This is a genomic window from Stenotrophomonas sp. YJH_SMC_53, assembly GCF_059369995.1.
The window spans coordinates 1-56064 of sequence record NZ_JCAFTF010000012.1 but is presented as its reverse complement, the minus strand read 5'-3'; the positions used below and the strand labels follow the sequence as shown (position 1 = coordinate 56064).

The window sequence follows — 56064 nt, the reverse complement described above, 5'->3', positions numbered from 1 at the left end:
GCTGCGCGGCCGCGTCGGCAATCGCGTGAGCTACTTCGACCTGAAGTTCCGCCAGGTGGTGCCGGGCACCTTTGATTTCGCCTGGCCGTTCCAGGATGGCGTGGCCGAGGTCTGCAACGGCTGCCGGCGTGGCATGCCGGATGCCGATGGCCACACACCGATGGAAGGCGGAGAGCGGTTCCGCATCGACCGCTCGGGCCGCCGGGTGAAGTAGTTTTTTCCGCAGGGCTGCGCCCTGCACCTGCCGAAGCCGAAGCCAAATCAAAATCAAAAGCGGCTCTGGTTTTCTGTGAGTTGGGGGGCGCGGTGTGGGTGGTCAGGACACGCCGTAAACCCATCCATGGGGGCTCGATGGCGCCATCCATGGCGCCAACGGTCCTGCCCACCCACACCGCCCCCCCCCCCGACAGATTTCCGGTGACGGTTGGACCATCCACGCCATGCGTGGATCAGATCTGTCAGATATCGAAATAAATCGGGGTCAGATCCGTTTTCCTGCGGAAAACGGATCTGACCCCATCGGCATGTCCAACAGACCGCAGGAGACTGTCGAAGGCGGGGTGGGTCCGGTTGCGGGAGTGTCCGCGGCATGGATGCCGCGGCCAAGCCCCCATGGACGGGTTAACGGCGTCCCCCGCAACCGGCCCCCCCCCGCCAACCCTCAGGAAACCAGCTTTTGCTGTTGCTGTTGCTCTGGATCGTAGCGGGTGCAGGGCGCAGCCCTGCCGAGCAACCCTATACTTGCCGCCGTGACTGCCTTCCCTGCCCTCGTTCCGCTGGATGCGCCGCTGCTGGTGGGCTACAGCGGCGGTGTCGACTCGACCGTGCTGCTGCACTGGCTGTGGCGCTGCGCCCAAGCCGCCGGCACGGCGCTGCGTGCGGTGCACGTACACCATGGCCTGCAGGCCGATGCGGACGCCTGGGTGCTGCATTGCCAGCAGCAATGCGCGGCACTGGGCATTGAACTGGCCGTGCATCACGTGCAGGTCGACAAGCGCGCGGGCCTCGGCCTTGAAGGCGCGGCGCGGCAGGCACGACGTGCAGCGTTCGCCGCCGAACTGCGCGACGGCGAAACACTGGCACTGGCGCAGCACCAGGACGATCAGGCCGAGACCTTCCTGCTGCGGGCCCTGCGCGGATCCGGCGTCGATGGCCTTGCCGCGATGTCCGCGCACAGCCACCTTGGCGAAGCGCCTCTATGGCGACCGCTGCTGGCGGTGCCACGCAGTGCACTGCTCGACTACGCGAACCAGCACGCGCTGCGCTGGATCGAAGACCCCAGCAATGGCCACGACCACGCCGATCGCAACTTCCTGCGCCTGCAGGTGCTGCCGTTGCTGCGCCAGCGCTGGCCGCATGCGGCTGCAGCATTGGCGGGCAGCGCAATGCACTGCGGGCAGACCCGTGCTCTGCTGGACGAGGAAGACGCCGAGCTGATCGCGCACCTGGAAGTGGCACCACGCGTGCTTTCGCTGCAGCTGCTGCGCCAGGTGTCACCGGGGCGTGCCGCGCGCGTGCTGCGCGCCTGGGTGATCGGCCACGGTGCCGCCCCACTGCCGGCCACGGTACTGCAGCAGGGTCTGCACGAACTGCTGCCGGCCAGCAACGATCGCCAGGCGCGGCTGCGCTGGCACGAGCATGCCATCCAGCAATGGCGCGAGCACGCCTATCTGCTGCCCGCGCAGCTGCCATCGCTGCCCCGCGGATGGCAGGCCGAATGGGACGGGCATGCCCCCTTGCCGCTGCCCGATGGTGGCCAACTGCGCCTGCAGGGCGCCGTGGGCTTCGAACGCCCGCTTCAGGTCCGTGCACGCGTGGGTGGTGAGCGCATCATGTTGCCCGGCCGCCCGCATTCGCATGCGCTGAAGGACTGCCTGCAACGCGAGCACCTTGCCCCCTGGCGGCGCGCCCAGCTGCCGCTGATCTTCGATGGCGCCCAGCTGCTTGCCGCCGCCGACGTGGTCATCGCAGCTCCCCTGCAGGCCTGGTTGCAGGCCCACGACGCGCAGCTGCAGTGGCGTCCCGGCGGCTGGTGAATTGACCCCCGCGCGCAGCCCGTCCACACTTGCCGCATGGCCAAGAAGTCCCCCGAAAACGCCTCCCCGGTCGCCCAGTTCGAGCAGTCGCTCGAATCGCTGGAGCAGCTGGTGGAGCAGATGGAAACCGGCGAGCTGAGCCTGGAAGCGTCGCTCAGTGCTTACGAACGTGGCGTCGGTCTGTACCGCCAGTGCCAGCAGGCGCTGGAACAGGCCGAACTGCGCGTGCGCCTGCTCAGCGATCCGGCGCAGCCGGAAGCATCCGAACCTTTCGATCCGCCCAGCCATGACGGCTGAGGTTCTGTTCGCACGCTGGCGCGACCGTATCGAAAGCCAGCTCGACGCTGCCCTGCCCTCGCCTGCCGAAGCACCGCAGCGCCTGCACCAGGCCATGCGCTATTCGGTGCTGGGCGGTGGCAAGCGCATGCGCCCGCTGCTGGTGTATGCCAGCGGGCACCTGTTCGGCGCGCAGCCTGAAAGCCTTGACGCAGCGGCGATGGCCGTCGAGCTCATCCACGCCTATTCGCTGGTGCACGACGACCTGCCGGCCATGGACGATGACGCGCTGCGCCGCGGCAAGCCGACCACCCACATCGCCTTCGACGAAGCCACCGCGATCCTGGCCGGCGACGCCCTGCAGACCCGAGCCTTCGGCCTGCTGGCTGATGCGCCACTGCCCGCCACGCTGCGCGTGGCCTGCCTGCAGACCCTGGCCCACGCCTCCGGTGCCTCCGGCATGTGCGGCGGCCAGGCGCTGGACATCGATGCCACCGGCCAGCAGCAGACGCTGGCGGCACTGACCCGCATGCACGCGCTGAAAACCGGCGCGCTGATCCGTGCAGCGGTGCGCATGGGAGCGCTGTGCGGCCAGGCCCACGAACCACAGCTGGCCCAGCTGGACGGCTTCGCCGACGCGCTCGGCCTGGCCTTCCAGGTCCGCGATGACATCCTCGATGTCGAAGCCAGTTCCGAACAGCTGGGCAAGACCGCCGGCAAGGACCAGGCTCAGGACAAGAGCACCTTCCCCGCGCTGCTCGGCATGGACGGTGCGAAGGCGCAGCTGCGCGAACTGGCCGCACGCATGCAGGCTACGTTGGCCGGCCATGGCGAAGAGGCCGACGCGCTGCGCGCGCTGGCCACGCTGGCGGTGGAACGCGATCACTGATCGTTGGCGTGATGCTGCCGCCAAACAGGAACGCCCGGCAATGCCGGGCGTTCCTGTTTGCGCGTGCGGCCGGAATTACTTGACCAGGCGCAGCGCGAACGGGTAGCGGTAGGCTTCGCCGTTGTTGGCCTTCACGGCGGCGATGATGCAGAACACCAGGTTCAGGATGCCGACGATCGGCGCCAGGATGCCGCCGATGATCACGATGGTCAGCACGATGCAGATCAGCATCGCGATGGTGATGGTGATCTGGAAGTTCAGCGCTTCCTTGGCCTGGTCTGTCACGAAGGACTTGCTGGCGTCATCCTTGTTGATCAGCCAGATGATCAGCGGGCCGATGAACCAGGTGAAGATGCCCAGCAGGTGCGCGGCCAGCGCCATGGTGCGCTGGTCGGCCGGGGCATTGGTGGTTGCCGGCGGCGGCGGGACGTTATCGAATTCACTCACGACAAAACTCCTTTTCATTGGGTGGTCTTGACCCACCAGCACCAAGCTGGTTGCGTCAGGCGGGCATAGCTTACGCCATCGACGCCATCAATCATTACCGGCAATGGTCATCCGCCCCAGCAGGATCGAGCCGGTCCGGATGTGCGAGCGCGGGTCGACGTCGCTGCCGACCGCCTCGATGCTGCTGAACATCTCGCGCAGGTTGCCGGCGATGGTGACGCCGTCCACCGGGTACTGGATCTCGCCGTTCTCGACACGGAAGCCGCCGGCGCCGCGCGAATAGTCGCCGGTCACCCCGTTCACACCCTGCCCCATCAGCTCGGTCACCAGCAGGCCGTCACCCATCTGTCGGGCGATCTCTTCGAGCGAGCCGGCATTGGCCGCCAGCTGCAGGTTGTGCACACCGCCAGCATTGGCGGTGGTCTGCAGGCCCAGCTTGCGCGCCGAATAGCTGCCCAGCACATAGCGCTGCAGCACGCCGTCACGGACCAGCGCCGAAGCACGGGTGGCCACGCCGTCGCCGTCGAAGGCGGCCGAGCGCAGGCCGCGGCGCAGGTGCGGCAGTTCGTCAATCTGCATCCACTCCGGGAACAGGCGCTGGCCGACGCTGTCCAGCAGGAAACTGGCCTGGCGGTACAACGCGCCGCCGGACACTGCCGACAGCAGGTGGCCGACCAGGCTGCGCGCCACTTCCGGGGCGAACAGCACCGGCATGCTGCCAGTGGCCAACGAACGCGGCTGCAGGCGGGCCACGGTGCGCTCGGCGGCGCGGCGGCCGACCAGACCCACGTCTTCCAGGTCCCCCTGCGCCAGCGCGCTGGTATACCAGCCATCGCGCTGCATGCCGTCGCCCTGCCCGGCGATCAGCGCGCAGCCGACCGAATGGTGGGTGCCTCGCTCACGACCGAAGAAGCCATGCGAATTGGCGTACACCGACAGGCTCTGCATGCTCGATACGGAAGCGCCATCGGAATTGCGGATCTGCGCATCGGCCTCGCGGCCAGCGGCCTCGCAGGCCAGGGCCAGGTCCACCGCCTCATCGGCCTGCAGCGCCCATGGGTGCCAGCCATCCAGGTCCGGGAAGTCGGTGGCCATCAGCGCGGCCTCGGCCAGGCCGGCGGCCGGGTCATCCTCGGTATGCCGGGCAATCGCGCAGGCCTGCTCGACCGTAGCGGCCAGGCTGGCCTCGTTCAGGTCGCCAGTGCTGGCACTGCCCTTGCGCTGCCCGAAATAGACGGTCACGGCGATGCCACGGTCACGGGTGGACTGCACAGTCTCGACCTCGCCGAGGCGGACATTGACCTCCAGGCCCCGGTCCTCGCTGCAGCTGACCTCGGCCTGGCTGGCGCCCAGCGCGCGGGCGCGGTCGAGCAGCTGCTGGGAGAGGTCGGCCAGCCGTTCCAGCCGGGCCAGGCTGTCGTCGCCGACGGCCACTTCAGGGGCGATCACGTTCAATGCTTTATCCTGTACGGGTTGGGCCCGGCATCACGCCGGGCGACTTTTTTTGAAATCAGGTAGGGACGATGCGCGGACGCGACGAAGAAACCGGTGAATTCCACGACAAGAGCCGCAGCCAGAACCGGCGCGATGCACTCGACGTGCTGGCCCTGGGTGAGAAGCTGGTGTCGCTGACCCCGGCCCAGCTGGCGCGCCTGCCGATTCCGGAAGACCTGCTGCCGCACATCGCCGAGTGCAAGCGCATCACCGCCCACATCGCCCACAAGCGCCAACTGGCGTTCCTGGCCAAGCACATGCGCCGCGAAGAAGAGGCCACGCTGGATGCGATCCGCGATGCGCTGGACGCCAACAGCGAAACCGGCCGCCGCGAAGTGGCGATGATGCACCGCGTGGAAGACTGGCGCGACCGCCTGCTGGCCGAGGGTGACAAGGCGCTGGCCGCTCTGCTCGATGACTATCCGCAGGCGGACCGCCAGCAGCTGCGCACGCTGGTACGCAACGCGCAGGCCGAGAAGGCCAGGAACAAGCCGCCGCGCGCTTACCGCGAGATCTTCCAGGTGCTGCGCGGCCTGATGCTGCCGGCCGCGCTGGGCCTGAAGGCCGGCGCCGAAGACACCGACCACATCGGGACCGGCGAAGCCGACGAGGACTGAGTCCGCGTCGGCCCGGGCGGTTGCTGTGGCCATCGCCACGCTCAGGCCTGGGTACCGCCGACGGTGATGCCCTCGATCAACAGCGAGGGCTGGCCGACCCCCACGGGCACGCTCTGCCCGTCCTTGCCGCAGATGCCCACGCCCTCGTCCAGGGCCAGGTCATTGCCGACCATGCGCACCTTCTGCATGGTTTCCGGGCCGTTGCCGATCAGGGTCGCGCCCTTCACCGGCGTGGTGATGCGGCCGTCCTCGATCAGGTAGGCCTCGGTGGCCGAGAACACGTACTTGCCACTGGTGATGTCGACCTGGCCACCGCCGAAGTTGACCGCGTACAGGCCCTTCTTCACCGAACGGATCATCTCCTGCGGATCGTGCTCGCCGGCGCGCATGTAGGTGTTGGTCATGCGTGGCATGGTCAGGTGCGCGAACGATTCACGGCGCCCGTTGCCGGTCGGGGCCATGCCCATCAGCCGCGCATTGAGGCTGTCCTGCATGTAGCCGACCAGGATGCCGTCCTCGATCAGCGTGGTGCACTGGCTGGGGTGGCCTTCATCGTCGATGTTCAACGAACCGCGGCGGCCGTCGAGGGTGCCGTCGTCGACGATGGTCACCCCCGGTGCCGCCACACGCTCGCCGATGCGGCCGGCGTAGACGCTGGTGCCCTTGCGGTTGAAGTCGCCTTCCAGGCCGTGCCCGACCGCTTCGTGCAGCAGCACGCCCGGCCAACCCGGGCCGAGCACCACCGGCATCATGCCGGCCGGCGCCGGCACTGCTTCCAGGTTCACCAGCGCCTGGCGCAGCGCTTCCTGGGCGAGGGCTTCGGGCCGGGCGCTGGCAAACAGGTCTTCGTAGCCATAACGGCCACCGCCACCGGCATAGCCGGACTCGCGACGGCCGTTGTGCTCGACGATCACCTGCACATTCAGGCGTACCAGCGGACGCACATCGGCCGCCAGCACACCGTCGCTGCGGGCGATCAGCACCGTATCGACGCCGCCGGACAGGCTCACCATCACCTGCCTCACGCGCGGGTCGGCGGCACGCAGGTAACCATCCAGGCGCTTGAGCACCTCGACCTTGGCTTCGTTGCCGATACCATCGATCGGGTCCAGCGCCGGGTACAGTGCGCGCGCATTGCCGCGCAGCAGCGATCGCCCGGACTGCGCACCGCCCTCACGCGAGATCGCGCGCGCCGACTGCGCCGCCGCCAGCAGCGCGTCGGCATGGATGTCATCGGAGTACGCAAATCCGGTCTTCTCGCCGGAAATCGCACGTACGCCCACACCCTGCTCGATGGAATGGGCACCGTCCTTGACGATGCCGTCTTCCACGCTCCAGCTCTCGCGGCGGGCGTGCTGGAAATAAAGGTCGCCGAAGTCGACACCGGGGCCGAGCAACTGGCCGAAGGTGCGCTCCAGGCCAGCGGTATCCAGGCCGCCGGGGCGAAGCAGGCGGTCTTGGGCAAGCGTCAGGGCGATATCAGTCATGGTTTCGATCTGGGGGTGCGGGGGCGCTCAGGCAAGCCCCGTGAACAGGGAACCGCGCTCAGCGCGAGCGCGGCAGGTCGGTGACGGTCGGCGGAATGGCCGGTGCAGACGCCGGCTCGGGCGGTGATGGGGACTTGTCGCGGCTGCGCTCGATCACTTCCACCTTCGGCTCCTTCCATGGACCGGTCACCTTGTAGGTTCGGGCGCCAATCTCGCCCAGCGGCTTGGACAATACCGCATTGGTGGCCGCGCCCAGCGCGGCCCCCACCGGGCCGCCGGCCACCGCACCGACCACGGTCAGCAGATTGCCCGCGCGCGGGTTGACGTCGATGGTCTGGTCGAACCGCTGGTTGCGCAGGTCGGCCTGGCCACGGATGGTGATGTTGGCCGCCGGGCCTTCGATCAGCACCTTGTCGGTGCGCGCCATGCCCTGGCCGAACTGCATGCTGCCGTCGATCTGGTTGAACGCGAAGCCCTTGGAGAAAAAGTCGCGGAAGTCGAACATCAGGCGCCGCGGCAGCTGCGCGACGCTGAGCAGGCCCAGCACGCGGCCGGCGCCTGGCTCCAGCTCCAGCAGCTGGCCATTGCGCGCGTGCAGGTCGAGGCTGCCCTGCAGGTTGCCCAGCTGGAAGTCCGACGGGCCTCCGCTCCACGAGGCCTGCAACTGCGCCTGGCCGGAACCGCCGCGCAACTGGCCGCCGTAATCAAGATTCTGCATCAACCCACCCAGATCCTCGCTGCGCACCTGTGCGGTCAACTCGGTACGGGCACCACCGGTCCGGCCCAGCCAGCGACCGCTGATGTCGATCTCCTGGTCCGGCGCACGGAAACGCAGCGCATCCACGTTCAGGCCATTGGCCAACGGTCGCGTGCGCAGCACCGCCTGGCCCAGCACCACCTTGCCGAACTTCAGGTCGGCAATGTCCAGCGCGAACGGCGGCAGCTTGGCCGGGTCCATGTCGTTGGCACCGGCCTGTACCCGCGCCGGTGCAGCCGGCGCACCCGGTGCCGCCGGCAGTGACTGCCAGTGCACGCGGTCAAGCTGGCCACTGATCGTGCCACCGTCCGCATTGGGGACGGTCAGGCGTCCGGCCAGCGACGGGCCGTCCAGGCGCACATCCAGTGCCTGTGGACCCGGGTGCAGCTGCAGCCGGGTCTGCTCGAACACGCCGCCGATCAGCTTCAACTGGCCGACCTGGACGTCCACCGCTCGCAGCGGCATCGCATCGTCGTCCCCGCCACCCCGCGCCAGGCCGATCCACTCCAGCGCATCCAGCGTCGCGCTGCGACCATTGACCGTCAGCCCGCTCGGCGGCGGCTCACGATCAACATGATCACTGCCCAGCGTGACCTGCACGCCGGTCTGGTTGTTGTGGCTGCGTGCGGCCAGGGCCAGGCGCTGGCCGAAGGCCACATCGATGCGGCCGGCGCCCATCGGCAACTGCGCGGCCACCGTGGTCGCCAGCGGTTCGGCGGCCGGCTTGTCCAGCGGTGCCGGCAGGTCCAGCCGGGTGCCGACCAGGTCCGAACTCAACCGCAGTTCACTCGGCGGCGCGGGCGCGCCCGGGGCCACCTTGGGCAGGTTGACCGCGATGGTCCACGCAGAAGTGCCGGTGATGTAGGGCTTGAGCCAGGTCATTTCCGGTGCGCGGTCGATCAGCACGCCGGCATCAAGGCGGGCCGTCAGCTGCGATTCGAAGGCCCGCGTGCTGTCGTGCACGTAGCCGCCGGCACGCAGGCTCAGCCGTCCTTCCTGGCCGAGGTGGCGCACCGCCAGGTCCTCGGCGCCGAAACCGCCATTGCTGTAGCGCGCCTGCCCGTGCATATTGTCAAAGGTCAGCTGGAAGCGCTTGTCGACCAGCTTCACGCCGGCCAGATCGACCGTGCCCTGCAGGTGGCCCTCGCCCTCGTCCTGATGCAGCGGCTGCAGCAGATCGAAGGTCACATGGGCCGGACCACTGGCGGCCAGGTTGTCCAGCGTATCGCCGTAATCCTTGTGCAACGGGCTCTGGCGCAGCATCGCCAGCAGCTTGCCGGCCTCGCTCGGCGCGTCGGCACGTACGTACAACGGCTGATGCCCGAAGTCCGGAATGCCCGCTTCGAATTTCTGTACCGCCACGCCGGCAAGATCACCCCGTCCACGCATGTCGAAGCCAGGGCCGATGAAGGCGATGTCGGCGTCGACCTGGCGCATCAGCGGCCAGTCGTGCTGGAAGCGGATGTCGCCATTGGTGATGTGGCCGGTGGCCTCGAAGCGGCCATCATTGTTGTCGAACGGCCAGTCGTCCAGGTCACCGGTGACCAGGCCGACACCACCACGCACCTGGCCGCCGGCCAGTGCCATGTCCAGCCAGTCGGTGGCGCCCTTGCTCATCTTGGAGTGGATCCAGAAGCGCTTGGCCGCCGTCATCGGCACGTCGTCCAGCTTGGCGGCCAGCTGCAGCCACGGCCGCGTACCGTCGCCCTGGAACCAGACGCCGCCGCGCACGTCGGCCGCGTAGTCGGTGCCTTCCACGCGCATCGCCGGCGTTCCGATCCGCCAACCGCCGCCCTCGTCGCGCCACCCCACGACCTGTCCGGCCAGATGCAGGTCATGCCGCACGCCAAAGCCGGTCGGCCAATCGAACTGCAGCTGCCGTTGCGGCTGCAGCTGCAGGCTGAAGCCATCGGCATCGCCTTCGAAATGTCCACCCAGGCCGCGCAGGCCCGGAGAATCACCGACGCTGGCAAAGCCCAGCGACTGCAGCTCGCCCTGTGCCCGCAACGGGCCATCGCGTTCGCCGGCCAGCTGCAATCGGCGCACCTCCAGCTGCGGCCTGGACAGGAACAGCCAGCGCCGCAGACCCGGTTCAAGGAGATTGCTCAGGGCCAGCCCGCGCAGCGCGGTACCGGCCTGCACCGCACCGGCGTTCACCCGCAGCTGCTTGCCGATCTGCAGCTGCAGGCCATCGAGCTGCTGTGCGCCATCTCCGGTCTTCAGGCGCAGGCGCGGCACCTGCAACGCCCAGCCATCGGCAAGGCGCTGCCAGCGCAGGCGGGCCTGCAGCCGCTGCAGCTGCAGCTGCGGCGCTGCCACGCCGGGCATCGGTGCACCGTCGACGCGCACGTCCCGCAGGTCCGAATCGGTGGTCAGCGCGACCGGCGCGAAATCACGCAGGGTCAGCCACAGGTTCAGCTCGCCCTTGCCCTCGCGCAGGCGCACGCCGCCGGCCGCCAGCAAGGGCGACCAGGCATGGAAATCGACCGGGTCGGCACCCAGCCAGGCCTGGCCGTTGCCGCGCATGCGGTCCACGTCCAGTACCGCGGTCAGCGGCAGCGCTTCGGCCTGCGCCCAGGCGCGTACACCCACGCGCAGGCGATCGCCATTGACCCGCATGCGCAGGTCGATGCGCGGCAGCGTGGTGTCGATGCCGATCCCCGGCGCGTGCACGCCCAGGCGGCCGCCGATCACCTGCAGCTCGCCGAGCCGGCGCAACGCATCCAGCGGATCCCCCCCGTTGTCGGATTGCGGCAACCCGCGCACCGACCAGCGTCCGTCTTCGCCCTGCTGCAGGTCCAGCGCCAGGCCACGCAGGCGCAGTTCGGTCAGCGAGCGCCCGGGCAGCAGCCCGCTGTACATCGATACCAGCACCTCGGCCTCGCCGATCGCCAGGCCCTGTCCGGCGCCGATGCGCAGGCCCTTCAGCTGCAGCAGCGGGCCACGACGGGTCCAAGCCGTCTGCAGCTGCTCGAAACGCACTGGCTGGCCGGCCCGCTCACTCAGCCAGGCGGCGATCCTGTCGGGATGACGCTCGGCCAGCGGCAGCAGTTGGCTGAAGGTACCCACCAGCAGTGCAAGCCCGACCAGGCCCACCGCACAGGCGGCAATGAAATGACGGCGGATCCTTCGCAGTCGCAGGCGCGGCGGCGCGCTCATCGGCCACCGCCGGCCTGCAGCCGGCGAGGATCAGAGCAGAACGACATCGAATTGCTCCTGCAGGTACTGCTCGTCCGCCTGGAAGCGGATGCTCTTGCCGAGGAACTCTTCCAGCTCGGCCACCGCCGAGGATTCCTCATCGGTGATGCGCGCGACCACCTTGGTCGATGCGATCACCAGCAGGCGCGCGGCATCGAACTGGCGCACGGCACGGGTGATCTCGCGGAAGATCTCGTAGGTCACCGTCTCGGTGGTCTTGATGCTGCCGCGGCCACTGCACTGCGGGCAGGTCTCCGACAGCTGGCGCTCCAGGCTTTCCACCGTGCGCTTGCGGGTCATCTCCACCAGGCCCAGCGGCGAGAAGTCGTACACCGTGGTCTTGGCATGGTCGCGGGCCAGCGCCTTTTCCAGCGTGCGCAGCACCTGGCGGCGATGCTCTGCATCATCCATATCGATGAAGTCGATGATGATGATGCCGCCCAGGTTGCGCAGCCGCAGCTGACGCGCCACTGCCTGCGCCGCTTCCAGGTTGGTGCGGAACACCGTCTCTTCCAGGTTGCGCTGGCCGAGGAACGAGCCGGTATTGACGTCGATGGTGGTCATCGCCTCGGTCTGGTCGATCACCAGGTAGCCACCGGACTTGAGCGGCACCTGCTTGTCCAGCGCGCGGCCGATCTCGTCTTCCACGCCGAACATGTCGAAGATCGGGCGGTCGCCGGAATACAGCTCCAGCTTTTCGGCCAGCACCGGCATGTACTTGGCGACGAAGGCCTGCAACTGGCCGAACGTCTCCTTCGAGTCCACCTTCACCTTGTCCACGTCCTTGCGGATCAGGTCGCGCACGGACCGCAGCGGCAGGCTCAGGTCTTCATAGATGATGCTGCACGACGGCGCTTCGCGGCCGCGGCGCTCGACCACGTTCCACACGCGCGACAGGTAGGCGATGTCCTCGGCGATGGCCTCGGCCGGCTGGCCTTCGGCGTTGGTCCTCACGATGTAACCGTAGCCACCATGCTGCGCCGACAGTTCGGTCACCAGCGCCTTCAGCCGGGCGCGCTCGGTTTCGTCCTCGATGCGCGCCGACACGCCCACTACCTTGGACTGCGGCAGCAGCACCATGTAGCGCGAGGGAATGCTGATCTGCGTGGTCAGGCGGGCGCCCTTGGTGCCGATCGGGTCCTTCACCACCTGCACCACGATGTCCTGCCCGTCACGCAGCAGCTCGACGATCGGCACGCTGGCCGGCGGCGGCAGGGTGGTGTTCTCGGTGTCTGCGCTGGCCACCGGTGCCGGGCGCACCACGTCGTTGGCGTGCAGGAACGCGGCGCGCTCCAGCCCGACCTCGACGAAGGCGGCCTGCATGCCGGGCATGACCCGCTGCACCTTGCCCTTGTAGATGTTGCCGACCACGCCACGGCGCCAACCGCGCTCGATGTGCAGTTCCTGCAGCATGCCGTTTTCGATCACCGCGACCCGGGTCTCGCGCGGGGTCACATTGACCAGGATTTCCTCAGACATCGGCAGCCTCCCTGGCGGCATCGGCAGTGGGGACCGGCACGCCACAGCGCGCCAGCAGACGATCGGTATGCAGCAGCGGCAGCCCCATCACGCCGGAGTAGCTGCCGGAAAGATGTTCGATCCAGCGTTCGGCCCCGCCCTGGATGGCGTAGGCACCGGCCTTGTCCAGCGGCTCGCCGGTGGCGACATAGGCGGCGATGTCGGCGGCGTCGATCGGGGCGAAGGTCACCTCGGAAATGACCAGTTCGCTGTCCAGGCCGCCCGCACCGACCACCACCACGGCGGTCATCACCTGGTGGGTGCGCCCGGCCAGCCGCGCCAGCATCGCCCGCGCGTCAGCGGCATCGACCGGCTTGCCGAAGACCTCGCCATCCAGCACGACCTCGGTATCCGAACCAAGCACCCGCGCCTGCGGGTCGTCGGCCAGCACCCGGGCCAGTCCGGCGCGCGCCTTGTCGGCGGCGACCCGGCATACATACTGTTCGGCACTTTCAGTGGCCGCGCGCTGCTCGACGACCTCCAGGTCAAGGGCCTGGAAGGGGCGTCCGAGTCGGGCCAGCAGCTGGTTGCGTCGGGGGGAGCGGGAAGCAAGATAGAGCATCGGCACAGCATAACCTGAGGCCGCCACCTGAATCGTCGGCAACCCGTTACGGAACGCGTACAACCCCGATCAGGCTCACAGCGCGTTCATCGCTACGACACCACCCTCACCGGCACAACAAGGAGATCCCATGCGCCTGACCGCCACCCCGCTGCTGCTTGCCCTGTCCCTCGCCCTTGGAACCTCGATGACTGCTCATGCCGCTCCGTCGTCGCCGTCGATCGCCGCCGCGGCCGAAGGCACCCTGCTGAACATCTCGGCCAATGCCGAGGCCACCCGCGTGCCGGACGTCGCCACCCTGTCGGCCGGTGTGGTCACCCAGGCAGCCGACGGCAACAGCGCCATGCGCCAGAACGCCCAGCAGATGGACAAGGTGCTGGCCGCGATCAAGGCCGCCGGCATCGCCGAGCGCGACGTGCAGACCAGCGGCGTCAGCCTCAACCCGCAGTACCGCTATGCCGACAATGAGGCACCGAAGATCACCGGCTACCAGGCCAGCAACACGGTCAGCCTGAAGGTCCGCGACATCGCCAAGCTCGGCAAGGTGCTCGACGCGCTGGCCGCGCAGGGTGCCAACCAGATCAACGGTCCGCAGTTTGAGATCGACCAGCCCGAACCGGTCTATGACGAAGCCCGCCTGGCCGCCCTGAAGAAGGCCCAGGCCCGCGCCCAGACCTATGCCAGGTCGCTGGGCCTGCAGGTGCGCCGCATCGTCAGCATTTCCGAGAACAGCAACGGCGGTTTCCGCCCGATGCCGATGATGCGCACCATGGCCGCCGGCGCGTCGATGGACAAGGCCACCCCGGTCGCACCGGGTGAATCGACCGTCTCGGTCAACCTGGACGTGGTGTTCGAACTGGGCCGCTGATCGCGCCCGGCACGGCCGACACAGGCGGGTCCCGCAGGGGCCCGCCTTTTTCGTGTATTCCGGCGGCGTTGGCTGAAGGCCAGCCCAACGCGCATGCCCCTGCCTCTAGGCAGTGGCCGCCATGCCGCGCTACTGATGGACTGCCAGCCGCGTGCGGCAACCCCGCCACGGACCCTGGTGCGTTGAGGACTTCGTCACTGGCATGGAGGTGGATCATGGTTCGTACCTATCCCGTTGCATCCCCGCACTTCGACCCCGCCCGCGTCGCCGCCTGGAGTGCAGCGATCGCCCTGCACCTGCTGGCCTTCCTGTTGCTGCTCATCCCTGCGACCTACCAGGCCGTGCAGGCCCCGCGTGAAAAGACGCCGGTGCGGCTGATCGAGAAGATCCCGCCACCGCCGACGCCGCCGGTTCCGGTCCCGCCAAAAGAGATCGTCCAGGTGGTACCGAAGCCCCGGACGCAGCCGGTGGTACCGCCACTGCCCGCACCCACCGCGACCGTGGAAGAGACCCAGGGCATCGCATTGCCGGCCGCCGAACCGGCTCCGCCGCAGCTGGCGCCCAGCATCGACACTTCCACCCCGTTGGCCGGCGCCCAGCTGCAGTACCGCAGCGCTCCGCCGCCGACCTATCCGATCCAGTCCCTGCGCAACCACGAACAGGGCACGGTGCTGTTGCGGGTGGAAGTGGACACCCGTGGCCAGCCGGTCGCGGTCAGCGTCGAGCGCAGCAGCGGCTCGCGCAACCTGGACCAGGCCGCCCGCCAGCAGGTGCTCAAGCACTGGCGCTTCGAGCCTGCCCAGCGTGACGGCGTGGCGGTTCCGGCCATCGGCATGGTGCCGGTGCAGTTCTCGCTGCCGGACTGAGCGTCCCACCGGCCCGGCCGCGCGCCGGGCCGGCCCCTGCCACTGCCCGGCAAATGCGGACATGCCAGGGCCAAGCGTTACTGATTAAGCAAAAATTCACGTCTTCGTCACCTGCTGGAAACCTAGATTGGCGCGTCCCGGTATCGATCCGGCGACAGCCCTCAACGCTACGGTTTTCCAGTTAGGAGAGAAGCTGTGAAACACCCGATCCAACGGCCCGCCAGCCGCCGCCGCACCACCCTGGCATCGTCCATCACCCATATCCTTGCTGGCAGCACCCTGCTGCTGGTCGGCGCCGTGGCTTCTTCCTCAGCCTTTGCACAGGAGCAGGCCACCAACCTCGACCGCATCACGGTCACCGGCTCCAACATCCCGCGCACCAACACCGAGACACCGTCGCCGGTGCAGGTGGTGACCCGCCAGGAAATCGACCGCACCGGCAAGACCACGGTCGCCGAGTACCTGCAGACCCTGACCGCCGACGGCGCAGGCTCCATTCCCAAGACCTTCGGCAACGGCTTCGCCGGTGGCGGCGCCGGCATCTCGCTGCGTGGCCTGGGCGCCGGCTCGACGCTGGTGCTGTTGAACGGCCGCCGCATGGCCACCTACGGCCTGGCCGATGACGGCCAGAAGGTCTTCACCGACCTCAGCACCATCCCGCTCGATGCCGTCGAGCGCGTGGAAGTGCTCAAGGACGGCGCCTCGGCGATCTATGGCTCCGACGCCATCGCCGGCGTCGTCAACATCATCCTGCGCAGCGACTTCCAAGGCGCCATCCTGCGCGGTTCCTACGGCATTTCCGGTGACGGCGATGGCGACGCGAAGAAGGCGACCCTCACTGCCGGCACCGGCGACCTGTCCAGCGATGGCTGGAATGCGTTCTTCAGCCTGGACGTCGGCAAGACCGACGCGATCAAGATCAGCGACCGCAAGAACCGCAAGTGGATCGGCACCGGCGATATCCGGCGCTGGGGTTACGACGCTGCAGACGCGCAGTTCCTGGGCGGCGCCTACCTGTCGGGCGGTACCGCCGGCGGCGTGGGTCCCAATGGTTCGGTGTTCGATGCCACCGGCCATCTGGTTGCCCTGCCGGGCTGCGCCGGGCTGACCACGATTCCCGGGCAGAGTGACGCGACCGCGCAGGCCCAGGGTTGCCTGTGGGATCCGGCGCAGCAGTACCGCGACCTGAGCCCGGAAGAGAAGTACGTGAACGTGTTCGGCCGCGCCAGCTTCGCGTTTGGTGAAGGCGGCGAGGTCTATACCGAGATCGGTTACTCGAAGAAGGAAACGATCTTCAGCAATACGCCATCCGGCGTATCCGGCGGCTGGGGCTACCCTGGCGGCCCGGTCAACGCCAACAGCGGTGCCGGTGCGACCCAGCTGTATGCAGGTCATCCGGACAACCCGCTGCCCACCGCGGCCCGCCTGCGTTACAGCGCGTGGGACGTGGGCCCGCGCGTGACCGACAATACCAATGAGTTCAATCGCTTCCTGGTGGGTGTCAAGGGCAACTGGGGCGACTGGAGCTACGACACCGCCTACCTGCATTCCGGCACCGACCTGGTCAACAAGCGCACGGGTTTCCTGCGTTATGACGCAGTACGCTGCGTGCTGGGCAATCCGGCCTGCCCCTATGGCACCTGGCGCATCGGCGACAATGCCTCGCAGACGCCGCAGTCGGTCTACGATGCCATCAGCCCGACCATCAGCGCGCGTGCCAAGTCGAGCCTGGATATGTTCGACTTCACCATCTCGCGCAGCCTGATGGATCTCAAGGGCGGTCCGCTGGGCCTGGCCTTCGGTACGGAGTGGCGCAAGACGAGCAACAGCCTGACGCCGCAGACCTTCACCGATATCGGCCAGATCATCGGCCTGGGCTACTCGGCCTACGACGGCACGCAGAATGTGTATGCCGGCTACGCCGAACTGTCCGCACCGGTGCTGGAGCAGTTGGAGCTGAGCGCTGCGGTCCGCTACGACAAGTACGAAAGCGGTGAAGGCAAGGCCACGCCGAAACTGGGCGTGAAGTGGACCCCGGCCGACTGGATCGCACTGCGCGCCAGCTACGCTGAAGGCTTCCGTGCGCCGAACCCGGCCGAGAACGGTGACGGTGGCCTGGCCGCTTTCTCCAACGCCCGCGATCCGGTGCGTTGCGCCATCGACCCGGCCAACGAATGCACCGCGCGCTCGGTGGCGATCATCACGCGGCCGAACAAGGACCTGAAGCCGGAAGAGTCCAAGAGCTACTCGGTGGGCATCGTGCTGCAGCCAACCTCGACCACCTCGCTGACCGTGGATGCGTGGGAAATCAAGCGCACCAACGAAATCGCGCAGGGCAGCACGGCCGACGCCATCGCCGCGGGCAACGTTCTCCGCGATGCCAACAACATTGGCGGAGTCGCCAACAGCGGCACCATCCTGGCCGTCAATACCGCCTACGTGAATGCAAACTCCTCGCGCGTCCGCGGCATCGACACCGACATCCGCCAGACCTTCGACATCGGCCCGGGCCAGCTGGAAATGGACCTGCAGTGGAGCCACGTGCTCAAGTTCGAGCGCACCGAGGGTGATACCACCGTCGACTATGTGGGCACCCACGGCAACTGCGACGTGACCAACTGCATCGGCACGCCGAAGGACCGCATCAACTTCGGCACCACCTGGAAGCAGGGCCCGTGGAGCATCAGCGGCGTGGCCAACTACGTCAGCAAGCTGGAGAACAAGGACCGCCGCGGCGGTGACTACCTGGCCTTCTATGAAGATGGCGAGCCGGTAGAGAAGATCTCCTCGTTCACCACCTTCGATCTGTCCGGCCGCTGGAACATCACCGAAGCCTTCGAGCTGAACGCTTCGGTGCAGAACGTGTTTGACCGCATCGCGCCGCTCGACCCGAGCACTTATGGTGCAGTCAATTACAACCCGCTGCACTTCAGTGGTGCGATTGGCCGGTACTTCACTGTCGGCGCCAAGTACACGTTCAAGTAATCCCGCTGCTGTGTTTGCTTCGAAGGCCCGGGCTGTTGCCCGGGCCTTCGTCGTTTCCTGGCTGATCGTTGTCCATGCCGGTTCCCGCACACCCGGCCTTGCAGCCATGTTCACGAGCACATGGCTAGGGTGTGCTCGCGGCATCCGGCCCGCTGGGGATTTCAATGGCCACGACATCGCAACGCCTCGGCCTGCCGGCGTTGATTGCACTGGTGGTGGGCTCGATGGTCGGCGCCGGCATCTTCTCATTGCCGCAGAACGTTGCCCGCAGTGCCGGCCCGGCCGCCGCGATGATCGGCTGGGCGCTGAGCGGTGCGGGCATGCTGATGCTGGCCTTCGTGTTCCAGGCCCTGGCCAACCGCCGTCCGGACCTGGACACCGGCATCTACGCATATGCACGCGAAGGCTTCGGCAACTACATCGGCTTCTCCGCGGCGTGGGGCTACTGGGTCGCTTCGGTACTGGGCAATGCCAGCTTCTTCGTGCTGATCTTCAGCGGCCTGGGCCATTTCATGCCGGTGTTCGGCGAAGGCAACACGCCAGCCGCCGTGGCCGCTTCGTCCGTACTGTTGTGGACCGTCCACCTGCTGGTGCTGCGCGGCCTGCGCACGGCAGCCATCGTCAACGGCCTGGTGACGGTGGCCAAGCTGCTGCCCATCGCACTGTTCCTGGTGCTGGCCGCCGGCGCGTTCCGCATGGAGGTGTTCCGCGCCGACTTCTTCGGCACGCCGGCGCTCGGCGACCTCGGCCAGCAACTGCGCGGCATGATGCTGGTCACCGTGTGGGTGTTCATCGGCATCGAAGGCGCCAGCATCTATTCGCGGCGTGCCGCGCGCCGTGCCGACGTCGGCCGTGCCACAGTGATAGGTTTCCTGGGGGTCTGGCTGCTGCTGGTCCTGGTCAGCCTGCTGTCGATGGGCGTGCTGTCGCAGGCCGAACTGGCCGGGCTGCCCAACCCGTCGATGGCCTACGTGCTGCGCGCCATCGTCGGCGAATGGGGCGCGACGGTGATCATCGCCGGTTCGATCATTTCGGTGCTGGGCGCGCTGCTGGCCTGGGTGCTGCTGTGTGCCGAAGTGCTGTATGCCGCCGCTGGCGACGGCACGATGCCCGCCTTCCTGGGACGCGAGAATGCGCGTGGCGTGCCGGCCAATGCGTTGTGGTTGAGCAACGGGCTGATCCAGCTGTTCCTGCTGCTGGTGCTGTTCAATGCGGGCAGCTACACCGGCCTGGTGCTGCTGGCCGCATCGATGAGCCTGGTGCCCTACTTCCTGTCCACCGCGTTCGGCGTGCAACTGGCCTGGCGCGGACAGTCCTACGCGGGTGAGCCACGCGTGCGCTGGCGCGATTTCGTGGTCGCGCTGCTGGCCAGCGCCTACGCGCTGTGGCTGGTGGATGCCGGCGGCCTGAACAACCTGCTGCTGTCGGTGCTGCTGTACGTGCCCGGCGTTGTTCTGTTTGCGCAGACCCGGCGCCAGCGCGGCGAGCCGGTTTTCACGCGCTGGGAGTGGGCGCTGTTCGGCGCGATCCTGGCAGTAGCAATTGCCACGCTGGTAGCGTTCTGGAAGGGCCGGATCACGCTGTAGCGGCGAGCGCGTGCCCGGCTTGGAGGATGCAGCCGAGCATGGGCTCGCCGCCACAACACGGCAAAAAAAAACCTGCATCTCGCGATGCAGGTTTCTCAAGGTGGCGCCCGAAGTTGGACTCGAACCAACGACCCCCTGATTAACAGTCAAGTGCTCTAACCGGCTGAGCTATTCGGGCAGACGACTAGTATAACCACTCTTCACGCGCGATGGTAGGGGTGATTGGCAATCATTGCGGCAGCCCGATACAGCTGCTCGGCCACCACCAGACGCACCAGCATGTGCGGCAGCGTCAGCGGTCCGATCGACCACTTTTCGTCGGCCAGCGCAGAGACCTCTGGCGAATGCCCTTCCGGGCCACCGATCAGGAACGCCAGGTCCCGGCCCTGCCCACGCCAATGCTCCAGGCGTTGCGCCAGCTGCTCGGAACTCAACTGCCGCCCCGGCACGTCCAGTGCCACCACGTAAGCGTTCTTCGGTAGCGCGGCGATGACCCGCTTGCCTTCATCCTCGGTGGCACGGCGCGGATCGCGCCCCTTGCCGCGCAGGCCGGGTTCGATTTCCACCAGCTCGAACGGCAGCCAATGCGACAGCCGCTTCTGGTATTCGGCGAACCCCTGCGCGACCCAGCTGGGCGCGCGTTCACCGGTGGCGATCAGGCGGGCTTTCATCAATGGTCCTCCAAAACGTCGACGGCGCCATCGGCGCCGTCGAAGGGATGCATCAACGTGCGGCTCAGGCCACTTCGTCGTCGCTGGACGGCGGCTGGTCGCCGACGGTCCACAGGCGCTCGAGCGCGTAGAACTCACGCACGCGCGGCAGCATCACGTGGACGATCACGTCGCCCAGATCGACCAGCACCCACTCCGCTTCGCGCTCGCCTTCAACGCCCAGCGGCATCACGTCGATGTTCTTGGCGAAGCGCACGACTTCATCGGCAATCGACTTGACGTGGCGGGTCGAGGTGCCCGAAACGACGATCATGTAGTCGGCAACGCTGGACCGGCCGCGCACGTCGATCTCGACCAGGTCCTTGGCCTTCAGGTCTTCGGTGGCTTGGCGGACGCTGGCCAGCAGTTCCGGCACGGACGGCGGCGGGCTGGGCAGATCGACCTTGATGGTCTGGGGCTGGGTCTGGTTGCTCAAAGTGGATCGACTCGATAAACGTGGGGGCGATTATACGGGGATGGCGCGGCCGCGCCATTCACGCCGTGGCCGGGCGGTACAGCCCGTGTGCAGCGACATAGTCGGCCACGGCCGGGGGCAGCAGTGCGCGCCAGGGACCGCCAGCGGCAATCTGCGAGCGCACTGCGCTGGCCGATTCCCCGCGTAGTGGGTGGTGCAGGCGCAGGATGCGCCCGGCCGGGCTGGCGAACAGGGCCTGCTCATTGTCGGCCCAGCGCCCTTGCAGGGCACGCCCCAGCTCGCCATCGATCGACGCCTGCAACGGGCTGCCCGGCCGTTCGGCCACCACGAAGTGGGCCAGATCGAACAGGGCCTCCCATTCGTGCCAGCCGGACAGCCCCAGCAGGCTGTCGGCGCCCACCAGCCAGGCCAGCGGCCGGCTCGGGCCCAGCTCGCCACGCAGCTCGCGCAGGGTGTCGACGGTGTACGACGGGCGACCGGGGCAGCGGGTGGCACGATCCAGTTCGCGACGGTCCAGCAGCAGCCCCGGCTCGTCGCCGATGGCCAGCGACAACATCGTGCAGCGCTGCTCAGCGGTGGCGCCGGGCACCGCGCGGTGCGGCGGATCGGCGGCCGGCAGCATGCGCACGGCGACCTGCAGTTCATCACGGGCCGCACGCGCGATCGCCAGGTGCCCGAGGTGCACCGGATCGAAGGTGCCCCCGTAGTAGATCCGCAGGCTCATCACTCAGGCCCGCGCCAGCAGGCGCACGGCACGCGGTTCGGCCACGGCCACCAGCAGGCGTTCCAGCGCCAGCCAGGCGTCGCCGTCAGCGCGCCCCTTGGCAATGCGGTCGACCAGCCCCGCCTCGGCCACGAAGCGCTCCCAGCGCTTGCCTTCCGGGTGCCGCTGCAGCGCGCGCTTGTAAGGCGCCTGCCGCGATTCCCAGATGCCGCGCGATTTCATTTCAGCGGCCAGGTTGCCACCACGCGCCTGCACGCGGGCCAGGCCTGCGCCCGCCAGCAGTTCGCGGATCACCATCGGCATCAATGCGGCCACCGCCTCCCCTTCACCGCGCAGGCCGGCCAGCATGCGCAGCACCGCCGGCGGCTGGCCGGAGAACGTCGCCTCCACCAACCGGAACACGTCGTAGCGGGCAGCGTCAGCCACCAGCGACTCCATCCGTTCCACATCCAACGGCTGGCCGTCGGCCAATAGCGCCAGCTTGTCGATTTCCTGGGCGGCGGCCAGCAGATTGCCCTCCACCCGCTCAGCCAGGCGCTGCACGGCAGCAGGGTCGGCACGCAGGCCCTTGCCGCGCAGGCGGCGCTCGATCCAGTCCGGCAGTTCGTGCGGCTTGATCGCCCATGCCACCGACAGCACGCCGATGCGGCTGACCGCCTCGGCCCACTTGCCCTGGTGGGCCTTGCTCCATTCATTGGCGGTGATCATCAACACCACGTCCGGCGCCGGGTTGGCGCAGAACTGGCTGATGACCTCGGCGCCCTCCTTGCCCGGCTTGCCGCTGGGCAGGCGCACCTCGACCAGGCGGCGGGCGCTGAACAGGCTTGGCGCATTGAAGCTGGCGTCAAGCTGGTTCCAGTCGAAATCACGCCCGTCGGCATCGAACACTTCGCGTTCGCCGATGCCCGAGGCGCGCGCACGCGCGCGGATGGCATCTGCGGCCTCCAGTACGCGCAGTGTTTCCGGGCCTGCGATCAGGTACACCGGCGCCAACGCGGTGTCAGCGCCCTGGCTGGCCAGCTGCTCCGGACGCAGTTCCATCGTCGCTGCCGCTCAGTGCTTGACGGCGGCGGCAGGCTCTGCCGGCACCGCGCCCTCGATCGGCTTGGCCTTCGGCGCGGACAGGCTGCCCCCCTTCTCGATCTCGGCGCGGACCACGCTGTCGATACGGCGGATGATCGAGGCGGACATTTCCCGGCGCAGCTCCGTGGCCAGGATTTCGCGTTCGGTGGTGGTACCGGTGGCGTCGGTCGGCGGCGACACGTAGTCGCGCGACAGTTCGATCACCTGCTGCGGCACCAGTTCGCTGCCATCCTCGCGGCGGAAGATGAAGATCACCGCATAGCGCAGGCTGTACTCCTGCGCACGACCCTGCGAGTCGATGGCGATCGGGAGGTCACCCCAGCGCTCGGACAACACCTGCAGTTGGGTACTGGGTTCCTTGCTGTCCTCATCGGCCAGCCTGGCACCAGAGGCCAGCAGGCTGCGATTGAGCAGCTTGACCAGTTCACTGTACGGGGCGGTGGATACCACCTTCACCGGGGCGGTGTCGGTCGGCAGCATCAGCTTGTTGCGCAGATGGAAGCCGCAGCCGGCGAGGCCGAGGACAAGAACGAGGGCAAGCAGGATTCGGGTCATGGAGACAGTCTGGCGGAGCCGGGCGATCACGGCAACACACAGCGTGCCCGAAGCCGCGTGAATGCAGGGCCATCAAGCACCCGGCCCTGCTTCTGGAAAGGCATCGGCCACCGCGCGGGTGGCCGGTGCGAGGTACATCAGGCGGCGACGATGTTCACGATCTTGCCCGGGACGATGATGATCTTGCGCACCGTCAGGCCTTCCATGAACCTGGCCGCGTTGGGCTCGGCCAGCGCCAGCGCCTCGACCTGCTCGCGCGCGGCATCGGCCGCCACCTCGATGGTGCCGCGCAGCTTGCCGTTGACCTGCACCGCCAGGGTCAGGGCATCGCGTACCAGCGCACTGCTGTCGGCCTGCGGGAACGGCTGGTCTTCCAGCAGCGTCTCGCCATGGCCCAGCACCTGCCAGAGGGCGTGGCTGGCATGCGGCGTGATCGGGTTCAGCAGCAGCACGACGGCCTGCAGCGCTTCCTGGCGCACCGCGCGGCCCTGCTCGCTGTCGTCCTCGAACCTGGCCAGCGCGTTCATCAGCTCCATCACCGCTGCGATGGCGGTATTGAAGCTGTGGCGGCGACCGTAGTCGTCACCGACCTTGCCGATGGTTTCATGGGTCTTGCGGCGCAGCGCCTTCTGGTTGGCATCCAGTGCTGCAACGTCCAGCGCCGGGGCGGCACCGTCGGCAGCATGCTTCTGCACCTGGGCCCACAGGCGGCGCAGGAAGCGCGCCATGCCGTCCACGCCGGCCTCGTTCCACTCCAGCGACTGCTCCGGCGGCGCGGCGAACATCGAGAACAGGCGCACGGTGTCGGCGCCGTACTTGCCGACCATCGCCTGCGGGTCCACGCCGTTGTTCTTCGACTTGGACATCTTCTCGGTGCCACCGACCACCACCGGCTGGCCGTCGGCAATCAGGGTGGCGCCGGTGATGCGGCCGCGCTCGTCACGCTGCACTTCCACATCGGCCGGGTTGATCCAGTCCTTCGAACCGTCCGGATTCGGGCGGTAGTAGGTCTCGGCGATCACCATGCCCTGGCACAGCAGGTTGCGCGCCGGCTCGTTGCTGTCCACCATCCGCGCGTCGCGCAGCAGCTTGTGATAGAAGCGGAAATACATCAGGTGCAGGATCGCGTGCTCGATGCCACCGATGTACTGATCGACCGGCAGCCAGTAGTTGCCGCGCTTGTCGACAGCGTCACGGGCACCCGGCGAGGTGTAGCGGGCGTAGTACCAGCTCGACTCCATGAAGGTGTCGAAGGTGTCGGTCTCGCGCTCGGCGGCGCCACCGCATTCCGGGCAGGTGGTCTTGCGCCATTCCGGGTCGGTCTTGATCGGCGAACCGGTCCCGGAGAACGCCACGTCCTCCGGCAGTACCACCGGCAGCTGCTCCTCCGGCACCGGCACCGCACCGCACTTGTCGCAGTAGATCACCGGAATCGGGCAGCCCCAGTAGCGCTGGCGGCTCACGCCCCAGTCGCGCAGGCGGTAGTTGACGCGGCGCTGGCCCTGGGCCTTGCGCTCGAAACGTTCGGCCAGGGCTTCGAAGGCCCCCTGGAAATCCAGGCCGTCGAACTCGGCCGAGTTCACCAGCTCGAACGCACGGCTCTTGTCGCTGTACCAGTCCTGCCAGCGGCTACCGTCCCAGTTGCGCTCTTCGTCGGTGCGCGCATCCTTCAGCGCGATCACCTGCTTGATCGGCAGGCCGTACTTGTTGGCCACTTCGTTGTCGCGCTGGTCATGGCCCGGAACGGCCATCACCGCGCCGGTGCCGTAGCCCATCAGCACGAAGTTGGCGACCCACACCGGCACCGGCTCGCCGGTGACAGGATGCAGCGCGCGCAGGCCGGTATCCATGCCGCGCTTTTCCTGGGTTTCCAGTTCAGCCTCGGATACACCGCCCTGCTTCAGGTCGGCCAGCATCGCGGCCAGTTCCGGGTTGTTCTTCGCTGCGTGCAGCGCCAGCGGGTGTTCGGCGGCGATCGACACGAAGGTCACGCCCATCACCGTGTCCGGGCGGGTGGTGAACACGCGCAGCGGATCCAGCACGCCACCATCGACGTCGCGCACGTCGAACTGGATTTCCAGGCCCTCCGAGCGGCCGATCCAGTTGCGTTGCATGGTCTTGACCGATTCCGGCCAGCCATCCAGCTCGTCCAGGCCATCCAGCAGTTCCTGGGCGTAGTCGGTGATGCGCAGGAACCACTGCGGGATCTCACGCTTCTCCACCAGCGCACCGGAGCGCCAGCCGCGGCCGTCGATGACCTGCTCGTTGGCCAGCACGGTCTGGTCGACCGGGTCCCAGTTCACCACCGCGTTGCGGCGATAGGCCAGGCCCTTGCGCATCAGGCGGGTGAACATGCGCTGCTCGTGGACGTAATAGTCCGGACGGCAGGTGGCGAACTCGCGCGACCAGTCGATGGCATAGCCCAGCGATTTCAGCTGGCTGCGCATGTGGTCGATGTTCTTGTAGGTCCACGCTGCCGGCGCGGTCTTGTTCTTGATCGCGGCGTTTTCCGCCGGCAGGCCGAACGCGTCCCAGCCCATCGGCTGCAGCACGTTGTGGCCGGTCATGCGCTTGTAGCGGCTGATCACGTCGCCAATCGTGTAATTGCGCACGTGGCCCATATGCAGCGCACCGGACGGGTACGGAAGCATCGACAGGCAGTAGTACTTCGGCTTGTCCGAGGTCTCGTCGACCTCGAAGGCACGGGTGGCGTCCCAGTACTGCTGGGCGGCGGATTCAACCTGCTGCGGGTCGTAGGCGTTGGTTTCAGCGCTGGTCATGGAACACGCGGATGCGGCGGCAAAGCGGTACAGCGTACCGCAGTGCGGCAAACGTCTCCAATCCTGCCTGCCTGGGGGGCGCCGCCGCGATGCCCCGGGAGCCGTCTCAGCGTTGGCGCGACAGCGGCAGTGCGGCGGCCAGCCAGGCCACCCAGCAGGCGAACGCCAGCCGTTGTGCCAGCGGCGCCGGCAGGACGCCCTGCAGGGCAAACGCGGCCACCGCAGCCAGCACGCCGCAGCCCAGGGCCAGGGCGCCCAGGGCGCGGCCATGCGCCTGACGCAGCTGTGTCGTGCCCAGCAACAGGGTTCCGGCGACGAAGCCCAGCACCCAGATCATCCAGGCAATGGCATGCAGCTGGCTGGCGGGCCCATGCAGATCGTCCACGTCCAGCGGCAGCAAGCCCATCGCGGCAAAGCCCAGGCCAGCCAGCAGCAGCATCTGGCTGCCGACCCTCGGTGCCCAGCCGGCAGTGGCGGGCAGGCTGCGGCGCAGGCGCTCAGCCACCACCGCAGCGAGCACGCCGGGCAGCACGAAGCCAAGCAGATTGAAGGCCAGCGCATGCGGTACGCCCCGCGCCCCCAGCAGCGCCACCGGGTGGCGGGCCTGTGCATAGCCCTCCAGGCCGGCGCCGAAGCCAGACACAGCCAGGACGAACACGACTGCAGCAAGCAGTCCCAACCAACGATCAAGCCGGACCATGGACATTGCGCGCAGTCACCCGGAAAAGAATGGATCAACGCATTGTCGCGGCAGTGACGCAGTGCGCCAAGCGCGCGGCCGAGGCCGGGTACTTCCGGCGCACCTCGGCCAGCACGCCGGTCAGCTCCGGAAAGCGGGTGATCCACGGGCTGTGCTGCGTGCCACGCCCCCGAGGCCGTCGCGCGCGATGTGACGGCAGGGTTGAGACGGACATCGATCGTCACCATAGAATCGGTCTCCAGATGCCAAGCGATGCTTTCCCCATGACCGAGACGACCTACGTATTCGACGCCACCACTGCGACCTTCGAGGCCGAAGTCCTGCAGAAGTCGCTGCAGACGCCGGTGCTGGTCGACTTCTGGGCCACCTGGTGCGGGCCGTGCAAGACCCTGGGCCCGATGCTGGAAAAGCTGGCTGGCGAGTACAACGGTGCGTTCGAGCTGGCCAAGGTCGATGTCGACAAGGAACAGCAGATCGCTGCGGCCTTCCAGATCCGCTCGGTGCCCACCGTGTTCCTGGTCAAGGGCGGCCAGCTGGTGGACGGCTTCCCCGGCGCCATTCCGGAAGGCCAGCTGCGTGAGTTCCTGGCCCAGCACGGCATCGTACCGGCCGATGTGGGCGATGCTGCCCCCGAAGATGACGCCCCGCTGGATCCGCAGGCGCAGGTCGATGTGCTGCGTGCGCAGATCGCCGCCGAGCCGGACAAGGATGAACTGAAGCTCGGCCTGGCCCTGGCCCTGCTGCAGATCGGTGGCGTGGACGAGGCACGCACCCTGATCGACGGCTTGCCCGCCAATCTGGCTACCGACGACCGCGCCGTGCGTGCCCGCGCCCGCCTGGCCTTCGCCGCCGCGCTGAAAGATGCCCCGGCCGCCGAGGTGCTGGAGGCACGCATCGCCGCTGACGGCAAGGACCTCAAGGCCCGCCACCTGCGTGGCGTGCAACTGCTGCTCGGCGGTCATGACGAGGCCGCGCTGGCCCAGTTCCTGGAAATGCTGCGGATCGACCGCGGATTCGAGGAAGGCCTGCCGCGCAAGGCCCTGATCGACGCCTTCAATGTGATCTCCGACGAGGACCTGGTCGGCCAGTACCGCCGCAGGATGGCGTCGCTGCTGTTCTGAACGGGAACCCGCTCCGTTCAGAATTCCTGCACTGAACGCGGGCAATAATGCCCGCGCTGGTGGCCACGCGGTCGCCACGATCCGTTCGGGGGGATGAGGTCGGGGCCATGGGGTCTTGCAGCTGCACCCCCGCATTGCCGGGATTGCAAACTGTGACCGTCGTCCGCTCTCTGTCGTTCGCCATGCATTTAACGGGCGCTCTGCTCTGCGCCCTCTTCCTGATGCCCGCCATTGCCGGCGCCCAGGACTGGAATTATCGGGTCCGGCCCGGCGATACCCTGTGGGACCTGGGCGGGCTCTACCTGAAGCCCTCGGTACGCTGGCAGCAGCTGCAGCAGCACAACCGCATCGACAACCCCTACCAGTTGCCGCCGGGCCAGCTGCTGCGCTTCCCGATCAGCTGGCTGCGCACCGAACCGGCGCCGGCCCGGGTGCTGTCCGTGCGCGGCAAGGTCGCGCTGGCAGGCGCCGATGGCACGGCGACCCGCGCGCTCCAGGCCGGCGAACAGCTGCATATCGGTGACACCGTGGAGACCGAAGGCGACTCCAGCATCACCCTGGAATTCGCCGATGCCTCGCGCCTGCAGCTGCGCGAGTACTCGCGCCTGCGCCTGGATCAGCTGAGCCGTTACGGCCACACCGGCATGGTCGACACCCGACTGCGCCTGCAGCAGGGGCGAGCCAGCAACCGGGTGACGCCGGCGCGCGGTCCCGCCTCGCGTTACATCATCGATGCGCCCACCGCGACCAGCAGCGTGCGCGGCACGGTGTTCCGGGTCAGCGCCGGGGATGACGGGCACGTCGGTGCCACCGAGGTCCTGCAGGGCAAGGTGCAGGTCGGCAACTCCCATGGCCAGCGCCTGGTCCGGCCGGGCCAGGCCACCCGCAGCAGCAGTGCCGATGCGGCGCCCGCTGCGGTCTCTGCACTGCTGCCGGCGCCGGCGCTGCGCAATGACGCGCTGCGCCTGGCGCCGCTGCCGACCCTGCTTGCCTGGGAACCGGTCAATGGCGCCGATCATTACCGGGTGGAAGTGGTGCAGGCGGCAACGCCGGAGATCCTCCTGTTCGCCGCCACCACCGCCGACACCCGGCTGGCGATCGGCGACCTGCCGCCTGGCCAGCTGCGCATCCTGTTGCGCGCGGTCGACGCCCAGGGGGTCGAAGGCCTGGATGCCAGCGCCGATTTCGAGCTCGGTGACCAGCCACCACCGCCACTGACCGTATCGCCGCTGCATGGGCAGACGATCAACAGCGACCGCCCGCGTTTCCGCTGGAGCCAGGCCCCCGGTGCGCGCAGCAGCGTTCTGCAGATCGCCACCGAGCCCAGCTTCCTGCAGCCCCTGCAGGAGCAGGCCACCCATGCGACCGACCTGCGCCTGACGCGACCGCTGCCGCCCGGCCAGTACTACTGGCGCGTGGCTTCGCGCGATGGCGAAGGCCGACAGGGCCGCTATGGCCAGGCGTTGCCGCTGGAGCTGAGCAATGAACCAGTGGACCCGGCACTGCAACCGCCCGAGGCCGCACACGGCGAGCTGACGCTGCGCTGGCAGGCCGGCAGCGAAGGCCAACGCTACCGGGTGCAGGTGGATCGCCGCGGCGACTTCAAGGCACCGCTGGTCGACGAAACCGTGGATCATCCGCAGGTGAGCTTCAAGCGCCCGTGGAGCGGCACCCTGCATGTACGCGTGCAGTACATCGACGATGACGGCCACGCCAGCGCGTTCTCGCCTGCCCAGCAGGTCCCGCTGCCGTGCCGCCTGTGCTACGGCGCGGGTGGCGGTGCCCTGCTGCTCTGGTTGTTGTTGTGAGGCGCTCGCCGCTGCCATGGTCGAAGCGGATCCTGCTGGCCCTGCTGGCCGGCGTGCTGACCGTCGTGGCCAGCCAGGGACAATGGCTGTGGCGGCAGGACGAGGCGGCCTATGATGCGCTGGTCGGCAACTGGGAGTACCGCCCCGATCCCAGCGTGCTGATCGTCGCCATCGACGAAGGCAGCCTGCAGCGCATCGGCCAGTGGCCTTGGCCACGCTCGGTGCATGCACGCCTGCTTGACCGCCTGACCGATGCCGGCGCCGAACGCGTCGCGCTGGACCTGATGCTGTCCGAACCGGATCGCCGTGACAGCCGACAGGATGATCAGCTGGCGGCCGCCATCCGACGCAATGGCCGGGTGGTGCTGCCGGTGCTGGCCGCACCGGCGGCCGGCGACCGCATGGCCGAGGAAATGCTGCCGATCCCACAGATCGCTGCCAGTGCTGCCGCCATTGGCCACACCGATGTCGAGGTGGATGGCGACGGCGTCGCCCGTGGCGTCTATCTGCACGCAGGTATCGGCCAGCCGCACTGGCCGGCACTGGGCCTGGCACTGGCCGACCTGCCTGCCGGTGCCGTACGCGGCCTACCCGATCCCGACCCGGAACTGGGCTCGCCCTATCAATGGCGTCGCGACGATTACGTTCGCGTGCGCTACGCCGGCCCCCCCGAGCGGCTGCCACAGGTGTCCTATGCGGACGTTCTCGATGGCCACGTGGACATGGCGATGCTGCATGGCCGCCGCATCGTCGTTGGCATGACGGCCAGCGGCATCGCGCCCCGCCTGCTGACCCCGACCACCCGCGAGTTCTGGATGAGCGGCAGCGAGTACCAGGCCAACATCACCTCGATGCTGCTGCAGCACAAGCAGATCGATGTTCTACCGCATGCCTGGCAGCACGCCATCAGCGGTGTGCTGGTGGCGCTGTGCGTGATCCTGCTCGGCCTGCGCCTGCCCTGGCTGGTCGCGCTGTGTTCGTTGCCGATGCCTGCCCTGCTGAGCTGGCTGCTGCTGCGCACGAGTGACCTGTGGTGGGCGCCGGCCAGCGCGATGCTGGGCGTGACGCTGGCACTGCTGGTCTGGGCGGTGTGGCGGATCTCGGCCTGGCACCGCCAGGCCAACCGCGACGCCCTTACCGGCCTGGGCAACCGCCTCCGCTTCGAGCAGTCGCTGCAGCAGGAATGCGATGCAGCGCGGCGCAGCGGCAAGCCATTGAGCCTGGCGTTGATCGACGTCGACCACTTCAAGCGCCATAACGATCGCCACGGGCACCAGGTCGGCGACCGCGTGCTGCGTGATGTCGCCCGCCTGATCGGCGCCCATGCGCGCCGCCCGCGCGACATGGCCGCACGCTACGGTGGCGACGAATTCGCGCTGGTGCTGCCGGATACACCGGCCGAGGGCGCACGCCAGGTGATTGAGGACCTGATTGCCTGCGTGCGCGCATTGCCGGCGCCGGGCGATGGCAGCGACGATACCGTCACGCTCACCATTGGCGTATTCACCCGCGTGCCCGACGGCGAACTGCAGCCCCACCATTTCGTGGAAGGCGCCGACACCGCCCTTTATCAGGCCAAGGCCAACGGCCGCGACGGGTACATGATCGACGGCCCATGAGGCAGGACATGCACGCCGCCGTTGGACACACGCCCGGGGTGCAACATACGCATGCGAATGGTTAGACTGGACGCCTCGCCTCGCGCCCCGGACCCGCATGAACGCCCGCCTGTTCCGCTTCGGCATCAACCTGTGGCCGCCGTTCCTGTTCACCGGCATCCATGTCACCCGCATCACGCCCGATTACCGGCAGATCGACGTCGAGCTGCGGCTGCGGCCGTGGAACCGCAACTACGTCGGCACGCATTTCGGCGGCAGCCTGTTCGCGATGACCGACCCGTTCTGGATGCTGGGCCTGCTGCACATCCTCGGCCGTGACTACTACGTGTGGGACCGGGCCGGTGCGATCGATTTCCTCAAGCCTGGCCGGGGCACGGTGTGCACCTCGTTCCGCATCGACGATGCGCTGCTGGCCGAACTGCGTGCCGAAGCAGCGGGCGGCGAGAAGGTGCTGCGCTGGTTCAGCAACGACGTCGTCGACGAAAGCGGCGAGGTGGTCGCCCAGGTGCGCAAGCAGGTCTATCTGCGGTTGAAGCCACACGCGCGCTGATCCGGCGCGGGCGCTGTACTCTGCTGCCCTGCCAGGGAGGCTCCGATGCGCGCGTATGCGCGTATGCCCGTGCGGTGCGACGCGGAGCGAAGGCAGCCGCGAGGATGACGAGGACAGCGCGCACTGGCCACCGCTGCTCAGTCGCGCGCGGCGGCGGGCGGGGCGTCCCCCGCCACCATCGGTACCGACAACCATGGGCTCTCGTCGGTGCTGCGCGGCGCTGAGCGCCGCGCTACCTGCAGGCGGCGGCCATCGGCCGACAACTGCGGTGCCCGCACCTGCGAGCGGAACTGGGCAGGCAAGCGCTTCAGCGCAACCACAGGGTCCTCGGCCTGCTGTCGCAGCCAGCGTTGCGCACCGATCAGCCGCACCATCGCGGCGGCATCCTGGGGCCGTGACGAATAGGCGGGATAGGCCGGGCCCGCGATATCGGCCAGCACGCACCCCATGATGTTCGACAGGCAGCCGAAGTCATGCTGCGGCGGTGCCGGTACCGGCAGCGGACGATCCGCCTCCAGCGCGGTCATCGCCGCCGCACCACAGGCCCAGCCCAGGTTGCCCGCCGCACGCGCCAGGGTGCTGCTGCGATCGAGTACCAGCACACCACCGAACTCCTGCGCCGAGGTTTCGATCGCAGCCCTGCTCATCGCATACTCACCCTGCATCGCACGGCACAGGCTCTGTTCGGCGGCCAGCATCGGCTTCATCGCCTGCTCGCATTCCGCTGGCAGCGGTTGGTCGGCCGGCAGTTCGACCAGCATGTCGGCCAGCAGCTGGGCATTGGCCTGCACCAGGCTGGCACCGATGATGCTCTCCACCAGGTAGCTGCCGCCCGTCACCAGCCGGCGGCCCAGCTGCAGCCCCCGGCAACTGCCACGCAGCGCACCGTCGATATCACCCTGCACATACGCCAGCGCGCGTGCGCTGGTGGCGTCGATCACCAAACCATAGGCCGGCATCGGCACCAGGATGCCTTCCCCTTTTGGCCGGAACGGCGACACGAAGTGATCCGCATCGGCCAGCTGGTCCAGGCGCGCATGCAGCTGCTGGTGGCCAGCGTGGGCATCGACGAAGCGCTGCGGGTCCGCACGTACCTGGCCGAGGCAGTCACTGGCGGTCGGTCCGCAGCTGGCCGAAGGCCGTGAATGCAGCTCGACGTGGTCTTCTGCCAGCTGCGGACGGGCGCCGCCATTGCCGCGCGGATCCGCCTCCCAGCGCTGTACATCCCGGGCCAACGCCTGATCGCGCTGGTCCGGGTCGAGATCGTCGAACGCGAGTGTCCACAGCAGCGCAAAGCCGTTGCGGCCATCAGCGGGCAGGCGGGCCTGCAACCGCTGCTGGGCCTGCAGCCGTGATTCCGGCACCGGCCACATGCGCGAGGCGCACCACACCACGATGGCCAGCACCAGCAGTCCTGCCAGGGCCCAGCCCAGTCCGCGCAGAATCTTCAACACAGCTTCCCTTCCATGCATCGTTGCCGCAGTCGATCCCCCAGCGTAATCGACCGGCCGTGGCCGCTACAATGCGCGCATGTCGCTCGAAGCCCCCGCCCTGGTCCCCCGCCCCTCCCTGCAGCGCCTGTTCCTGACCGGCCTGCTGACCCTGCTGCCGATCTGGCTGACCTGGGTCGTGGTCAAGTTCGTGTTCGTGCTGCTTTCGGGCATTTCCAGCCCATTGGTGGTGCCGCTTTCCGAGCAGATCGCGACAAGCTTCCCGCATTACCTCGGCTGGGTCCGTGCCGAGTGGATCCAGAACACCATCGCCCTGCTGGCCACCCTGCTGGTGATCCTGGCGGTGGGCGTGGCCAGCCGCCGTGTGCTCGGCCAGCGCCTGCTGCGCTGGGTCGGCGCGGTGATCAAGCGCATTCCGTTGGCCAGCATCATCTACGACAGCGCCAAGAAGCTGCTGGACATGTTGCAGACCGAACCGGGCAGCACCCAGCGCGTGGTGCTGATCGACTTCCCGCACCGCGACATGAAGTCGGTCGGGCTGGTCACCCGCGTGATCAAGGAGCACGGTACCGACCGTGAACTGGCCGCGGTGTACGTGCCAACCACACCGAACCCGACCTCGGGTTACCTGGAGATCGTGCCGGTGGAGCTGCTGACCCCGACCGACTGGACCGTCGACCAGGCCATGAGCTTCATCATTTCCGGCGGTGCCGTCGCACCGTCCAGCGTTCCGTTCACGCGCGCAGGCGAACGCAGCGAATGACAACCGCGGCGCCGATCGAGCGCCCGCTGCAGGACCGCGCGGTCCTGCTGTTCATCGTGCTGGCCGCGTTCTTCTGCGGCAACGCCGTGCTGGCCGAACTGATCGGGGTGAAGATCTTCGCGCTGGAAGACACCCTCGGCATCGATCCGCTGAACTGGAACCTGTTTGGCCAGACCGGCTCGCTCAGCTTCACCGCCGGTACCCTGCTGTGGCCGGTGGTGTTCATCATGACCGACACGATCAACGAGTTTTTCGGCAAGCGCGGCGTGCGCTTCATCTCGTGGTTGGCCGTGGTGCTGATCGCCTATGGCTTCCTGTTCGCCTTCGCAGCGATCTCGCTGGCTCCGGCCAGCTGGTGGGTCACCTCGATGGACGGCCACGGCGTGCCGGACTACCAGGCGGCATTCGCCGCGGTGTTCGGCCAGGGCATGTGGACCATCGCCGGTTCGCTGGTGGCCTTCCTGCTCGGCCAGCTGATCGACGTGGCCGTGTTCCATCGCATCCGCCAGGCCACCGGCGAGCGCCACGTGTGGCTGCGTGCGACCGGATCCACCGCGATCTCCCAGGTGGTGGACAGCTTCGTGGTGATCTGGATCGCCTTCGTGCTCGGCCCACAGCACTGGCCGACGTCGCTGTTCCTGGCCGTCAGCAGCGTCAACTACATCTACAAGATGGGCTTTGCGATCGCATTGATCCCGTTGCTGTACCTGATGCGGCGCGCGATCACCCGCTACCTGGGCGCCGACAGGGCCGCCGCCCTGCGCGCCGCGGCCGCGGCTGACTGAAGCCCCAGCGGCAAAAAGCTGACTGCGCCTTCACGCTGGCCGTACGCGGCCGGATCGTGCAAGCTCCACGGTCTGTGTTCCACGGAAGCTCCTGATGCCGCATCCCACCCGCGCCCTGGCCGCCGCCATTGCCGCGTTGTTCCTGTTCAGTGCCATGCCGTCGGCCGAAGCAGCGAAGAAAAAGGCCAGCCGCCCTGCCGCTGCGCAGACCCGCCAGGCTGCCAAGCCCAAGGCCAGGCCCGCCCGCGCCACCGCGCCGGCGCGTGGCAGCTCGGCGCGCCGCGCCGCGCCCCGCCCGGTCGCCCCGGCCCGGGCCGTACCCAAGCAGGTGCAGCTGGAGCGCCTGTACGACGAATACTGGGATGCCTCGATGCGGTTGAATCCGCTGCAGGCGACCTTCCAAGGCGAGGCCCGCTACAACGACCAGCTGCCCAACATCCTGTCCGCCGCCTGGCGCCAGCAGTCGCACGACTTCACCACGCAATGGCTGGGCAAGGTCGAGAAGCTCGGCAGTGACGGCCTGCAGGGCCAGGACCTGCTCAGCTACGAGATCTTCGTGCGCGACGCGCGCGCATCGCTGGCCGCCGAGCGCTACCCGAGCTGGATGATGCCGATCAGCCAGTACTACAACATCGGCAGCATCATGGCGATCCTCGGCTCCGGTGCGGGCGCGCAGCCATTCAACACCGTGCAGGACTACGACACCTGGTCACGCCGTTCGCTGGGCATTCCCGAGCTGTTCGACCAGGCCATCGACAACATGCGCCAGGGCATGAAGGCCGGCGTGGTGCAACCACGCGACCTGATGGAAAAAGTGCTGCCGCAGCTGGATGCGGTGATCAAGCCGACCGCCGAGGAGAGCATTTTCTGGTCGCCGATCCGCACCATGCCGAACACCATCCCGGCTGAGGACAAGGCGCGCATCAGCGCCGAATACAAGCGCATGATCGAGCTGCGCATCATGCCGGCCTACCGCGCCCTGCGCGGCTTCATCGCCACCGAATACCTGCCGGCCACACGCACCAGCAGCGGCCTGGGCGCATTGCCCGATGGCCAGGCCTGGTACGCCAACCTGATCGTGCAGACCACCGCCAGCGACCAGACCGCCGCACAACTGCATGCGCTGGGCGAACAGCGCGTGCAGGAACTGCAGGCGCAGATCGCCACGGTGATGAAGGATGCCAAGCTGCGCGGCTCTCCCACCAAGCTGCTGCGCAGCATGCGCAACGACCGCCAGTTCCAGTACGGCGACGCCAACACGCTGATCAACCGCTACCGCCAGGTGCAGCAGCAGGTCAGCGCACGCCTGCCGCAGGTGCTGGATACCTTGCCGAAGGCACCGCTGGAGGTCCGTGCGGTGGAGCCGGAGCGCGCACTGACCGCCGCCGCTGCCGCCTATCAGCCGTCGGCGGCCGGGCAACCGGGCGTGCTGTACATCAACACCCGCGACCTGCCCAGCCGCAAGCGCTGGAACGTGCCGGTGCAGTACCTGCACGAAGGGATCCCGGGCCACCACGTGCAGCTGGGCCTGCAGCAGGAGCTGGCCAAGCTGCCACGCTTCCGCCGCCTCGGTGGCGATCTCGCCTTCGTCGAAGGCTGGGGCCTGTACGCCGAAACGCTGGGCGAGGACCTGGGCATCTACACCGATCCCTACGACCGCATCGGCTACCTGTACTCGCGCCTGCTGCGCGCCGCCCGCGTGGTAGCCGATACCGGCGTGAACGCCCAGGGCTGGAGCAAGCAGCAGGCTGTCACCTACCTGCAGAAGACCGTGGACATGAGCAGCGACGACGCCAGTGCCGAAGTCGAGCGGATCATGGCCCAGCCCGGCCAGGCACTGTCGAACGTCGCCGGCCTGACCACCATCGTTGCCCTGCGCGACAAGGCCAAGGCGCGCCAGGGCGCCGCCTTCGACCTGCGCCGCTTCCACGCCGAACTGCTGAAGGACGGCTCGATGCCGCTGGACGTGCTTGACCGTAAGATGGAACGCTGGATGGTGCAGCCGGCCAGCACTACGCCCACGCCTTCACCTTGACCCCTCCGGAGCCGTCATGCGCCCTGCCGTCGCCCTGTTCGCCGTCGTGCTGGGCCTGCTGCCTTCAACGGGTATCGCCGCACCGGTGCTGAAACCACCGGATGCGGGCATCGACGGGCTGATGCAGGCCTACGACGGCCAGGTACCCGGCGCTGCAGTCCTGGTGCTGCACGACGGGCAAGCGGTGTTCCGCCGTGGCTACGGCCTGGCGGTGGTGGAGGACGGCACCGCCGTCACCCCGGCCAGCAACTTCCGGCTGGCCTCGGTCAGCAAGCAGTTCACCGCTGCGGCGGTGCTGCTGCTGGTGGAGGATGGCCGGCTTGGGCTGGATCAACCTGCCCGGCAGTGGCTGCCCGAACTGCCCCCGGCTGCCGCGGCTATCACGATCCGCCAGCTGCTCTCGCACACCGGCGGCCTGCTCGACTACGAAGACCTGATGGATCCGGCTGACACTCGGCAGGTGCATGACGCCGATGTGCTGACCCTGCTGTCGCGCCAGGACCGGCTGAACTTCGCGCCGGGCACGCAGTACCACTACAGCAACAGCGGCTATGCGCTGCTGGCACTGATCGTCGGCCGCGCCTCCGGCCTGGATTTCGCAGCCTTCCTGCAACAGCGCATCTTCCGCCCGCTAGGCATGGCCCACACCGTGGCCCATCAGGACGGCATCGATACCATCGCCGCACGCGCCTATGGCTACAGCTGGATCGATGGCCGCTGGCAGCGCACCGACCAGAGCGCCACCAGTGCCGTGCTCGGCGATGGCGGGATCTACTCCTCGCTGGACGACCTCGCCCGCTGGGATGCGGCGCTGTACGACGACCGCCTGCTGTCGAAGGCCTCGCGCCGCGCGATGTTCAGCCCGGCCACATCGACATCCGAACCGGATGTGCCGCACTACGGCTTCGGATGGCGCCTGAACGGCCCGGTGCAATGGCACAGTGGCGAAAGCATCGGCTTTCGAAACGTGATCGTGCGATACCCGGAAAAGCACTTGACCGTGATCGTGCTGACCAATCGCAACGATCCCGAACCGTACCCGCTGGCGCAGAAGATCGCCCAGCGCTGGCTGGACACCCTGCAATGAACACCGGTTCCGACGCCCTGCTGGGCATCCACCACGCGGCACTGATCTGCAGCGATTATGCGTGTTCAAAAGACTTCTACGTCCGTATCCTCGGCCTGCGCGTACTGGCCGAGAACCACCGCGCCGCGCGAGACTCCTGGAAGCTGGATCTGGCCCTGCCCGACGGCAGCCAGCTGGAACTGTTCTCGTTCCCCTCGCCACCGCCCCGCCCCAGCCGCCCGGAGGCCCAGGGCCTGCGCCACCTCGCGTTCCGGGTCGCTGCGCTGGAGCCGTTCATAGAACGCCTGGCCAGCCACGGCGTGGACTGCGAACCGATCCGCGTGGACGAATACACCGGCCGCCGCTTCACCTTCTTCGCCGACCCGGATGGCCTGCCGCTGGAGCTGTACGAAGTCGGTTGACGTTCCTGGGGGTCAGATCCCTTTTCCGACGGAAAAGGGGTCTGACCCCATCGCCGCCACCGGAAACGTCATCCACGCATGGCATGGATCTGTGTCGACCAAGGTCGACACCTACCCACAGCCGCAGAAATCTGTCAGAGGTGGGGCGGTGTGGGTGGGCAGGACCGTTGGCGCCATGGATGGCGCCATCGAGCCCCCATGGATGGGTTTACGGCGTGTCCTGCCCACCCACACCGCCCCGCCATCCCACGGAATCCCGCCGCTGCCGTTGCGGTTGCCGTTGCGGTTGCCGTTGCGGTTGCCGTTGCGGTTGCCGTTGCCGTTGCCGTTGCCGTTGCCGTTGCCGTTGCCGTTGCCGTTGCCGTTGAGGTTGCCGGCCAGCGGCCGGCACTACCGCAGGTGCAGGGCGCAACCCTGCAACGCCCCCCCCTTCCCCATACTCCGCCGAATGGGTATACAGTCGACCCATGCCGGCACCGTGCCGGAATGAACCCTGGGAGGGGACCATGCGCAAGACCTTCAAGACCCTGCTGCTGGCATTGCCGATGTGCCTGGCCGCACTCTCGGCGCAGGCCGCCGACGGCGCCGCCGGCCGCTGGAAGACCATCGACGACAAGACCGGCAAGGTGAAGTCGATCGTCGAGATCACCCAGGCCCCCAACGGCACGCTGACCGGCAAGGTGGTCGACATCCTGCACTCGGACAAGGGCCCGAACCCGGTCTGTGACGGCTGTGAAGGCGCCAACAGGAACAAGCCGGTGAAGGGCATGACCATCCTCTGGAACCTGAAGGCCGACGGCGCCAACAAGTGGTCCGGCGGCACCATCCTCGACCCGGCCAACGGCAAGACCTACAAGTCGAAGATGGAACTGCAGCCCGGCGGCACCCGGCTGGACGTGTCCGGCTGCATCGCCTTCATCTGCCGCGCGCAGACCTGGCAGCGCGAATAAGCGCCCCGCACCTCCGTCAACCCGTGACCCGGCCCCGGCCGGGTCACGTCGTTGCGGGCATGCGATAATCTGCGGTTCCCCTCGGATCCACCCGCGACCATGACCCGTACCGCGCTCGTCACCACCGCCCTGCCCTACGCCAACGGCCCGCTGCACCTGGGCCACCTGGTCGGCTACATCCAGGCTGACATCTGGGTACGTGCGCGGCGAATGAGCGGCGGCAGGACCTGGTTCGTCTGCGCCGATGACACCCACGGCACACCGATCATGCTGGCCGCGGAAAAGGCCGGGGTCACCCCGGAAACCTTCATCGCCAACATCCAGGCCAGCCACGAACGTGACTTCGCCGCCTTCGGCGTGGCCTTCGACCACTACGACTCGACCAATTCGGCGGCCAACAAGGCGTTGACCGAGCAGTTCTACCTGAAGCTGGAAGCGGCCGGCCACATCAGCCGCCGTTCGGTCGCGCAGTTCTACGACCCGGCCAAGGGCATGTTCCTGCCCGACCGCTACGTCAAGGGCATCTGTCCGAACTGCGGCAGTCCCGATCAGTACGGCGACAACTGCGAAGTCTGCGGCGCGACCTACGCACCGACCGACCTGAAGGAACCGCGTTCGGTCATCTCCGGTGCCACGCCGGAAATGCGCGATTCGGAGCACTTCTTCTTCGAGGTGGGCCACTTCGATGCGTTCCTGCGCGAATGGCTGGCCGGCGATGTCGCCCTGCCGGGCGTGAAGGCCAAGCTGGGTGAATGGCTCAATGCCGAAGGTGGCCTGCGCGCGTGGGACATCTCGCGTGATGCGCCGTACTTCGGCTTCCAGATTCCCGGCCAGCCGGGCAAGTACTTCTATGTCTGGCTGGATGCACCGATCGGCTACCTGTCCAGCTTCCAGACCCTGTGCGGCAGGATCGGTGAGGACTTCGAAGCGCACCTGCGTGCCGGCACCGCCACCGAACTGCACCACTTCATCGGCAAGGACATCGTCAACTTCCATGGCCTGTTCTGGCCGGCGGTACTGCACGGAACCGGCCACCGCGCGCCGACCCGCCTGCACGTCAACGGCTACCTGACCGTGGACGGCGCCAAGATGAGCAAGTCGCGCGGCACCTTCGTGATGGCCCGTACCTTCCTCGATGCCGGCCTGGAGCCGGAAGCGCTGCGCTACTACTACGCCGCCAAGTCCGGCGGTGGCGTCGACGATCTCGACCTGAACCTGGGCGACTTCATCGCCCGCGTCAACGCCGACCTGGTCGGCAAGTTCGTCAACCTGGCCAGCCGCTGCGCCGGCTTCATCAGCAAGCGCTTCGACGGCCAGCTGGCCGCGCAGCTGCCCGATGCGGCGCAATACCAGCGCTTCGTCGATGGCCTGGCGCCGATCCGTGAAGCCTACGAGCGCAATGACCCGGCCGCAGCGATCCGCCTGACCATGACCCTGGCTGACGAAGCCAACCGCTACATCGACGACGTCAAGCCGTGGGTCATCGCCAAGCAGGAAGGTGCCGACGCACAGCTGCAGGCCGTGTGCAGCCAGGGCCTGAATCTGTTCCGCGTGCTGGTCACCGCCCTGAAGCCGGTGCTGCCGGCCACCGCCGCGCAGGCCGAGGCCTTCCTGGCCGCGCCGGTGAACGACTGGACCGAGCTGGCGCAACCGCTGCTGGGACACCGCATCACCGAGTACACCCCGCTGTTCACCCGTATTGACCCGAAGAAGATTGACGCCATGATCGACGCCTCCAAGGACACCCTGCAGCCGGCGGCTGCCGCTGCCCCCGCTGCCAAGCCGGCCGCCCCGTCCCCGGCCCCGGCCCCGGCCAAGGACGAAGCAAAGAGCGCCGACGCCCCGGCCTACATCGGCATCGACGATTTCGCCAAGCTCGACCTGCGCATCGGCAAGGTGCTGGTCTGCGAGTTCGTGGAAGGTTCGGACAAGCTGCTGCGCTTCGAACTGGACGCCGGCGAGCTGGGCAAGCGCCAGATCTTCTCCGGCATCCGTGGCAGCTACGGCGAACCGGAGAAGCTGGTGGGCCGCAGCGTGGTGTTCATCGCCAACCTGGCCCCGCGCAAGATGCGCTTCGGCCTGAGCGAAGGCATGATCCTGTCGGCCGGCTTCGACGGTGGCGCACTGGCGCTGCTGGACGCCGACAGCGGCGCGCAGCCGGGCATGCCGGTTCGCTGATGCCTGCAGCGGGCGTGGTTACGGCCACGCCCGCCGGCAGCTCCGGCCCCGGGAGGCAACGCGATGGGAAGCAACGCAATGGAACTGGCGCTGTTCGACTTCGACCACACCGTGACCACCTGCGATACCTATGGCCGCTTCCTGCGCCGCGTGGCCACCGCCGAACAGCTGGCACAGGCATGGTGGAAAGTCGGGCCGTGGCTGGCCGCGTACAGGTTGAAGCTGATCTCGGCCGAACGCATCCGTGCACGCGTCACCCGCCTGACCTTCAGTGACCGCCACAGCGATGACATCGCCACGCTGGCCGCAGGCTTCTCGCGCGAGTTCCTGCCCGACGTGGTGCGCCCGGAAATGCTGGAGCAGATCCGTTGGCACAAGGAACAGCAGCACACCGTCGTGATCGTGTCCGGCTCGCTGGACCTGTACCTGCGGCCGTGGTGCGAGCAGCTGGGCCTGCAGCTGATCTGCAACCGGCTGGAAAGCCAGGACGGCCGCCTGACCGGCCGTTACGCTGGTGGCGACTGCGGCCCGCGCAAGGTCGAGCACATCCGCCGCCAGTTCGATCTGTCGCGCTACGTGCGCATCCATGCCTACGGTGACAGTTCCGAAGACAAGCCGATGCTGGCGCTGGCCCACGAGCGCTGGTTCCGCGGCAAGCCCCTGAAATAACCCAACGCGCAGCCTTCGCCACGCATGAGCCTGATCCCGCCCCTGACCGAACGCCTCGACCGCCTGCTGCCGCAGACCCAATGCGGGCAATGCGGCTATGACGGCTGCCGCCCGTATGCGCAGGCAATGGCACGTGGCGAGGCCGGTGTGGACCGCTGCCCGCCGGGTGGCGACGCCGGTGCACGGGCGTTGGCGCAGGTGCTGGGTGTACCGGCGATTCCGTTCGATCGTTCGCGCGGCGAGCACAAGGCGGCCCAGGTGGCGTTGATCGTCGAAGCCGACTGCATCGGCTGCACCAAGTGCATCCAGGCCTGCCCGGTGGACGCCATCGTCGGCGGCGCCAAATACATGCACACGGTCATTGCCGACCTGTGCACCGGCTGCGAGCTGTGCATCCCCCCGTGCCCGGTGGATTGCATCGAGCTGGTGCGCCTGTAACAGGGGTCAGATCCCTTTCCGCAGGAAAGGGATCTGACCCCATCCCGCAGTTACGGCACCGCTGCCGTCACCACGATCTCGACCTTCCACTCGGCGTGGGCGAGCTTGGCTTCGAAGGTTGCGCGGGCCGGGGTCGCGCCCTCGACCACCCACTCGTCCCACGCCTTGTTCATGCCGTCGAAGTCGGCGATGTCGGCCAGGAACACTTCCGCACGCAGCACGTGCTGGCGATCACTGGCGACCAGCGCCAGCAGCTTGTCGATCTCCGCCAGCACCTGCCGGGTCTGGCCGGTGATGTCCTGGCTGGTGTCTTCCGGAATCTGGCCGGAGAGGTAGGCGACCTTGTTGTACACGGTCATTTCGGACATGCGCGGTCCGACGTCGTAACGCTCCATCATGGGCGTGGCTCCTGCGGGTGATCAGGCCCGCATTGTCCTCCAATCCGGTCAACGGTGGGTGCACGGGTCCCCCGCGCGACGCGTCAGTACCGGGCTCCGACACATCTGCTGGTCAAATGGCGGCGACAGGCGCACGATGCGCCACGCCCCGCGTTGACACCGCACTCGCCCCTCCTGACGCACCCTTGCGCCGATGACCGCAGCCACCAACCCCGCCGCCGCTTCCTCCACCCCGGCATGGAAGCGGGTCCTCACCATTGTCGTTCCCCTGCTGATCCTCTCGCTGGCCCTGCATGGCCTGGCCAGTGAATTCGATGAGCACGGCTACCGCGCCATCCGCCAGGCGTTCCGCCAGCTCAGTGGCCTGCAGATCACGCTCACCGTGATGCTCGGCCTGGCCAGCTACGCCTGCCTGATCGGCTTCGATGCCATCGGCCTGCGCCGCAGCGGCATCCGCGTGCATCCGGCACGCATCGGCATTACCGCCTTCCTTGCGCATACGCTGGGCCAGACGGTGGGCTTTGCCGCGTTGACCGGTGGCGCAGTGCGCCTGCGTGGCTACCGCAGCGCCGGCCTGGACCTGGCGCAGATCGGCCAGGTGGTGCTGATGAGCACGCTCGGTTTCGTGTTCGGTGCGTGGCTGTTGATCAGCGTGGCGCTCTGCATGGAACCGGCGGCAGCGGCGTTGGCATTGCCACTGAATCGCGATGCCGTGCGCATCGTCGGCATCGTCGCCCTGCTCGCCTATCTGGGTACCGTGCTGCTGGTCGGTCGCGACGGACGGCAGTTCAGCGTGTTCGGCCATGCGTTGTGGCTACCCGACCGCCGCACCATGCTCGGCGTCACCGTGCTCAGCGTGATCGAGCTGGTGCTGGCCAGCGCCGCGTTCTATGTGCTGCTGCCGGACTCGACGCCCACCGGCCTGCCCGGCTTCGTCGGCCTGTACCTCGTCGCGGTACTGGCCGGCCTGGTCTCGACCGTGCCGGCCGGCCTGGGCGTGTTCGAATGGAGCCTGTTGAAGCTGTTGCCCCAGGTGGCACCGGCGGCGGTGCTGGCGGCCGCGTTGATCTACCGCGTGACCTATTACGTACTACCGCTGGTGCTGGCCACGTTGCTCGCCCTTGCGCCCGCGCTGCGCCAGCCGCTGAAGGCCAGTGCCGGGGCAACCCGCGCCGGCTGGAACGCACTGCGCCCATGGTTGCCGCAGATCATCGCGCTGGCGGTGTTCAGCATCGGCGCCGCGCTGGTCATCGACGGCACGCTGCCCACGCCACGCCGGCACCTGGTGAATGCCTCGCTGCCGATCCTGGAAACCTCGCACCTGATCGGCAGCCTCAGTGGTGTCGCGCTGCTGCTGATCGGGCAGGGCCTGGCCCGTCGCAGCCACGCGGCGTGGATGCTGGCGATGGCGGTGTGCGTGGTCACCCCGCTGCCGCTGTGGCTGCGCGGTGGCCAACCGTTGATCGCCGTCTCGGCGGTGCTGGTGGCGATGGCGCTGTGGGCTGCGCGCCGCGAGTTCTACCGCCAGGGTGCGCTGCTGGATGAAGCCTGGTCGTGGCCGTGGCTGCGCAACCTGGGGCTGGTGCTGGTGGCGGTGACCTGGCTGCTGTTCTTCACCTACAGCCATGTCGAATACCAGAACGAGCTGTGGTGGCAGTTCGCGGTCTCCGGCAACGCACCGCGCGCGTTGCGCGCGTTGCTGGTGGTGGCCATCGCGCTGGTGATGTTCGGCCTGGCGCGGCTGCTGCACAGCACGCGTAGCCCGCTGCCCGCCGCCGATGAAGCGACGCTGCAATCGCTGGCGCCGGTCCTGGCCGGTGCCACCGACACCCAGGCCTGCCTGGTGCTGACCGCGGACAAGGCAGTGCTGCGCGATGAAGCGAAACTCGGCTTCGTGATGATGCAGCGCTATGGGGGTTCGCTGATCGCGATGGGCGACCCGGTCGGCCCGCCGGACGTCGCCCGCGCATTGATCTGGCGCTTCCGCGAGGAAGCCGACCGCCTCGGCCTGCGCCCCGTCTTCTACCAGGTCGGCGAGACTTACTGGCAGACCTATCTCGACCTTGGCCTGGGGCTGGTCAAGCTGGGCGAAGAAGCGATGGTGCCGCTGCATGATTTCGGCCTGGAAGGGCGCGAGCGCGCCGACCTGCGCCAGGCCTGGAACCGGGGCAAGCGGGGTGGCCTGTCCTTCCGCGTGGCGCCCGTGGAGGAAATTCCCAGCCTGCTGCCGCGCCTGCACGCGATCTCCAACGCATGGCTGGAAGACAAGGCCGGCGACGAAAAGGGCTTCTCGCTCGGCAGCTACGACCCGGATTACCTGGTGCGCTTCCCGGTGGCGCTGGTCGAGGCCGAAGGCCAGATCGTGGCCTTCGCCAACCTGTGGCAGGCACCGGCCGGCGCCGAGCTGTCGGTGGACCTGATGCGCCACGTCAGCGAAGCACCGAAGGGCACGATGGACTTCCTCTTCATCGAGCTGTTCCTGTGGGGCCGCGCACAGGGCTATGCACGTTTCTCGCTGGGCATGGCGCCGCTTTCCGGGCTGGCACAGCATCGTCTGGCTGGCCGCTGGAACCGGCTGGCCGGCCTGCTGGCGCGGCATGGCGAACGTTTCTACGGGTTCAGTGGCCTGCGCCGCTTCAAGTCGAAGTTCGATCCGCAGTGGCGGCCGCGCTATCTCGCCGCGCCCGGCGGCATGCACCTGCCGGCGGCGCTGCTGGACGCCACGCGCCTGATCTCTCTGGACCCGCGGCGCAACTGAGGACGCGATCCGCCGGGCATGGCCCGGCGCTACCGCGGCTCGTCCTGGTGGGTGCGAACCGTTGGTTCGCACGCTCTCCGGTTCACGCCCCGCCCTTGAGGATCACCTCGGCCAGCCGATCATAGTCACCGCCGAAATGGTGGTCGCCCGGCAGCTTCACCCGCTTCACGCCGTCATTGGCCGGCAGGTCCGGGCACAGTGCGTCCTCGTCCTTGTCGCCATATACGCACAGGGTTCTTTCCGCCGGCAGCCTGGCCACTTCCGGAGCGATCGGCAGGCCATCGCCGCCGCCGCCCAGCCAGTTGCTGACATGGAATTCGAAGTCGGCCTTCCTGCCTACCGACAGCAGCACGATGCGGTCCAGCGCCTCTCGGGTACCCGCGTCGAGCTGGTTGATGGTGGCCGGCAGCACGTCGGCACCCTGCGAGAAACCGATCAGCATCACCTTGTCGCGGTGCCACTGCTGGCGGTAGTGGTCGATGATCTTCTGCAGGTCAGCGGCGAAGCCCTTCGGCGTGCGCTCGCTCCAGAAGTAGCGCAACGAGTCGATGCCGACCACGGCCACGCCGTGCTCGTTGAGCGACGACGCCACGTCCTTGTCCAGGCCGGCCCAGCCACCATCGCCGGAAACGAATACCGCCAGCGTATCGCCGCTACCGGTCGCCGGTACTTCCACCACCGGCAGGCCTTTCAGCGCGGCCGGCGGCGGTGCCAGACTGACCCCGGCCTGCGCGCCGATCACCCGCGCCGCGGCCACCAGACCGGGTGAGGCATCACCGCGCGCGGTTCGCTTGAATTCGCGTGCCATGGCGACCTGCTGAACGAACCGACTGGCCTCGCCCACCTTGCAGCCGTGATCGCCAGCGGCACTCAACCACGGAAAATTCAGTTCGGCGGGCTGCAGCGTGTTGTGCTTCACACCATCGCCGCAGACCATGCGCTCATGGTTGTGGTCCGGGCAGAAGCCGGTGGTCAGCAGGCCGGCAAACACCTGGGTGTCGGCCTGCGCCGCGAGCGAATAGGCCATCTCGGCACCCTCGCCGTCACCGCCGACCAGCGGCAGGTGGTAGCCGGGCAGATGCAGGGACGCCTGCAGCCAGCGCGAGAAGTTCTCGACGTCACCGGCGCCGAACGAGCAGGTCGGATCACCCTCGCGCTTGAGCACCCCGCGCAGGTGCGCGATGTCCACAGCGGCAACGATGGCGCCGTCGGCACGCAGGGCTTCGATCGGCAGGCGGCTGGTGTCACCCCCTGGGGTGGGCGCGTGGAACCAGATCACCACCCGCTGCGGCGTGCCGGCCGGCATGTGCACCGCAATCTGCTCGAACCGCCCGTGGCTGAACTGCTGCACGTTGGCCGCCGCCATTGCCGGCAGCGCCGCCAGCGCCAGAACCACACCCATTGCCCTGCCCAGCCCTGCACGCTTCATATCGCATCCCCGATGGAATGCGCACACGATACGCCGCCACCGCGTGCACGGCACGTACCGGTGCAGGCCGTTGGCGATTCAGTCGGCCGTGGTACGCCGACTGCGCCGGTACAGTGCCAGCGCCAGGTACAGCAGCCAGCCTACGATCACCACGATCACGACCTTCTGGCCCAGCCCGCGCGGCGGACCGGCGCGCCACAACACATGCAGCCACAACAGTACGAACGCCAGCCAGGCCCAGCCCCAGAGCAGGCTCGCGGCGGACTGCCAACCCGGTTCGCGGCGCAGGTACCAGGCCTGCAGGAGCATGCCGACGCTGGCACACAGGAACGCCGTGTTGGCCGCCAGCCCATGGATGAACGGTGCCAGCAGCGGCGTCGCTTCCGGCAGCCAGCTGTCACCGATGGCGACCGTGGCCAGGCCCAGTGCCGAGACCGTGAACAGCAGCGGCGCCGCCGCGCTGCGCCGCGGGCCGACGCTGCCCCGGTAGAGGCTGATGCCGAGCAGGGCGATCGCCAATGCCAGCAGGCAGTAGGCCGCGCGCAACGCCAGCCCCCACGGCCCGTGCAGATAGAGGCTGAGCGTGGCCCGCACCCAGTCCAGATCGGTGCGTGCGAACTGGGTCCACAGCGCGGTGGCCACGAACAGCAGCAGCGCCGCCAGCGCCAGCAGTGCCGCTGGGCGCGCCCGGCTCATGTGGACGCCTCCGGGTGCCGCGCCTGCCATTCGGCCAACGCCTTGCGATAGCGCTGCAGTTCGTCGGCATACAGGTCCAGCACACACAGCGGGCAACCGCTGCCGCAACATTCGTTCGGACCGGGCTCTTCCGGCGGCAGCGGACGGGGATCGGGATCAGGGACGGACACGGTTGGAAGCGGCAATCGGTGGAAACGGGCCCCAGTGTACCGGGCTGGTTCAGCGGCCCAGCTGCCGGCGCAGATTGTCGCGCGCGGCAGAGTCGAGGCGCTGGTGGAAGAATTCGCTGAGGAAGATGCGCGGTGCACGCAGCAGGCCCTGCAGGAAACGGCGGCGGCCGGCGCGATACAGGAAGCCTGGCACCACGCCCTTGTACTCTTCGGCCACGCCGCAGTCATAGGCGCTGAACACCGGCTCCGGCGCGGCCAGGATCGCCATGTCGCAGTCCAGGAACAACGCGGCCTCGGCATCGACATCGTCCGGGGCGAGCTCGCCATGGCGGGCAGTCAGCAGGATCAGCTGCTCGACCCGGGCCGCGTCGACCATGGCAAGTTCCGGCGCCTGTGCGATCGCCTGCAGGGCCAGTTGCGCCGAACGCGCTTCGTTGTCCTTTCGCCCCGCCACATAGATCGCATCGTGGTAGAGCGCGGCCAGGTAAACCTCGGCCGGCTGCTGCCAGCCTGGACCGTCGGCAACCTCCTGGCAGTGCTGCAGCACCGCACGCACGTGGCCGAAGTGATGGTAGGCACGTGGTGGCGTTGCATAGCTGTCCTGCAGCGCCTGCCACTGCGCCGGAGCGAGCGTCAGCGGGGAGAAGTCCATGACCGGATCATCCCGCCTGCGCCGGTAGCGGGCAAGCCGGCCATTTTTTCACCACACCCTCACAACGCTCTCCGCACGGGGCCCCAACGCGGTTGTCCACAGCTTTGTCGAGCGCTGGTCCACACCGGCTGTGGATGAACGCGCGGACCGACCAGCGGTCACTGCAGGGGTGCGCGCACAGGTCTACACTCGCCTCAGGCGGGAGCGCCCGCCGCTGCCGGGAGCCGTCATGTACCGTCCTGCCGCCCGATCCGTTCTGCTCGCATTGGCCGCATTGGCGGCACCCTCCGCGATCGCACTGAACCCTGACGCGAGCGAAGCCCCTGCGGTCGCTGCCAGCACCACCGCGCCGACGATTCCAACACCGCAGCAGGTGTTCGCGATTCCACCGGCCATGCTCGATATGCTGCACACCCAGGTGACCCGTCGCAGCTATTCGCGCGAGCAGCGCCTGCAGGCGCTGGTGGAGATGATCTTCGACCGCCATGGCATGGACCTGCAGTACGACGCCGACGCGACCCTTACTGTCAGCGAGATCTGGCAGCAGCGACGCGCCAACTGCCTGGCCTTTACCCTGATGTTCGTCGCACTGGCACGCGAAGCCGGCATCCAGGCGCGCGTGCAGGAAGTTGGCCAGGTGGTGTCGTGGTACCAGGACCAGGCCCAGGGCCTGGTCTACAGCGTAGGCCACGTCAATGCCGGGGTCGGCTTTGCCGGCCGCTTCGCCACCGTCGATCTGGATCGCAATGTGCTGTACGACCGCCGCGGGCCGCTGCCGATCAGCCAGGCGCGGGCGTTGGCGCACTTCTACAACAATCGCGGTGCCGAACGCATGGCCAGCGGCGACCTGGCGGGCGCACGTACCTTCTTCGATACCGCGCTGGCGCAGGACGGCAGCTTCGCTGCCACCTGGAACAACCTGGGCGTGCTGGAAAACCGCACGGGCGATACCGCCGCTGCACGCCGGGCTCTGGAAAGGGCGCTGCGACTGGACGGCCGGCAGGATGCTGCACTCACCAACGCCAGCGCCCTCTACCGCAAGCTCGGCATGATTGCGCAGGCCCAGGCGCTGGAGCAGCGGTTGCAATCGGTGCAGCGCGAAGACCCATTCGCGCAGTACATGCTCGGTGCCGAGGCCGAACGCGCCGGGCAACTGCAGCAGGCGATCCGCTATTACCGGCAGGCCGTGCGCCTGTACGACACCGCGCACCAGTTCCACTTCGGGCTGGCGCGGGTCTATTTCCTGGCGGGCCAGCTCAAGCACGCCGATCGTGAGCTGCTGCGTGCACAGGAACTGGGCGGGGCGCCGCAGCAGGCGCGCTACCAGGCCAAGCTGGACAGCCTGGCCCGCTGGCGCGCACAGCAGCAGGCCCGGCGCTGAAGGCCGGTCAGGCCTTCTTGAGGAAGCAGGTCTTCAGGACCAGGCCCTTGATCTTGTCCGAATTGCCTTCGATGTGCTCGGCATCGTCCTCGACCAGGCGGATGTTGCGGATCACGGTGCCCTGCTTGAGCGGGATCGAGGAGCCCTTCACCTTCAGGTCCTTGATCACGGTGACGGTGTCACCGGCCTGCAGGGTATTGCCGTTGCTGTCACGCACGACCAGGGTCGAACCGGCACTTTCCTCGGCGGTCCATTCGAAGCTGCAGTCGGCGCAGATCCACAGCGCGCCATCGGCGTAGGTGTTTTCCAGGGTGCACTGCGGGCAGGCAGGGGCAGAAGACATCAGCAAGTACCTCAAAGTGAATCAACAGCTGCCATTGTAACCGCCCGGCTCCCCCGGCAATTTCCGGGCAGTACGCCGCGACCTCCTTGACCCGGCCCGGAACAGGAAACCGCGGGACCTTGCAGTCAGCGGCGAACTGCAGCAGAGTGCGCGGCCCCTGATCGCCCCCGGAACTCCCCATGCGCCTCGGCATCGACTTCGGTACCAGCAACTCCGCCGCCGCCATCGTGCATGAAGGAAAACTGCTGCCGATCCGCTTCGGCGACGCCGAGCAGTTCCGTACCAGCGTGTACTTCCCCGGCGTGGTGCCCGACCCGGATGACTTCCAGCTCGATGACGGCCAGGAGCACCAGCTGCAGCAGATGATCGACGGCGCTGCGCGTGCGGCGCGCGCCGCCGGCCAGCAACGCACGCCGCAGGCGCTGCGCCGCGAAGCCCTGCGCGCGCTGCGCCGGGAATGGATGGAAGCCCGTGCCGGCAAGGAACGCAGTGCCAGCGACCTGCTGCAGAGTGCGGTCTACGGTGACGAAGCGCTGGAAGCCTATTTCGAGGAACACGAAGGCAACCTGGTGCAGAGCCCGAAATCGATGCTCGGCTACAACCTGCACCCGCGCGCCAAGCAGACCATCACCGGCATCGCCGCGCACATCCTCGAACACATCCGCCTGACCGCCAGCGCCCAGCTCGGCCAGCCGCTGAGAGCGGCCCTGCTTGGGCGTCCGGTGCAGTTCCGCAGCTCGATCGGTGCGGCCGGCAATGACCAGGCGCTGGACATCCTGCGCGAAGCCGCCAGCCAGGCCGGTTTCGACCAGATCGATTTCCTCGAGGAACCGGCCGCGGCGGCCATGCACTATCACGCCGAAAGCCGCGAACGGCACCAGGCCGTGATCGTCGACATCGGCGGCGGTACCACCGATATCGCCCACGCCGAAGTCGGCGGCGACGACGCCCCGCGCGTCCACCGCGCCTGGGGCATCGCCCGCGGCGGTACCGACATCGACCTGGCGCTGAGCCTGTCCAGCTACATGCCGCTGTTCGGCCGCGGCATCACCCGCGTGCCCGCCCACCACTATGTGGAAGCGGCCACCGTGCAGGACATGACCCGCCAGCGCGACTTCCGCCAGCACAAGTATGACCATGTCGACAATCCGTGGGGCGCGCGCCTGCAGGCCCTGCAGGACACCGGCAATACCGCCCGCCTGTACCGCGACGTCGAGCGCGCCAAGATCGCCCTCAGCGCCGCCAGCGAACATCGCAGCACGCTGGACTACATCGCCCGCGACCTGCATGCCGACAGCAGCGCCGACGGCCTGGCCGCAGCCGCGCATGGTTATCTGGAGCAGCTCCGGGAGCTGCTGGCCCAGGTCCGCAGCGACATCGGCGGCGACCCGGACGCGGTGTTCCTGACCGGCGGCATGTCCCGCGCCGGGTATCTGCGCCAGGCCGTTGCGGAGGCCTTCCCGGGCGCCCGCATGGTCCACGGCGAGCCCTCGCTGGGCGTGGTCCAGGGCCTTGCTTTGGCGGCAGCAAGCCAGGATTAACAAAACGTTACGCGATCTAAGTTACTCTTGGTCGGCTAGAACCCTGCTGCACCTTCCACCGGCCACGCCGGTGTGTGTCCACGGTGCAGCCTGGCCCGCCCTGCGGGCCTAGCGGCCATGCCTTCCTGGCTCGTTCATGGTCCGCGTACCACCGGAGCCGCCATCGAGACCCGCTTTGGGCACCCGCCAGGCCCCTGAGGCCTTACAACCTGACGCAGCACATGCACCCATCGACTGCCGCCGTTGTGACGCGGTCTGTTGTCGGCTGCCCGTGTTGCTGCAACCCGGCGACCACGTGCCCGGCCAGTTCCTGTCACGCGACACCCACGGCCGTGCCGTGATGGCGCGCAACGAGGAAGGCTGGTGTGCGGCGATCGATCCCTATCACCTGCGCTGCACGATCTATTCGCAGCGCCCGGCGATCTGCCGCCAGTTCTCGATGGGCGGCAGTGACTGCCGCCGTGAGCGGCAGGACTACCTGCGCCAGGCCGATGCCTGGGCGCTTTCCTCCCCTTCCACCTGACAGGAGCAACCATGCCCCGCAAGGCAAAGACCCCCGCGAAGGCCAGCAACAGCATCCGCAGCGAACGCAAGGGCGCGGCCGCCAGCACCGTGGTCAGCAGCGATTCGATCGCTTCGGACCTGGCAGCGTTCCGCAAGGCCGGTGGCAAGATCGAAGTCCTCGGCACCACCTGGGCGCTGAAGAAAGCCAGCTGACCCCGTACCGACCGCGGCGGCGCTGCCGCCGCGGCCTGCCGGATCGCGCTCAGCGATCCAGGCTTACCCGAACACTGCCCGAATGCGACTGGATGCGGATATCACCGTCGCCGCTGCCCAGCCGCGTATCAAGATGGCTGCCCGGGCCGTAGCGCGGCCGCTCCACCTGGCCGGCATCGCTGTTGATCGACCCGCTGAAGCTGTTCACCGACAGCTGCGCCGAAACCGGGCGTGGCAGGCGCAGGTTGACCGACGCACTCACCGATTCGACATTGATCCGGCCCCCCGGCGCCAGCCCGGCCGCCGACAGATCGATGCTGCCCGATACGGTTTCCACCGCCAACCGCTGCACCCGCCCGGCATCGACCTCGACCCGGCCGGATACCGTCTGTGCACCGATGTCACCGGACACGCCGCCACCGGCTTCGATCCGGCCGCTGACCGTGTTCACATCCAGCTTCGGGGTCTGCAGGCGCGCGCTGACACCGCCACTGACCGTATTGAGCTTGCTGTCGCCGCTGCGACCGGAGGCGCTCAGGCTGCCGCTGACCGTGTCGGCCTGCAGGCGACGCACATCGATGCCGCTGATGTCCTGGTTGGCACTGACCGTGCTCAGCAGCAGCTCCACCGAGCGCGGCACGTTCAGCACCAGCGTTGCGCCGCCGTTGTTGCTGCGACGCGGATATTCGATCTCCCAGCGGACGCGGTTGGCACTCTTTTCCTGGCGCAGCTGCAGGCCATCACTGAGCGTACCAGTGAGCTGCACGTCGTTGCGGTCCCAGCCACGCACGGTCACCTTGCCGGCCACGTTGCTCAGTTCGATGCGGCCGCCGGCGGCCAGGTTGTGGCGTTCGTCGATCCGGGTGTCAGCCAGGGCCACCGCGGGCAGCAGCAACAGCGCGGCGCAGCAGGTCATCAGGGTTCGTGTCATCGGGGGTCTCCTCAGGTCGTCAGGCCGGACTCGGCGGCATAGGCCGCCTGCCGGGTCAGTTCCAGCCGCAGCGCATAGGTGCGCTTGAGCTGGCCAAGCAGGTGAGGCGCACGTGGGTCCTGCGCCAGCGCGGCCTGGATCTGTGCCGCGCTTTCATCCAGTTCGTGCAGCGCCGGCTGCCATTCCGGTGCCCGGCCTGCGGGCAGCGCGGCCACCGCCTGCCGGTACTGCTCGGTCATCGCCGCAGCCTGCAACTGCAGCGTGGACGGCACCGGTATATCCGGCTGCACATGCCGCCAAGGGGTCACGGCGTAGATCGCCAGGCTGGCAGCCAGGACAGCGCCGGCCGGCAACCACCAGCGGCGCCGCGAACGCGTTGCCAGGGCCACCACGTTGCCCGTTGGCGCAGGTGCTGCCTCTGGTTCACGCGGCGGCAGCCGGGCAGACAGGCGTGCCCAGCCATCGGCCGGTACATCGCGCTCGTTCGGCAGCGCGCGCAGCCGGGCCAGCAGATCGTGATCGCAATCGTGTTCGTGTGTACTCATGTCATGTCTCCCAGCCGTGCGCGCAGCAGGCCGCGCGCACGATGCAGCTGTGCCTTTGAACTGCCGACGGCCATCTGCAGCTGCTCGGCGATTTCCTGGTGCTTCCAGCCTTCGATGTCGTGCAGTACCAGTACCGCACGCGCCCTCGGAGGCAGCGTCGCGAGTGCGCGCTCCAGGTCGCGCTCGGTACCGGCGCAACGGTCGTGCACCGCCAGCTCCTGCAGGCCGCCGTCGACCTCCTCCAGACTGTCGTGGTCCTGCCCGGCGGCGCGCCCGCGCAGTTCCATCAGTGCAGCGTTGACGCCCAACCGGTGCAACCAGGTCGACAGGCTGCTTTCGAACCGGAACCCCGGCAGCGCCTTCCATGCCTGCAGGAACGCTTCCTGCAGGGCATCCTCGGCACGCGCCTGCTGGCCCCCGCACAGGCGCCACAGTACGGCGAACACGCGCGGCGCATGGCGCCGGTACAGCAGTTCGTAGGCCGCAGTGTCACCGGCGGCGGCCGCCCGCACCAGGGCGGGTTCGTCGACAGGGTCGTGGGCGGCAGGCGGCGCTGGCATGGTGGTGTCGAGCATATCGCTTGGATGCGGCGACCCGGAAAAAGGTTTAGAGCCGATCGCCGATCAAGGCCATGCAACCTTTTCGACGACGGCTGCATCCATGGAAGGTCATTCGAGAAAATACCTCCAGGGAGTTCCGCCATGTCCAGCCCGTCCTGCGCCGCCCTGCTGGTAATCGTCGCTTGCGTCGTGCTGCAGGCATCGGGCCTGTCCTTGCGGTTGTGCCCCGACAACGGCCGCGCCTGCCTGCAGCAGCATCGACAGGAGCTGGTCTGCCTGGCGTGGTCGCCGATGGTCGAAACCCCGGCACGCGCCGGGTAACATCGAGGCCGTTCCCGCCACCTGTTTTCGCCCCCATGATGTTGTCGCTGAAGGATCACCTGCCGGCCTGGAGCCACCCATGGCTGAACTACGCGGGCGTGGCCCTGCAGATCGTGCTGGTGCTGCTGGTCGCCTGGCTGCTGCGGGTACTGGCCCGTCGCCTGATCCGGCGCTTTGCCGAGCACTACACGCTGCCACCTGAAATGGTGATGGGCGCGCGCCGGATCACCAGTTTCGTGGTCTATTTCAGCGCCCTGCTGTATATCCTCAGCCTGCTCGGCGCGAAGCCTTCAGTGCTGTGGACCGCGTTCACCGGCTTCGCCGCCGTGGGCGCAGTGGCCTTCTTCGCGGCCTGGAGCGTGCTGTCCAACATCTTCTGCACGTTGCTGATCTTCACCACTCGCCCGTTCCGCCTGCATGACTACATCGAAGTGCTGGAGAACGGCGAGAAGCCGGGCCTGAAGGGGCGGGTGATCGACGTGAACCTGATCTACACCACGCTGCAGGAAACCGGCGACGGCCATGAGGGTACGGTGCTGCAGCTGCCGAACAACCTGTTCTTCCAGCGCACGGTGCGCCGCTGGCGCGACCCGGCGCAGGCCCCCGGCGGCATCCAGGGCGACGGCTGAGGGTGGGGTTTTCGGCAGGGCTGCGCCCTGCACCTGCAGAGGCCGAAGCCGAAGCAAGATCAAGAGCGGCATTCCGTGGGATGGCGGGGCGGTGTGGGTGGTCAGGACACGCCGTAAACCCATCCATGGGGGCTCGATGGCGCCATCCATGGCGCCAACGGTCCTGCCCACCCACACCGCCCCACCTCTGACAGATTCCGCGCGCTGTTGGTGGGTGCCGACCGTTGGTCGGCACATCTGTCAGATATCGATAGTCAGAATTGGATCCGACCCCGTGCCGACCAACGGTCGGCACCCACCATCAGCAGCAGGTTCCAACAGATCGCGGAAATCTGTCGAAGGCGGGGTGGGTCCGGTTGAGGGGGCGTGTGATCTGGCCCCCTGAAAACGGACGCCATGAAGCCGTTTCAGGCGGCAGCCCGGAGCTGCCGGGCGTAGTTGTTAGGCGAGTGGTAGCCCAGCGCCGAGTGTAGCCGGGCTGGATTGTAGAAGCCGTGGATGTAAGCAGCGATGGACTGGCTGGCTTGTTCCCTACTGGCGTAAGGCTCGGCAGCCTCTTCTGTC

General features: G+C 67.9%; 54 protein-coding genes and 1 tRNA gene (1 of these 55 only partly in view). 29 read left to right on the top strand and 26 right to left on the bottom strand.

All coding sequences use genetic code 11. From position 1 onward, the window contains the following. The 4 genes from AC5P7X_RS17160 to AC5P7X_RS17145 form a co-directional block, all read left to right on the top strand. Nucleotides 1-214, top strand: the 3' end of a protein-coding gene (locus AC5P7X_RS17160; protein ID WP_329842430.1) for a WG repeat-containing protein. 332 nt of this gene lie to the left of the window's left edge; only the last 214 of its 546 coding nucleotides appear in the window; its start codon lies off the left edge, out of view; its stop codon occupies nt 212-214. Between the two features lie 535 nt (nt 215-749). Further along, nucleotides 750-2036: a tRNA lysidine(34) synthetase TilS gene (gene tilS / locus AC5P7X_RS17155; RefSeq protein WP_495215191.1), complete on the top strand. Its 1287-nt coding sequence runs from the start codon at nt 750-752 to the stop codon at nt 2034-2036. Between the two features lie 36 nt (nt 2037-2072). Continuing rightward, the gene (locus tag AC5P7X_RS17150) at nt 2073-2333 is read left to right on the top strand and encodes an exodeoxyribonuclease VII small subunit (RefSeq protein WP_005410522.1); all 261 of its coding nucleotides are present in this window, start codon (nt 2073-2075) and stop codon (nt 2331-2333) included. Beyond that, nucleotides 2323-3201: a polyprenyl synthetase family protein gene (locus AC5P7X_RS17145; protein WP_053498934.1), complete on the top strand. Its 879-nt coding sequence runs from the start codon at nt 2323-2325 to the stop codon at nt 3199-3201. The genes AC5P7X_RS17150 and AC5P7X_RS17145 overlap by 11 nt, the downstream gene beginning before the upstream one ends. Before the next feature lie 75 nt (nt 3202-3276). Here AC5P7X_RS17145 and AC5P7X_RS17140 read toward each other — a convergent pair whose 3' ends face one another. Beyond that, nucleotides 3277-3648 carry a DUF4870 domain-containing protein gene (locus AC5P7X_RS17140; protein ID WP_005418071.1) on the bottom strand — a complete coding sequence of 124 codons (372 nt, stop codon included), beginning with the start codon at nt 3646-3648 and terminating at the stop codon, nt 3277-3279. 87 nt (nt 3649-3735) lie between these two features. After that, on the bottom strand, nt 3736-5103 hold the full coding sequence (gene pmbA / locus AC5P7X_RS17135) for a metalloprotease PmbA (protein ID WP_070488917.1): 1368 nt from the start codon (nt 5101-5103) through the stop codon (nt 3736-3738). A gap of 68 nt (nt 5104-5171) precedes the next feature. Between pmbA and yjgA the strand changes: the two genes are divergently transcribed. Beyond that, nucleotides 5172-5759: a ribosome biogenesis factor YjgA gene (gene yjgA, locus AC5P7X_RS17130; protein WP_005418075.1), complete on the top strand. Its 588-nt coding sequence runs from the start codon at nt 5172-5174 to the stop codon at nt 5757-5759. A gap of 41 nt (nt 5760-5800) precedes the next feature. Here yjgA and tldD read toward each other — a convergent pair whose 3' ends face one another. The 4 genes from tldD to AC5P7X_RS17110 are packed head-to-tail and all read right to left on the bottom strand — an operon-like array spanning nt 5801 to nt 13281. After that, the gene (gene tldD / locus AC5P7X_RS17125; protein WP_070488914.1) at nt 5801-7246 is read right to left on the bottom strand and encodes a metalloprotease TldD; all 1446 of its coding nucleotides are present in this window, start codon (nt 7244-7246) and stop codon (nt 5801-5803) included. 58 nt (nt 7247-7304) lie between these two features. Then, complete coding sequence (locus tag AC5P7X_RS17120; RefSeq protein ID WP_495215190.1) at nt 7305-11162, bottom strand: YhdP family protein; 3858 nt, start codon at nt 11160-11162, stop codon at nt 7305-7307. A 30-nt stretch (nt 11163-11192) separates the two neighbouring features. Further along, nucleotides 11193-12680 carry a ribonuclease G gene (gene rng, locus AC5P7X_RS17115; protein WP_005418079.1) on the bottom strand — a complete coding sequence of 496 codons (1488 nt, stop codon included), beginning with the start codon at nt 12678-12680 and terminating at the stop codon, nt 11193-11195. Beyond that, nucleotides 12673-13281 (bottom strand): Maf family nucleotide pyrophosphatase, encoded by a 609-nt coding sequence (locus AC5P7X_RS17110; protein WP_065179231.1) that lies wholly within the window; start codon nt 13279-13281, stop codon nt 12673-12675. The genes rng and AC5P7X_RS17110 overlap by 8 nt, the downstream gene beginning before the upstream one ends. 130 nt (nt 13282-13411) lie before the next feature. Between AC5P7X_RS17110 and AC5P7X_RS17105 the strand changes: the two genes are divergently transcribed. From AC5P7X_RS17105 to AC5P7X_RS17090, 4 genes are all read left to right on the top strand, one after another. Continuing rightward, entirely contained in the window at nt 13412-14149 is a 738-nt protein-coding gene (locus tag AC5P7X_RS17105; RefSeq protein ID WP_070488908.1) for an SIMPL domain-containing protein, read from the top strand. 215 nt (nt 14150-14364) lie between these two features. Then, the gene (locus AC5P7X_RS17100; protein WP_070488904.1) at nt 14365-15015 is read left to right on the top strand and encodes an energy transducer TonB; all 651 of its coding nucleotides are present in this window, start codon (nt 14365-14367) and stop codon (nt 15013-15015) included. A gap of 195 nt (nt 15016-15210) precedes the next feature. After that, nucleotides 15211-18000, top strand: coding sequence for a TonB-dependent receptor (locus tag AC5P7X_RS17095; RefSeq protein WP_053498944.1), 2790 nt, complete (start codon nt 15211-15213; stop codon nt 17998-18000). Nucleotides 18001-18164: 164 nt separating this feature from the next. Further along, nucleotides 18165-19586 (top strand): basic amino acid/polyamine antiporter, encoded by a 1422-nt coding sequence (locus tag AC5P7X_RS17090; RefSeq protein ID WP_495215189.1) that lies wholly within the window; start codon nt 18165-18167, stop codon nt 19584-19586. A gap of 101 nt (nt 19587-19687) precedes the next feature. Here the strand turns inward: AC5P7X_RS17090 and AC5P7X_RS17085 are convergent. The 9 genes from AC5P7X_RS17085 to AC5P7X_RS17045 all read right to left on the bottom strand — a co-directional run bounded on the left by AC5P7X_RS17085 (nt 19688) and on the right by AC5P7X_RS17045 (nt 26788). Then, a tRNA-Asn gene (locus AC5P7X_RS17085) sits at nt 19688-19764 on the bottom strand. A 22-nt stretch (nt 19765-19786) separates the two neighbouring features. Further along, nucleotides 19787-20257: a 23S rRNA (pseudouridine(1915)-N(3))-methyltransferase RlmH gene (gene rlmH / locus AC5P7X_RS17080; RefSeq protein ID WP_005418108.1), complete on the bottom strand. Its 471-nt coding sequence runs from the start codon at nt 20255-20257 to the stop codon at nt 19787-19789. Between the two features lie 64 nt (nt 20258-20321). Next, complete coding sequence (rsfS, locus tag AC5P7X_RS17075) at nt 20322-20732, bottom strand: ribosome silencing factor (protein WP_005418109.1); 411 nt, start codon at nt 20730-20732, stop codon at nt 20322-20324. A gap of 58 nt (nt 20733-20790) precedes the next feature. Then, on the bottom strand, nt 20791-21456 hold the full coding sequence (gene nadD, locus AC5P7X_RS17070; protein ID WP_005418110.1) for a nicotinate-nucleotide adenylyltransferase: 666 nt from the start codon (nt 21454-21456) through the stop codon (nt 20791-20793). 3 nt (nt 21457-21459) lie between these two features. Continuing rightward, nucleotides 21460-22497, bottom strand: coding sequence for a DNA polymerase III subunit delta (gene holA / locus AC5P7X_RS17065; protein WP_070488900.1), 1038 nt, complete (start codon nt 22495-22497; stop codon nt 21460-21462). A 12-nt stretch (nt 22498-22509) separates the two neighbouring features. After that, the gene (locus AC5P7X_RS17060) at nt 22510-23094 is read right to left on the bottom strand and encodes an LPS-assembly lipoprotein LptE (protein ID WP_005418114.1); all 585 of its coding nucleotides are present in this window, start codon (nt 23092-23094) and stop codon (nt 22510-22512) included. Nucleotides 23095-23231: 137 nt separating this feature from the next. Further along, nucleotides 23232-25874, bottom strand: a complete 2643-nt coding sequence (leuS, locus tag AC5P7X_RS17055) for a leucine--tRNA ligase (RefSeq protein ID WP_005418117.1) — start codon at nt 25872-25874, stop codon at nt 23232-23234. Between the two features lie 106 nt (nt 25875-25980). Continuing rightward, nucleotides 25981-26580, bottom strand: coding sequence for a DUF998 domain-containing protein (locus tag AC5P7X_RS17050; RefSeq protein ID WP_495215188.1), 600 nt, complete (start codon nt 26578-26580; stop codon nt 25981-25983). 28 nt (nt 26581-26608) lie between these two features. Then, a complete protein-coding gene (locus AC5P7X_RS17045; protein WP_141750768.1) occupies nt 26609-26788 on the bottom strand; it encodes a hypothetical protein in 180 nt (59 codons plus the stop codon). 49 nt (nt 26789-26837) lie between these two features. Here AC5P7X_RS17045 and trxA point away from each other — a divergent pair, with 49 nt between their 5' ends. The 4 genes from trxA to AC5P7X_RS17025 all read left to right on the top strand — a co-directional run bounded on the left by trxA (nt 26838) and on the right by AC5P7X_RS17025 (nt 31672). Then, nucleotides 26838-27695, top strand: a complete 858-nt coding sequence (gene trxA / locus AC5P7X_RS17040) for a thioredoxin (protein ID WP_329843595.1) — start codon at nt 26838-26840, stop codon at nt 27693-27695. Between the two features lie 107 nt (nt 27696-27802). Continuing rightward, entirely contained in the window at nt 27803-29503 is a 1701-nt protein-coding gene (locus AC5P7X_RS17035; protein WP_329843597.1) for a FecR family protein, read from the top strand. Then, nucleotides 29500-31122 (top strand): CHASE2 domain-containing protein, encoded by a 1623-nt coding sequence (locus tag AC5P7X_RS17030; protein WP_171957211.1) that lies wholly within the window; start codon nt 29500-29502, stop codon nt 31120-31122. The genes AC5P7X_RS17035 and AC5P7X_RS17030 overlap by 4 nt, the downstream gene beginning before the upstream one ends. A 97-nt stretch (nt 31123-31219) precedes the next feature. Beyond that, a complete protein-coding gene (locus AC5P7X_RS17025) occupies nt 31220-31672 on the top strand; it encodes a DUF4442 domain-containing protein (protein WP_053498955.1) in 453 nt (150 codons plus the stop codon). A gap of 137 nt (nt 31673-31809) precedes the next feature. Here the strand turns inward: AC5P7X_RS17025 and AC5P7X_RS17020 are convergent, their stop codons facing one another. Beyond that, nucleotides 31810-33126, bottom strand: coding sequence for a hypothetical protein (locus tag AC5P7X_RS17020; protein WP_171957210.1), 1317 nt, complete (start codon nt 33124-33126; stop codon nt 31810-31812). Nucleotides 33127-33202: 76 nt separating this feature from the next. On the opposite strand from AC5P7X_RS17020, the gene AC5P7X_RS17015 reads away from it, so the two are divergent. From AC5P7X_RS17015 to rnfB, 9 genes are all read left to right on the top strand, one after another. Beyond that, on the top strand, nt 33203-33886 hold the full coding sequence (locus tag AC5P7X_RS17015; protein WP_005418129.1) for a DUF502 domain-containing protein: 684 nt from the start codon (nt 33203-33205) through the stop codon (nt 33884-33886). Continuing rightward, complete coding sequence (locus AC5P7X_RS17010) at nt 33883-34671, top strand: queuosine precursor transporter (RefSeq protein WP_065185485.1); 789 nt, start codon at nt 33883-33885, stop codon at nt 34669-34671. The genes AC5P7X_RS17015 and AC5P7X_RS17010 overlap by 4 nt, the downstream gene beginning before the upstream one ends. A gap of 94 nt (nt 34672-34765) precedes the next feature. After that, complete coding sequence (locus AC5P7X_RS17005) at nt 34766-36706, top strand: DUF885 domain-containing protein (RefSeq protein ID WP_053498961.1); 1941 nt, start codon at nt 34766-34768, stop codon at nt 36704-36706. Nucleotides 36707-36722: 16 nt separating this feature from the next. Beyond that, nucleotides 36723-37793 (top strand): serine hydrolase domain-containing protein, encoded by a 1071-nt coding sequence (locus AC5P7X_RS17000; RefSeq protein ID WP_053498963.1) that lies wholly within the window; start codon nt 36723-36725, stop codon nt 37791-37793. Further along, entirely contained in the window at nt 37790-38194 is a 405-nt protein-coding gene (gene gloA2, locus AC5P7X_RS16995; protein ID WP_053498965.1) for an SMU1112c/YaeR family gloxylase I-like metalloprotein, read from the top strand. The genes AC5P7X_RS17000 and gloA2 overlap by 4 nt, the downstream gene beginning before the upstream one ends. Nucleotides 38195-38700: 506 nt before the next feature. After that, on the top strand, nt 38701-39144 hold the full coding sequence (locus tag AC5P7X_RS16990; protein ID WP_065179246.1) for a DUF2147 domain-containing protein: 444 nt from the start codon (nt 38701-38703) through the stop codon (nt 39142-39144). Nucleotides 39145-39243: 99 nt separating this feature from the next. Continuing rightward, complete coding sequence (gene metG / locus AC5P7X_RS16985) at nt 39244-41322, top strand: methionine--tRNA ligase (protein ID WP_329843652.1); 2079 nt, start codon at nt 39244-39246, stop codon at nt 41320-41322. 78 nt (nt 41323-41400) lie between these two features. Continuing rightward, a complete protein-coding gene (locus tag AC5P7X_RS16980; protein WP_005418147.1) occupies nt 41401-41991 on the top strand; it encodes an HAD family hydrolase in 591 nt (196 codons plus the stop codon). A gap of 24 nt (nt 41992-42015) precedes the next feature. Then, nucleotides 42016-42429 (top strand): Rnf electron transport complex subunit RnfB, encoded by a 414-nt coding sequence (gene rnfB, locus AC5P7X_RS16975; protein WP_005418154.1) that lies wholly within the window; start codon nt 42016-42018, stop codon nt 42427-42429. 50 nt (nt 42430-42479) lie between these two features. Here rnfB and AC5P7X_RS16970 read toward each other — a convergent pair whose 3' ends face one another. Then, a complete protein-coding gene (locus tag AC5P7X_RS16970) occupies nt 42480-42827 on the bottom strand; it encodes a RidA family protein (protein ID WP_005418155.1) in 348 nt (115 codons plus the stop codon). A 193-nt stretch (nt 42828-43020) separates the two neighbouring features. On the opposite strand from AC5P7X_RS16970, the gene mprF reads away from it, so the two are divergent. Beyond that, nucleotides 43021-45585, top strand: a complete 2565-nt coding sequence (gene mprF / locus AC5P7X_RS16965; protein ID WP_329843651.1) for a bifunctional lysylphosphatidylglycerol flippase/synthetase MprF — start codon at nt 43021-43023, stop codon at nt 45583-45585. A gap of 82 nt (nt 45586-45667) precedes the next feature. Here the strand turns inward: mprF and AC5P7X_RS16960 are convergent, their stop codons facing one another. The 4 genes from AC5P7X_RS16960 to AC5P7X_RS16945 form a co-directional block, all read right to left on the bottom strand. Next, nucleotides 45668-47014: a virulence factor family protein gene (locus tag AC5P7X_RS16960; protein WP_329843650.1), complete on the bottom strand. Its 1347-nt coding sequence runs from the start codon at nt 47012-47014 to the stop codon at nt 45668-45670. 78 nt (nt 47015-47092) lie between these two features. Further along, entirely contained in the window at nt 47093-47710 is a 618-nt protein-coding gene (locus AC5P7X_RS16955; protein ID WP_005418159.1) for a DUF998 domain-containing protein, read from the bottom strand. Next, nucleotides 47707-47880, bottom strand: a complete 174-nt coding sequence (locus tag AC5P7X_RS16950) for an oxidoreductase-like domain-containing protein (RefSeq protein ID WP_253137435.1) — start codon at nt 47878-47880, stop codon at nt 47707-47709. The genes AC5P7X_RS16955 and AC5P7X_RS16950 overlap by 4 nt, the downstream gene beginning before the upstream one ends. 49 nt (nt 47881-47929) lie before the next feature. Further along, nucleotides 47930-48532: an HD domain-containing protein gene (locus AC5P7X_RS16945; RefSeq protein WP_329843649.1), complete on the bottom strand. Its 603-nt coding sequence runs from the start codon at nt 48530-48532 to the stop codon at nt 47930-47932. Nucleotides 48533-48761: 229 nt separating this feature from the next. Here AC5P7X_RS16945 and AC5P7X_RS16940 point away from each other — a divergent pair, with 229 nt between their 5' ends. Then, nucleotides 48762-49913 carry a transglutaminase-like domain-containing protein gene (locus AC5P7X_RS16940; protein ID WP_065179251.1) on the top strand — a complete coding sequence of 384 codons (1152 nt, stop codon included), beginning with the start codon at nt 48762-48764 and terminating at the stop codon, nt 49911-49913. Between the two features lie 7 nt (nt 49914-49920). Here AC5P7X_RS16940 and AC5P7X_RS16935 read toward each other — a convergent pair whose 3' ends face one another. Then, nucleotides 49921-50256 carry a zinc ribbon domain-containing protein YjdM gene (locus AC5P7X_RS16935; RefSeq protein ID WP_495215187.1) on the bottom strand — a complete coding sequence of 112 codons (336 nt, stop codon included), beginning with the start codon at nt 50254-50256 and terminating at the stop codon, nt 49921-49923. A 179-nt stretch (nt 50257-50435) separates the two neighbouring features. On the opposite strand from AC5P7X_RS16935, the gene AC5P7X_RS16930 reads away from it, so the two are divergent. The 3 genes from AC5P7X_RS16930 to AC5P7X_RS16920 all read left to right on the top strand — a co-directional run bounded on the left by AC5P7X_RS16930 (nt 50436) and on the right by AC5P7X_RS16920 (nt 52514). After that, nucleotides 50436-51797 carry an Hsp70 family protein gene (locus tag AC5P7X_RS16930; protein WP_329843648.1) on the top strand — a complete coding sequence of 454 codons (1362 nt, stop codon included), beginning with the start codon at nt 50436-50438 and terminating at the stop codon, nt 51795-51797. A gap of 229 nt (nt 51798-52026) precedes the next feature. Then, on the top strand, nt 52027-52320 hold the full coding sequence (locus tag AC5P7X_RS16925; protein WP_080104338.1) for a YkgJ family cysteine cluster protein: 294 nt from the start codon (nt 52027-52029) through the stop codon (nt 52318-52320). Nucleotides 52321-52331: 11 nt separating this feature from the next. Then, the gene (locus AC5P7X_RS16920) at nt 52332-52514 is read left to right on the top strand and encodes a hypothetical protein (RefSeq protein WP_005410566.1); all 183 of its coding nucleotides are present in this window, start codon (nt 52332-52334) and stop codon (nt 52512-52514) included. A gap of 49 nt (nt 52515-52563) precedes the next feature. Here the strand turns inward: AC5P7X_RS16920 and AC5P7X_RS16915 are convergent, their stop codons facing one another. The 3 genes from AC5P7X_RS16915 to AC5P7X_RS16905 are packed head-to-tail and all read right to left on the bottom strand — an operon-like array spanning nt 52564 to nt 54565. Next, entirely contained in the window at nt 52564-53445 is an 882-nt protein-coding gene (locus tag AC5P7X_RS16915; RefSeq protein WP_329843647.1) for a DUF4097 family beta strand repeat-containing protein, read from the bottom strand. Nucleotides 53446-53456: 11 nt separating this feature from the next. Next, on the bottom strand, nt 53457-53990 hold the full coding sequence (locus AC5P7X_RS16910) for a hypothetical protein (RefSeq protein WP_171957200.1): 534 nt from the start codon (nt 53988-53990) through the stop codon (nt 53457-53459). Beyond that, complete coding sequence (locus AC5P7X_RS16905) at nt 53987-54565, bottom strand: RNA polymerase sigma factor (protein ID WP_070489956.1); 579 nt, start codon at nt 54563-54565, stop codon at nt 53987-53989. The genes AC5P7X_RS16910 and AC5P7X_RS16905 overlap by 4 nt, the downstream gene beginning before the upstream one ends. 126 nt (nt 54566-54691) lie before the next feature. Here AC5P7X_RS16905 and AC5P7X_RS16900 point away from each other — a divergent pair, with 126 nt between their 5' ends. After that, complete coding sequence (locus tag AC5P7X_RS16900; RefSeq protein ID WP_049415771.1) at nt 54692-54871, top strand: hypothetical protein; 180 nt, start codon at nt 54692-54694, stop codon at nt 54869-54871. A gap of 35 nt (nt 54872-54906) precedes the next feature. After that, nucleotides 54907-55500 carry a mechanosensitive ion channel family protein gene (locus tag AC5P7X_RS16895; protein WP_005418176.1) on the top strand — a complete coding sequence of 198 codons (594 nt, stop codon included), beginning with the start codon at nt 54907-54909 and terminating at the stop codon, nt 55498-55500. A 407-nt stretch (nt 55501-55907) separates the two neighbouring features. Here the strand turns inward: AC5P7X_RS16895 and AC5P7X_RS16890 are convergent. Further along, on the bottom strand, nt 55908-56064 hold a 157-nt coding region (locus AC5P7X_RS16890; RefSeq protein ID WP_495215206.1), incomplete at its 5' end, for an IS3 family transposase.

Coding starts and splice junctions, on each gene's coding strand:
- AC5P7X_RS16935 (WP_495215187.1), bottom strand. CDS start 50,256: ATGTCTTCTGCCCCTGCCTGCCCGCAGTGCACCCTGGAAAACACCTAC.
- AC5P7X_RS16895 (WP_005418176.1), top strand. CDS start 54,907: ATGATGTTGTCGCTGAAGGATCACCTGCCGGCCTGGAGCCACCCATGG.
- AC5P7X_RS17105 (WP_070488908.1), top strand. CDS start 13,412: ATGCGCCTGACCGCCACCCCGCTGCTGCTTGCCCTGTCCCTCGCCCTT.
- holA (WP_070488900.1), bottom strand. CDS start 22,497: ATGGAACTGCGTCCGGAGCAGCTGGCCAGCCAGGGCGCTGACACCGCG.
- AC5P7X_RS16980 (WP_005418147.1), top strand. CDS start 41,401: ATGGAACTGGCGCTGTTCGACTTCGACCACACCGTGACCACCTGCGAT.
- AC5P7X_RS16910 (WP_171957200.1), bottom strand. CDS start 53,990: ATGAGTACACACGAACACGATTGCGATCACGATCTGCTGGCCCGGCTG.
- AC5P7X_RS17005 (WP_053498961.1), top strand. CDS start 34,766: ATGCCGCATCCCACCCGCGCCCTGGCCGCCGCCATTGCCGCGTTGTTC.
- AC5P7X_RS16990 (WP_065179246.1), top strand. CDS start 38,701: ATGCGCAAGACCTTCAAGACCCTGCTGCTGGCATTGCCGATGTGCCTG.
- AC5P7X_RS17100 (WP_070488904.1), top strand. CDS start 14,365: ATGGTTCGTACCTATCCCGTTGCATCCCCGCACTTCGACCCCGCCCGC.
- AC5P7X_RS17060 (WP_005418114.1), bottom strand. CDS start 23,094: ATGACCCGAATCCTGCTTGCCCTCGTTCTTGTCCTCGGCCTCGCCGGC.
- AC5P7X_RS16970 (WP_005418155.1), bottom strand. CDS start 42,827: ATGATGGAGCGTTACGACGTCGGACCGCGCATGTCCGAAATGACCGTG.
- AC5P7X_RS16955 (WP_005418159.1), bottom strand. CDS start 47,710: ATGAGCCGGGCGCGCCCAGCGGCACTGCTGGCGCTGGCGGCGCTGCTG.
- AC5P7X_RS16900 (WP_049415771.1), top strand. CDS start 54,692: ATGTCCAGCCCGTCCTGCGCCGCCCTGCTGGTAATCGTCGCTTGCGTC.
- gloA2 (WP_053498965.1), top strand. CDS start 37,790: ATGAACACCGGTTCCGACGCCCTGCTGGGCATCCACCACGCGGCACTG.
- mprF (WP_329843651.1), top strand. CDS start 43,021: ATGACCGCAGCCACCAACCCCGCCGCCGCTTCCTCCACCCCGGCATGG.
- rng (WP_005418079.1), bottom strand. CDS start 12,680: ATGTCTGAGGAAATCCTGGTCAATGTGACCCCGCGCGAGACCCGGGTC.
- leuS (WP_005418117.1), bottom strand. CDS start 25,874: ATGACCAGCGCTGAAACCAACGCCTACGACCCGCAGCAGGTTGAATCC.
- AC5P7X_RS17090 (WP_495215189.1), top strand. CDS start 18,165: ATGGCCACGACATCGCAACGCCTCGGCCTGCCGGCGTTGATTGCACTG.
- AC5P7X_RS16920 (WP_005410566.1), top strand. CDS start 52,332: ATGCCCCGCAAGGCAAAGACCCCCGCGAAGGCCAGCAACAGCATCCGC.
- AC5P7X_RS17150 (WP_005410522.1), top strand. CDS start 2,073: ATGGCCAAGAAGTCCCCCGAAAACGCCTCCCCGGTCGCCCAGTTCGAG.
- AC5P7X_RS17050 (WP_495215188.1), bottom strand. CDS start 26,580: ATGTCCATGGTCCGGCTTGATCGTTGGTTGGGACTGCTTGCTGCAGTC.
- rnfB (WP_005418154.1), top strand. CDS start 42,016: ATGAGCCTGATCCCGCCCCTGACCGAACGCCTCGACCGCCTGCTGCCG.
- AC5P7X_RS16905 (WP_070489956.1), bottom strand. CDS start 54,565: ATGCTCGACACCACCATGCCAGCGCCGCCTGCCGCCCACGACCCTGTC.
- AC5P7X_RS17000 (WP_053498963.1), top strand. CDS start 36,723: ATGCGCCCTGCCGTCGCCCTGTTCGCCGTCGTGCTGGGCCTGCTGCCT.
- metG (WP_329843652.1), top strand. CDS start 39,244: ATGACCCGTACCGCGCTCGTCACCACCGCCCTGCCCTACGCCAACGGC.
- AC5P7X_RS17025 (WP_053498955.1), top strand. CDS start 31,220: ATGAACGCCCGCCTGTTCCGCTTCGGCATCAACCTGTGGCCGCCGTTC.
- trxA (WP_329843595.1), top strand. CDS start 26,838: ATGACCGAGACGACCTACGTATTCGACGCCACCACTGCGACCTTCGAG.
- yjgA (WP_005418075.1), top strand. CDS start 5,172: ATGCGCGGACGCGACGAAGAAACCGGTGAATTCCACGACAAGAGCCGC.
- AC5P7X_RS17010 (WP_065185485.1), top strand. CDS start 33,883: ATGACAACCGCGGCGCCGATCGAGCGCCCGCTGCAGGACCGCGCGGTC.
- AC5P7X_RS16940 (WP_065179251.1), top strand. CDS start 48,762: ATGTACCGTCCTGCCGCCCGATCCGTTCTGCTCGCATTGGCCGCATTG.
- AC5P7X_RS16930 (WP_329843648.1), top strand. CDS start 50,436: ATGCGCCTCGGCATCGACTTCGGTACCAGCAACTCCGCCGCCGCCATC.
- AC5P7X_RS17035 (WP_329843597.1), top strand. CDS start 27,803: ATGGGGTCTTGCAGCTGCACCCCCGCATTGCCGGGATTGCAAACTGTG.
- AC5P7X_RS17015 (WP_005418129.1), top strand. CDS start 33,203: ATGTCGCTCGAAGCCCCCGCCCTGGTCCCCCGCCCCTCCCTGCAGCGC.
- AC5P7X_RS17110 (WP_065179231.1), bottom strand. CDS start 13,281: ATGCTCTATCTTGCTTCCCGCTCCCCCCGACGCAACCAGCTGCTGGCC.
- AC5P7X_RS16945 (WP_329843649.1), bottom strand. CDS start 48,532: ATGGACTTCTCCCCGCTGACGCTCGCTCCGGCGCAGTGGCAGGCGCTG.
- AC5P7X_RS17120 (WP_495215190.1), bottom strand. CDS start 11,162: ATGAGCGCGCCGCCGCGCCTGCGACTGCGAAGGATCCGCCGTCATTTC.
- AC5P7X_RS16960 (WP_329843650.1), bottom strand. CDS start 47,014: ATGAAGCGTGCAGGGCTGGGCAGGGCAATGGGTGTGGTTCTGGCGCTG.
- AC5P7X_RS17145 (WP_053498934.1), top strand. CDS start 2,323: ATGACGGCTGAGGTTCTGTTCGCACGCTGGCGCGACCGTATCGAAAGC.
- nadD (WP_005418110.1), bottom strand. CDS start 21,456: ATGAGCCTGCGGATCTACTACGGGGGCACCTTCGATCCGGTGCACCTC.
- tldD (WP_070488914.1), bottom strand. CDS start 7,246: ATGACTGATATCGCCCTGACGCTTGCCCAAGACCGCCTGCTTCGCCCC.
- AC5P7X_RS16915 (WP_329843647.1), bottom strand. CDS start 53,445: ATGACACGAACCCTGATGACCTGCTGCGCCGCGCTGTTGCTGCTGCCC.
- rlmH (WP_005418108.1), bottom strand. CDS start 20,257: ATGAAAGCCCGCCTGATCGCCACCGGTGAACGCGCGCCCAGCTGGGTC.
- AC5P7X_RS17045 (WP_141750768.1), bottom strand. CDS start 26,788: ATGTCCGTCTCAACCCTGCCGTCACATCGCGCGCGACGGCCTCGGGGG.